The sequence below is a fragment of the Candidatus Liberimonas magnetica genome, assembly GCA_020523885.1.
Taxonomy (GTDB): Bacteria; Elusimicrobiota; Endomicrobiia; order Endomicrobiales; family JAFGIL01; genus Liberimonas; species Liberimonas magnetica.
Genome location: JAJAPY010000001.1, coordinates 346030 through 403700 on the forward strand (window position 1 = coordinate 346030; position 57671 = coordinate 403700).

Here is a 57671-nt window from a genome sequence, read left to right on the forward strand (position 1 = left end):
AACAGGCAGGAAGACCATAGGTGTGGCAGTAAAAGCGACTATATATGAAAAACCGGATCCTATAAAAAGGATTTCTTCTTCATCAATTGATATGAACCAGGAGTTACAGGTCAGGATCAAAGGCCGCGTGGGAAGAAAAATAAATGTCAACGTTGACTTTGACGATACAAGTGCAGACAAAAGAGATATATCCGTAGTATACAAAGGCGACCCGAAAGAATTTGTCCAGGAAGCTGCCTTCGGGGATATATCAATGTCTCTTCCTTCTACGGAATTCGTAGGGTATTCACGCCAGCTTTTTGGCATAAAACTGCTTACAAAATATAAAAGCTGGAATTCCTGGAATTTCTTCAGCCGCACAAAGGGAGATTCTGAGGTGAAAAGATTTACAGGAAATACACAGCTTGTAAGGCAGAGCATAGCCGATACTTCTTACATACCCTTTAAATACTACCTCATAAAATTCGGAGATGATAAAATAAAAAACGGAACTGTGAAAGTCTACAGGGACGACCGTATCGCAAGCAACAATAATATAAATACATCGACTAATACGGTAGTAGAAACCAAAATAGACTCGCTGACAACCATAAACCAAACTTACACGGGTGATTTTGACCTGCTCGTTGCCGGCCAGGATTATACGATAGATTACGACAGGGGCATAGTGATCTTTAGAAATTCTCTGCCGTCAAACCATGTGGTCGCAGTAGATTATCAAAGGCAAGGAGATGGTTCTTTCTTGAGGGATGATGACGGAAGACTTAAGATAGTAAAGGACGAATCAAATACGAACGGCATTACAAGAGAATTAAAAACGTTTTATAATTTAGGAAATGTTAAAATAATCCGGGACGATAGCCGCGGTAACTTTATTCTTAAAGTGCAGGACTTAAACGGAGATATTCCTAAAGCGATAGAAGGCGGGAAAAAAGTACCTTTATATTCAACGGTTTCAAACTCCGATATAACAGTAGATTTTGAAAGCGGAGTCTTCTTCTTTGAACCTCCGGACCAAAAGCCTTTCCATAATGAATTGTATACGACAGCTAAACATCTATATAATATTTTTGTAGAGTACCGCTACCGGGTAAAGATAATAAGCCTCGGCAGGTTCGGGATCGTTCCCCAATCAGAGCGTATAACGATGGACGGCAAAGTCATAGTCAGGGATGCAGATTACTATATCGACTATGACGCCGGCATAGTTACCTTGTTCAATGAAGAAAAAATAAATGAAAGTACAGTTATAGAAATTTCGTATGATTACGCGCCGTTTGGAACTGCCGGCGGATCAACTTTAGTAGGGACAAGGTCTGAACTCTCCTTAACAAAGAACATTTTTGTCGGCGGTACATTCATTTATAATTTTGCGGCCAATACCGTAAAGCTGCCGGATATACGTACAACCCCTACGTCTTTAATGGTCTGGGAATCTGATTCAAGGATAAAGGACATTAAACTCCCCTTTACGCCCATGAAACTCTCTATAGGCGGGGAATATGCTCAAAGTAAGAATAATCCGAATACCATGGATAAAGCAGTAATCGAATCAATGGAAAGCATAAAACTTGAGGATTCTGTTTCATTATTTAACGAGTCCTGGAAACCCGGGAGTAACCCGGACGGATCAAAGTATTACTTAAATGACATAACCTGGGGCAGTGCTATGATATCAAAAAGGGATATTAACACGAGCCTTGACCAAAATAACCAGGAAAAGCAGCAAGTTCTTGTAATTGACTATTCCCTAGACCCGCTCCGTCAAACAGAACTGTCGATCGTACAACCGATATCCAATGTCGGTGTGGATTATTCTAAAAAGCTTTTTCTTGAGACCTGGATTCTGGGTGACGCAAAGGGCGAAGAATTGCTCATTTCATACGGATCTTTTAACGAAAGGGTTGATAGCGATGTAAATACTCTGCCAAAGACAGAAGATAAAAATCAAGATGGTACCCTTGGTACTGGAGAAGATATAGGATGGTTTTTTATAAATCCTGACGGGAAAAAGGAAACGGTAAATATAAAGGCAAAACTCGATACTGAAGACTTAGATGGCGACGGTGTCCTAAAGACTGCTGATACTATAGCTTCACCCGGGCCGTTTGGCCTGGGACAGGGAAAACAGTTGATAGATAATAACGGTGTAGCTTATTCAGCTGTTACCTGGTCAGGATGGAAATATTTTAAGGTACCGTTAAATATAACCAATTTTGATGACTGGAAAGGCATTAAGCAGGTAAGGATTACTTTGCGCAACAGTGGAGCTGGAACAAAAGCCGGGCATATAGAAATAGGGAACATATCCTTGATAAGCAACAGGTGGGAGATTTCAGGAAATACGGTTGCAGGCAGCACTATTGCTATATCTGCAATAAACAATGAAGAAAATCCGGACTATGCATCCTTAAGGACATACCCTGATTACCAGAGCCTTTATGATATGCAAAGCACCGATTCTCTTACAGCAAGGGAACAGGCCTTATCTGTAAGATACAACGTGTATAAAGCAACTACAGCCGAGCTCGGTACCAGGCTCCTATTCGGAAGAGCCTATGACCTGTCTAACTACAAATATTTTAAATTCTTTGTATACAATAAGAATGCCGACGGTGATACTATTTTTCTACAGGTAGGCAATGACACGAACTATTTCGAGTACTCTGTTCCGGTAAACTGGGCCGGGTGGAAATTAATAACTATCCAGCAAGCAGATATAAACGGTGATAATAAACCTGAGAAATGGCTTGCTGACGCAACACCCGGAGCAAAAACAAAAATCACCGGTAACCCAAATTTGCTTAACATAAGCCAGCTGAGGGTCGGGGTAAGAGCCAAGGGCCCTGACAAATCAGGTGAGGTTTGGTTCAATGAGATACATGTCAGCGAAGCGTGGAAAAAAGAAGGGAATGCCTGGCGTTTGAATACCGACCTTGACTGGCCTGGCTGGATATCTATGGGGGGGAAAAGAAAGTCAATAGATAGAAGTTTTCAAACTTTTTCTGCGGATGTTTATAACCGGGATTATCTGGAAGATTCGGGATATTTTAATCTTGTAAGAATCCCGTTTCTGCCTATCAATACAAACCTTACCAAAACAAGAACGATTACACCTGCGGTCGCTCAAAATCAGCCCGGGGACCTTGTATCTATACTTCAAGAAGGACGGGTAATAAGTTATACGGGTTCTGCTTCTGCCAATCCAAACCTTCAACTGTTCTTTTCACCGGTAACCAAATATATTCCTGTTATGCGAAAGCTCATTCCGACTATAGGGGGTTCATACTCCAGGTCTATAACCGATTCAAACCAGATAAAAAGGCTTGAGGACAAAGATACCTTAAGCGGGAATTTAAGTTATGAATTTCCTCTTAAATTCGATAATTTTATGCCCTTTAAAACCGGGCTTAACATTTTTCCGGGCAACATTTCCGGAAATTATAGTGTAACAAATTCTTTCTTTAAGGTCTATCCTTCGACAAGTATCACTGACAGTGATAGCTTTCTTAGCCTTGATACTTTAAACAAGTATCTGGAGATCTCTAATTATAGTACATTGGAAATAACCGAAGCCTGGAGGGCAAATGCGCCTTTCCAGTTCTGGAAAAACTTTACATTTTCTCCCAGCTACAGTTTGTCTAAGGTAAAGGCAAAAGATAAAGCCTTTGACTCTTCTCATGAACAATATCCAAAAGCTGCAAGCCAGAATGTAGCCGCGAGTTCAAGCTTAAGGATATTTTCCTGGCTCAATCCGGCATTTTCATATAATATTACTACCAATGAAAACTATAATTTATATTATAGTACGGTAAACCCGTTTAAAATAATTTATCCTTCTCAAACAAAATATATAGACAGGAACAGTAATGCGGAAGTTAGCTGGAATTTTCAGGTTAAAGATGTGGTTAAGACAAAATATTTCGAGTCTTTGGGGTTTGCAGCTTCCTATAAGCAATTTGATAATGATATATATGAAAATGTTGAGAGTTCTTATAGCGTAATAGGGATCTTTGACAGCAAAAGATTATGGATACGCGAAAATCTGCTCAAACCTTTAAACCCGGGCAATACTACATTTTACAGAATAAAATCCATAACGAAAAGAGATGACAGACGGCTCTCCGGTAATTACAAACCGTTTGAGGCTTTTCCAATCACCGGCAGGTTTTCTCCGTTCAAAACCTTATCTACAAACTTTACGTACACGGACAGCCTTCAAAACACATACACTACGGGGACTCAACAAGATGTGTTGACTGTGCTTTGGCCGGACCTTAACATAGGGCTTAACAAATGGGAAAAGTTAGTCTGGCTTGAGAGATGGCTTGATGATTCAAGTTTAAACCTGCGCCACCAAAAAAAATATTCTACTACTTCAAGCGTTTCTCAAAACAATACCCTGACCTATGGAAGTGACATAAGGTTCCGTTTAAAGAAAAGACTCGAATTAAGTTTGGGAGGAAATTACTCTAACACTAAAGACGAAGACCTTACAAAAATAGTCCCTATAGTTACTAATAAGGGCGACAACACGTCCTTGTATACCCAGACAGGTTTTAATATAAAAGTCTGGCGTTTTACAGTAAGGTATGATTATGCCAAAAACTTTGGTGAAGACGGGGCAGGCAAGATAACCGCAGACCTGATAACTCATGCCGGTACAGTACAAACAAATGCAGATATGTCGTTTCCTCACGGCCTTCCGCTGCCGTTTACTAAGAGGACCCTGCCTTTAACTAACAGGCTGATATTTAGTTCAAATTTAAAATATATCAGCAAAATCTCCTCGATTAATATCGGAACAGACAATACAGACCAGTACAGCCTGAGCTCTACAGGTGATTATGAAATATCACAAAACTTCAGGGCAGCCTTAGGTTTTGGTTATAGCTACCTTATGAACAGGAGTGATTCCGACCAGAATTTTCATGCTCTTGAAGCCTCAGCTAAATTAACGATACAATTCTAAAAATTACATACAGTATAAATCCCAATAACAAATCGAATGAGTTAATTTGGGAATTTGACATTAGCTTGTTGGGATTTAACCTATGCCGTCTCTACAGCAACATATAATTAATTTATTTTTCCCGGTCACATGTATTCAATGCGGTTCGGATCTGGCAGCTGATGATAACCTGAGAGTCTGTTCGGATTGCTGGCGAAACATAAAACAAATAGGGGATATATATTGCCAAAAGTGCGGCTCCTATCTGCCCGATGGGGGGGCTTTGTGCTATACTTGCAAAAAAAACCCAAAATATTACTTTGAGTACCTGCGCGCTTACGGCATGTATGACGGTGTTTTAAGGGATTTAATACACAAGTTTAAATATAAGAACAGGGATTACCTTTCAAGGTTCCTAGGCAAACTTCTTAAAGACACGATACAAAAGCATAAAGAGCTCATAGATGTAGATTATATTATCCCAGTCCCGATGCACTGGTTTAAGAAATTATTAAGAGGTTATAATCAGACAGAACTTCTTGCATTGAATATCTCTAAGTATTATGGAAAGGCCGTATTAAATAATTCGCTTATAAGGACAAAATATACAAATTCACAGATAAAGCTGAAAAAAGAGGAAAGGATGGGAAACATAAAAGGCTGTTTTTCCGTTAAGTACAGAGAAACCCTTAAAAATAAAAGAGTTTTATTGGTTGATGATGTTTGCACGACGGGAGCCACAATAAATGAATGTTCTAAAGCCTTGAAAAAAGCAGGCGCAAGCAAAATTTATGCTGTAGCTGTAGCGCGGGATTAGTTTAGTTCAATGGGCGCAGGGAAAGTTGTAAAGAACTTACTAATTTTGTAAAATTCACTAATAAATTATGAATATAAAAAAAATAAAACTATTTATAAATATAGGGTTGTTATTGGGTGGCAGTATTTTCTTATGCTCTGGATGCAGTTCTCTTGAGAGGAGTTTGATCTCCGGGGATGACAACATAAGGCAGTCTGCTTTGGATAAATTAACCATTCTTGAGCCTTACCAAAAGGCTAAGCTTGTTAATCCTCTTTTACAAGACCTTGATAGCAGCTATTGGGAAGTAAGGGCAAGGGCTGCGGAGGCTTTAGGTTCGATCACGGATAAAAAAGTACTTGAGGCGCTAGTAAAAGCATTGAAAGATGACGATAAGGAAGTTAGGGTCAAGGCTGCGCAATCTCTGGGAAAATTAAGGGATCCCAATTCGATAGCTCCATTAATTGAAGCTACAAACGATAAAGAATATGATGTCAGAAAAAGTGCCGTGATAGCTTTGGGTATAATAGGGACATGCGCATCAGGAGATGAGGAAGTACTCGATGCACTTATAAAAATTTTGAAGGATGTTAATAATGATTTAAAAATAGATGCATTATGGTCAATTGTGTGTTTTGGCGAAAAGGCCATAGAGCCTCTTTTCGGGCTTCTAAAAGACGAAAACTTCTATATTAGATGGACAGTTGAAGCAGGCTTGGTGAATATAGGGGCAACAGCTGCAAAATATTTGGACGAAGTATTTCCAAACCAGGAATGGTTTGTAAAATGGCGGATAGTAAAAATGCTTGGTTTGATAAAAGGCAAGGAAAGCAATAAAGCCCTGGAATATTCACTAGGAAGTAATGAAGATGTAAAGTTCAAAGCTACCGAAGCTCTTGGGCTAAAAAACAACCCGGATATGGTTCAACCATTATTAAAATATCTTAAAGATAAGGATCCCAATATCAGGATGAGGGTAATCGAGTATCTTGGGTTTTCTGAAAATAAAAACGTTATAAAGGATATACTGCCTTTCATTAAAGATGGAGATAAAAATATCAAAGAAGAAGCTTTAGCATCTATTGATCTGCTGGGATATAAGCCGGACACGTTGGAAGATAAAATTACTTATTTTGTTTCAAAGAAGAAGTGGCCTGAGCTGAACGGTCTTGGAACCAAAACGGTTAAGAAGTTGATAGAAATGCTGTATAATACAACAAACGATGATATAAAAGCCATGTTCATTGAAGCACTCGGTGAAATGAAATACAGGGCCGTATTCAGGCCCGTTTTGTCGAATGCGCGCAGTGTAAATCCCAAGGTGCGCTTGGCAGTACTTGAAGCTTTGACGAAAATCCAGGATGTTGATATCATTGATGAAGTAATAAGTGCGTTACACGATGAAGATGAAGGTGTTGTAATAAAAGCTATACAAATTTTAGCAAAAAAGAAGGACCAAAGAGCGATCAAATCCTTAGTAAAAATACTTGCTTCCGAAAGCGTCAGGGTACGGGATGAGTTGATAACCGCACTTGTAAGTTTTGGCAAACCGGCTATAAATGCCGTTATTTCAAGATTGAGAGATAATAATAGTGCAAGAGATGCTGCTATCAAGATACTTGAAAATATGACTTTTATTGAAGCCAAGGCAGGCCTTGATAATTACTGGCATCAAAAGCAGGTCAAACTAAAAATAGAAAAAGAGAAATCAAGAAAAAAACCGAAAGTAAATAAAAAGGATGAATCGGAGGATAAACAAGGATCAGCCGTGACAAATGGTCAAAAAGATGATAATAATAAAGTACAGGAAAATCAAACGCAAAAAAGCAATGAAGATGAAAAAAAGACCGATGCGAAAAAAGGCGGCGAAAACAACAAATAGAATCAGAAAAAACAAATATTTTGACAAAAAGGTCAGATTTTAATAAAATATCCAACATGTCTATAGCTAAAGCAGGTTTTCCATTTATAATAATTCCATTGATAATAGGAGTAATTTTATTGTTCCTTGGGGGGGGCTGGAAATATCCCGGGGCATTCTTTATTTTGCTTTGTTTCTTTTGCTGTTATTTCTTTCGTGATCCTAAAAGGAACGTCCCACATGACGAAAAACTTGTAATTTCACCGGCAGACGGAAGGATAATGGAAATTATTAAAGAAGGTGACACCAATGTCATAAGGATATTCTTATCGGTATTTAATGTGCATTTACAGCGTTCTCCAGTATCAGGCAAAGTTGTGTCAATGGATTATAAGCCGGGTAAATTCCTTCCGGCCATGGATAAAGCAGCACACATGGAAAATGAGCAGAACATAATTAAAATAAGGAACGCAAACGGCGAGTATACAGTAAAACAGATAGCCGGGATACTTGCAAGAAGGGTCGTATCTTGGGTAAAAAAGAACGATGAACTAAAAATGGGCCAGCAAATAGGATTAATAAAATTCGGTTCTCAAGTCGATATATCCATACCTGTATCTGCACGGATTAAGGTCAAAGAAGGCGATAAAGTAACAGGCGGCGAAACTGTCCTATCAGAATTATAAATATTTTATCTAGAAACGGGAAAATAAATGTTACGAGGGATTTACATTTTACCAAGTTTAATAACTACAGGCAATCTTGCCGCAGGTTTTGTTTCAATGCTTTATTCAATAAATATGCAATTTACCCATGCTGCCTGGTGTATAATTATTGCCATAGGATTTGACATGCTTGACGGCCGTGTGGCAAGGCTGACGAAGTCTACAAGCCGTTTTGGCGTAGAACTTGATTCGTTAGCTGATCTGGTTTCTTTCGGTGTTGCTCCTTCGGTACTTATTTATCAGATGGTTTTACAGACTATGCATAAACCGGGGATAGCAATTGCGCTGTTTTTTGTTATTGCAAGCGCACTTCGTTTGGCAAAATTCAACGTAAAAGCGCAGGAAGGGGAAAGCTCAAGTGATTTTTCGGGACTGCCTACTCCTGCTGCTGCAGGGATCATTGCCTCTTTCGTTTTAAGTTATGAATTATTTGAACAAGGAGAGGAAATTACCGTTAGGACAATCCCGATCTTAATGAAAAGAATGCCGTTCTTTTTTAAGACTTTACCTTTGCTTATGATCCTGGTTTCATTTTTAATGATATCAAATGTGCCGTATTTTGGGTTTAAGAAATTCAGGTTTAACCGGCCAAAATCCCTTCAGTTTCTGATATTAATAGTTATAAGTATTTTATTGATAATCACTTATCCTCAAAATTCTATTTTTATTATATTTATGCTGTATTTCCTATCCGGGGTCTTCTTGTATATATTGAGATATTGGCGATTGCAAAGGTCTCTCAAACTATCTTTACGACTTAAAAAACCAGAAAGAGATACGTTAAAGAATGTTGATGAGTAAACAAGAACTTTGACGGCAGCAAACCTGAAAAATAATCTTGAAAATTCAAATGATTCCGCCTACCTCACCGGCAGGCTCGCTGAGGAGGCGAGGAGGACAAATTAAATGAAAAATAAAAAAATAATATTTTTTGACACTACGTTAAGGGACGGCGAACAATCGCCCGGTGCCAGTATGAACATTAAGGAGAAAATCGAGGTGGCACGCCAGCTGGAGCGGTTGGGGGTAGATATAATCGAAGCCGGTTTCCCGATCTCAAGCCCGGGAGATTTTGAATCAGTTAAGCTTGTTGCAAAAGAAATAAAAGGCCCCGCCATAGCGGGATTGTGCAGGGCAAACACTAAAGATATCAATACCTGCTGGAATGCAGTCAAATACTCAAAAAAACCCAGGATCCATATTTTCCTTTCAACTTCCGATTTACATATAAAACGCAAGCTTCAGAAGACTCGTGAAGAAGTATTTGATATGGCGGTAAATTCTGTGCGTTATGCAAAAAAATATTGCGAAGACATAGAGTTTTCTGCAGAAGATGCTTCGCGTTCGGATTTTGACTATTTGGAAAGTGTTGTAGAAGCAGTGATAGATGCCGGGGCAACGACACTGAATATTCCTGATACCGTGGGCTATGCTATGCCGGAAGAATTCGGGAGAATGATAAATAAACTGCATTCGCGCGTCAGAAATATAGATAAAACGGTTTTGAGCATACACTGTCATAATGACCTTGGCCTTGCAGTTGCAAACTCCCTTGCTGCTATCCTGAACGGAGCAAGGCAGATCGAGTGCACTATTAACGGAATTGGAGAAAGAGCCGGCAATGCTTCTCTTGAAGAAGTTGTGATGGCATTAAAAACCAGAAAGAAATATTTCGGGTATGATTACGGAATTAATACAAGAGAATTATATAAATCAAGCAGGCTGGTATCGATGCTGACGGGGATATTAGTACAGCCGAACAAAGCCGTTGTCGGTTCAAATGCCTTTGCTCATGAAGCGGGCATTCATCAGGATGGCGTGATCAAAGAGCGCCTGACTTATGAAATTATGCGACCTCAGGATGTTGGCGTGCCGTCAAGCAAGCTGGTCCTTGGCAAGCACTCCGGACGGCATGCCCTGCTAAAAAGGCTTAAAGAACTGGGCTACGGTTTGGGCGCAGCAGAACTTGAGAAGGTCTATGAAAAATTTAAAGTCCTGACTGATAAAAAGAAAGTCGTGTTTGATGACGATATAGCCGCACTTGTTGAAGAAGGGATCAGGCAGCTGCCGGAAACCTATGCCTTGAATTATTTAAATACATCAAGCGGCACTGGTATAATCCCTACAGCTACTATAAGGATAGGAAAGATCGATAAGTTAAATAAAGGCAAAAGGATTATTATTCAGGAAGCTGCCTGCGGCGACGGGCCTGTAGATGCGGCCTATAAAGCCATAGACAAGATAGTTTCAATAAAGCCGAAGCTGATCGATTACTCTCTCAGAGCTATCTCCAGCGGAAAGGATGCACAGGGCGAGGTCAGCGTAAAGGTAGAATATAAAGACATAAGCTATTCAGGTCGCGGTACTTCAACAGATATAATTGAAGCAAGCGCGAAAGCTTATCTTAAGGCTATAAATAAAATAATGTCATCCACAAAAATCAATAGCATATGATAAATCTACATTTACCTAAAAGAGGATTAATATGAGTCAGACTATAGTTGAAAAGATATTAGCAAGGCATTGCGGTAAAAAAGAGGTTTTCCCAGGGGAGTTCATTGAACCTAATGTCGATGTTGCTCTGGGAAACGATGTAACCTCTCCGTTAGCGATAAAAGAGTTCAGAAAAGCCGGAGCCTCTGAAGTCTTTGATAAGGGAAAAGTAGTCCTTGTTATGGACCACTTTACTCCGAACAAAGATATTAAAAGTGCAGATCAGGTTAAATTCATAAGGGAGTTTGCAAAAGAACAAAACCTTAAGAATTATTTCGAAGGCGGGAACTGCGGAGTAGAGCATGCACTTTTGCCTGAAAAAGGCATAGTTCTGCCGGGTGATTTGGTTATCGGAGCTGATTCCCACACCTGCACTTACGGTGCACTTGGCGCTTTTGCCACAGGAGTTGGCTCGACGGACCTGGCAGCAGCAATGATAACCGGCAGGATATGGCTTAAGGTCCCATCCACAATAAAGTTTGTTTTTAACGGGAAACTGAATAAATGGGCCGGAGGAAAAGATCTTATCTTATTTGCTATAGGGATGATCGGTGTTGACGGCGCTCTTTATCAGGCAATGGAATTTACCGGCCCTGTTATCGAAAAATTGCCGATGTCCGACCGGTTTTCGATGTCGAATATGGCGATAGAAGCCGGGGCAAAATGCGGGCTTATAGCACCTGATAAGATAACTGTAGATTATGTCAGGGGCAGGGCAAAAAGAAAGTATAATATTTATAAAAGCGATCCTGACGCAAAGTATGCTAAAGTAATTGAGATCGATTGTTCAAAGATCGACCTGCAGGTTTCTCTGCCGTTTTTGCCTTCAAATGCCAAATCGGTTCATGCTCTGGACAAGATATATATAAATCAGGTTGTAATAGGCTCATGTACTAACGGCCGTATTGAAGATTTCAGGATAGCAGCAAAGATATTAAAAGGAAAAAAAGTAGACCTGGATGTGCGGTTATTGATCATCCCTGCTACGCCAAAGGTTTACGATCAAATACTTGAAGAGGGCTTGATAAAGCTTTTTAGAAATTCCGGCGCGATAATATCACCGCCTACCTGCGGGCCCTGCCTTGGCGGGCATATGGGTATTCTTGCCGAAGGCGAGAGGTGCGTCGCAACTACGAACCGTAATTTTGTAGGGCGTATGGGCCATCCAAAGTCTGAAGTTTATCTTGCAGGCCCGGCCGTTGCGGCAGCGAGTGCTATAAAAGGGTACATCGTTTCACCTGATAAAATATAAGGATAATAAAATGAAAATGATATTAAAAGGAAAGGCTCATAAATATGGGTCAAATGTCAATACGGATGAAATAATACCGGCCCGTTATTTAAATACTTCAGATGCAGATGAACTTGCAAAACATTGCATGGAAGATATTGATAAAGATTTCATGAAGAAAATGAATAAAGGCGATTTTATAGTGGCTGCCGATAACTTCGGCTGCGGCTCGTCCCGCGAGCATGCGCCGCTGGCAATAAAACAGGCCGGGATTTCTGCCGTAGTAGCAAAATCTTTTGCAAGGATATTTTTCAGGAACTCCATTAATATAGGCTTCCCTATCTTAGAATCGGCAGAAGCTGTTGATAATATACAAACCGGCGATGAATTGGAAGCCGACCTAGTTAGCGGAGAGATCAAGAATATAACAAGGAATCAAGTATATCATGCCCAGCCTTTTCCTGAATTTATGCAGGAGATAATCCAAAGAGGAGGCCTACTAGAGTGTATAAAGACTCAGATCCAGAAGATCAGGAACAAATGAAATCAGAGGCAAAGGAAAGGCGAAAGACTCAAAGGATAGAAGTTAAAAACATACCTGTGGAGATTTTCGATGCAGACGGCCTTACTATTTTAGGTGTCGGGCAAATCGCTAACCTTGGAATCAATTGTGCGGGGCTTTATAGCACGATAAATTTTGCAGTGAACACTAATTTTGCCATTCGTTTTATTTTAGAAGGCAGGTATGTGCTCAATATATATGCTACTGTTGCCCGGGTCGTTGAAAAAGAACGGAAAAAATATTACGGGATAAGATTTAATAAGGTAGATTTTTTGCAGGAAGAGAATCTCAAAGAGTTCCTCGAAAAAAAATTGCTGGAAAATAAAACAAGTTAGATATTTGTTTTACGAATAATTAGAAGGGAGTACTTAAATGAATATGAATAAAAAGAGTTACAGAATAGGTGTATTAGGAGGAGATGGTACCGGACCTGAAGTTATAAGAGAAGGTATTAAGGTTATAGAAGCGCTCTCAAAGAAAGATAGTTTTAAGATAGATTGGGTTTATTATGACCTGGGCGGCGAGAGGTTCAAGAAGACAGGAGAGATACTGCCTGACACTGTGCTTTCAGAGTTGAAAAAGCTGGATGCGATATACCTTGGAGCGATAGGCCATCCTGACGTAAGACCTGGTATCCTTGAGAAAGGGCTCCTTTTAAGGCTTCGTTTTGAGCTTGACCAATACATAAATTTAAGGCCTGTAAAACTTTATCCGAACGTTGAGTCTCCCCTAAAAGATAAAAAGGCGGAAGATATTGATTTTGTCGTAGTGCGTGAAAATACAGAAGGGCTGTACACAGGTTCAGGCGGTTTCTTAAGGAAAGGGACACTGAACGAAGTGGCTATCCAAGAATCTATTAACACTCGTTTTGGTATTGAACGCTGCCTGCGCTATGCGTTTGAATATACAAAGAACAGGAATAAAAACAATAAATTAACTCTTTGCGGAAAAACAAACGTGCTTACTTTTGCTTTTGACCTGTGGGAACGGGCATTTTATGAAGTAGCAAAAGAATACCCTGATATTAAGACAGATTATGCCCATGTAGATGCGACGTGCATGTGGATGGTGAAAAACCCGGAATGGTTTGATGTCATTGTGACCGACAACATGTTCGGAGATATAATTACCGACCTTGCTGCAATGATCCAGGGCGGCATGGGGATAGCTGCAGGTGGAAATATCAATCCAAAAGGCGTATCCATGTTTGAACCTATAGGTGGTTCAGCACCTAAATATACGGGAAAAAATGTCATTAATCCTTTAGCTGCTATTTGTGCCGGAGGGATGATGCTCGAAGTCCTCGGTTTAAAAGAATCCGGAAAAAGAATCGAAGGTGCTGTCATAAACGCATTATCTAGCGGCAAGATAAAGAGCTTATCAGCAGGGAAAATGGGTTTATCCACTACCCAAGTAGGCGATTTGATTGCAAATAGCTTATAAAAAATGTAAAGGAAAGGAACAGAAAATCATGGATAAAAAGTATAAAGTTGCAGTTGTAGGAGCGACAGGCGTGGTCGGGCAGGAAATGATCAAGATGTTAGAAGCGAGGAATTTTCCCGTTGATACGCTAAGGCTGCTTGCATCAAAAAAATCTGCAGGGAAGAAACTAAAATTCCGTGGGAAAGATATAGAGGTTAAGGAACTTTCTAAGGAAACTTCCAAGGGTTTAGATATAGCGCTTTTCAGTGCAGGAGGGGCCGTATCAAAGGAATTTGCCCCTGTTTTTGCCGAAGAGAATTGTTTTGTAATTGACAATTCAAGTGCCTGGCGCATGGAACCCGGCATCCCGTTGGTAGTCCCTGAAGTAAATTCTGATGTTCTTAGTACCGGCAAAAAAATAATAGCAAATCCTAATTGTTCGACCATCCAGATGGTGGTTGTTCTTAAGCCTATACATGATGCTGTAAAAATAAAGAGGGTGATAGTTTCTACCTATCAGGCTGTTTCAGGTGCTGGAAGGAACGGCATAGTAGATCTTGAGGAGCAGGCTATCGCCTGGTCAAGGAAAGAAGCGATGCCTGCATTTAAAAAATTTCCTTATCAGATCGCTTTTAACGTAATCCCTCAAATAGATGTTTTCACAGAGAATGGTTATACAAAGGAAGAGATGAAAATGGTAAATGAAACAAAGAAAATAATGGGTGACAGCTCAATTAATGTTTCAGCTACCTGTGTAAGGGTACCGGTTTTTCGCGCACATTCAGAGTCTGTATGGATAGAGACAGATAAGAAAATAACTCCGCAACAAGCGACTGAGCTACTTTTAAAAGCTCCCGGAGTAGAAGTGATAGATGATCCTAAAAATAATAAATACCCTATGCCTATTGATGCGGCACATAAACAAGTAACTTTTGTAGGCAGGCTTAGGGAAGATATTTCGGCAAAAAATGGGTTGACTTTTTGGGTCGTTTCTGATAATCTATTAAAAGGAGCAGCACTAAACGCCGTAGAGATAGCAGAAGCGCTTGTTTTTAAAGGAATAGTATGAAAAAACTTATAATCAATGCTGACGATTTCGGATACAGAGAAAACGTGAACAAAGGTGTGATTTACGCGCATAAAAACGGGCTTGTTACCAGTGCTTCTCTTTTTGTTGATAAGGAAAGCACGCCTGAAGCAGTGAGGCTTGCGAAAGAAAACTCCGCGCTCGGGCTTGGGCTTCATGTTGACCTCGATAAATATTTTGAAATAGACCACACTCTGGGACAGATAGTTAAGATGTATGATCAGAACCAGGATATAAATGAATTGAAAAGCGAGGTAAGAAGACAGCTTGATAAATTTTATTCGTTTGGTTTCCAAGCTGACCATATCGACAGCCATCATCACGCACACCTGCACCCTAAGGTTTTTACCGTTGTCTGTGAACTGGCAAAGGAATTTAAAATACCGGTTGTCAGAATTTTTGAGAAGTTCTATTTAAACAGGCAGGATTTTGAAAACTCGTCTAATATCTGCAAGGATAACGGATTAAAAACAGTGGACCATTTTATAGAAGGGTGGTATTGGGGAAACATTGATGAAAATTATGTTTTAGCAGAGCTTATGACCCATCCCGGCTATGGCGAAATCTGGCGCGAAGCGGAGCTTGCAAATTGCTGCCAGCCAAAACTGAAAGATTATTTGATTGCACAAAAAATAGAATTGGTAAGATTTTCAGATATGGTTAATGGTTGAATTTAAATATAATTATATTCTGTTCTTTGAATTTGACGGCACTAATTTCCTGGGCTGGCAGAAACAGCTGGAGGGAAGGACAGTTTTTACAGAAATAGAAAAGGCAGCTAAAAAGATATTGGGGGATATAAAGCTTATAGGGTCAAGCAGGACTGACAGCGGAGTTCATGCGTTAGCCTACGCAGCAAATATCCTTGCAAATAAGAATTATGACCTTTCTATGCTCAAGGCATCCTTAAATGCCACTCTTCCGGAAGACATAGCAATAAATAAAATTGGAAAAGCAGGGCTTGATTTTAACGCCAGGTTCGATGCAAAGCATAAAGTGTATGAATATAGGATATGGAACAGCCCTGACAAAAATATCTGGACCAAAAATCATTCCTGGCATATCAAAAAAAAGCTGGACAAGAAGAAGATAAAAGAAGCATTTAAATATTTTTCAGGGAAACACGACTTTAATGCTTTTTGCGGGTCAAAATCATCTTCAACGAACAAATGGGTTAATTTAGAGAATATAAGCATTAAATCCAAAAATAAGCATATAGTTTTGAATTTTAAAGCCGACAGGTTCTTAAATCATATGGTACGAAATATTGTCGGGACGCTGGTAGATGTCGGTATGGGGAAAATCGAACCGGAAAATATACAGGTAATGCTTAAAAGAGGGAGAAGGACAACGATAGGCCCGTCAGCACCCGGTAAAGGCCTCTATTTAAAAGAAGTTATATTTTAATAATGCCAGAATAATTGAAAAGGCAGGGATCTTATGAGTAAAAAAAACAAACAAAACGTAAATTCAAACTCTGCTATGGAGACTAAAATACATGGAATTTCTAAAATGGGGAAAAAGATTATTTTTTCCGGTATATTGATCGTTATAGCCGGGTTTTATATACTTACAAAGACAGACTCTTACGGACAAAACTGGGCATCAAAGCTATCTCCTTTTCTTATACTGGGCGGTTATACTATTATCGGTGTAGGCATAATCTATCCTGACAAAAAGCAAGAAGACCCTTCCTGAAAAGCTGCATATGAAAACCTTTAAGATAGGTGTTATTTCTGATACACATTACCCGTCTTTTAAATCAAAACCACCCTTTGAAAAAATACGAGAACATTTTTCAGGTTCGGACATCATTATTCATGCGGGAGACCTCGTATCTTTAAATGTTATAGATATGCTGGAAAATATTTCAAAAGTTGAAGCCGTTTGCGGAAACATGGATTTACCTGAGGTAATAGCTAAATTACCTAAAACAAAAATACTTAATCTAAACGGTGTCTCCATAGGTATTATACATGGTTTTGGCCCCCCCTTTGGTTTTCCAAAAAAGTTGTTACCTTTCTTTAAAGAAAAAATAAACATATTGATTTTTGGACATACTCACAAAGCTTTTAATAAAGTTGTAAATGGTATTCTTTGTTTTAACCCAGGTTCACCGGCCATGAATATTTTCAACGATCAGCCAACCTTAGGGCTTATCACTTTTTCAAGTATTGATGATATAAAAGCAAAAGTACTATTCCTATAAAATTGTCATTCCCAAGTATTAAAAACCTCATAAATTTACACCCATTCCAATTTCATCGTCGATAAAACATCAAATATTCGATTTTAGGCCCATAAAAATATCAAGCAATGGTTTTATACCCTTAAAAAACATAAGGTTATATGGTTTTTTCGATTTTTTCCAAAAATAATTTCCTTAAGTGTTTTTTTGCCTTTGATAGAATTTATAGAATGTATTATTACTAATGATTTTTAAAGAATCAAGATTAGATGATATAGTAGTATTTCTAAAAATAAAGCATTTTTGGCAAAAAAACTTGCGAGGGTTAAAATTTAAGTATTTTAATACAGGAAACCATACTTTTATGGTATTTTTTGGTAAAGGCAATGAAAAAAAGATTTATCGGATAGTTTATTAATAGTAAACCCGATTTAAGCAAAAGAACCTAAAAAAAGTCAAATTTTAAAATAAATTGAAAAAAGTCGAAATAAAAGCTATCAAAATAGAGTGCTATAATTAAAAAGTTAAATTAGAATATTATATACAGTGCAAGAATAATAGATTATAGCACAATAACATAGTATAGTTAAAGCAATACATTAACATAACAAAAACGGTACAATACATATATAACAAAACATAATATAACTTATCGGAACATTCATCAATAGCTATTATTAGCAGTTTAATAAGTATTTAAGAAAAAACATTATAGTTTCTTGATATTATATAGAAGATGATTTTTCAAGGTTTTTACAATAATTATATTATATTTCCATATAAGAATAGTAATATAAGAATACAAATATATGAATAAGATAGAAAGCTATATTGAAAATAATCATAGGAAAATAAATAGCTCACAGGGTATTGACTATTTTTTTTAAAAAGGATAAAATATAATCATGCAAATACTAGTAATGCCATTAATTATGTTAATAATAGTAGGTTCGAATTTAGTAGCACCAAAGCATCTTTCTGAAAATACAAAACCATCAGATATAGAAGTATATAGTGCTAGCAATACAAATTTTGACTATATAGAAATATGTGAAATAGAAGTAAATGATGGTTCTGATATAACGAATATGAGAAAAGCGAAAGAGAAGGCAAGAGAAGTTGGCGCAGATGCTATTATAATAAAAAAGAATATTTCAAAAGGTATTAACAAAAGTGTAAAGTATAGTATTTCTTCAGCTCAAGACTCTGGATTGAAAGCAATAGCTATAAAATATAATTAGAAAGATAATAAAAAGCAGGAAAGTTTTGGAAAAGTTGTTGAGCTGTAATGATCTAAATTAGAATTAATTTATTGAGTAAAAGGAACATCCAATAGTAAATGTAATTTAAGTACCCCCCCCCCGAATTAAAGCCTCTTAAAAATGGTTCTATTCTATTTTTGCTCCGCAGGAATTCCTGATAATAAGCTCGCCAATAAGCTCAAATTGGTATAATGTGTTGGCTTTAGATTCATAATTCTTCAGTAAGAACTTTGTTGCCAAGAAAGAAAAATTATGAAAGGGTTGCCTATAGGTTGTTAAAGGGATGTGATAAGTTGCTGAAAAGTCAAAATCGTCAAAACCAACCACAGCCATTCCATGAGGAACACTTATACCCATATCAGCAAGGGCCCTTATTGCGCCAACAGCCATAAGGTCATTTGAAGCGAATATAGCGCTAAAATCAGGTTTTATATTTTTGCTAAGCAGGTTTTTTACCCTTTCATAAGTTAAAGAAATACTAAAATCGCAGTTCATTACAAGTTCAGGGTTAAATTTGATATTATGCAGGGATAAGACTTCCTTAAAGCTTTCCAACCTGTCAATAGCATTTTGGCTTTCTAAAAATCCGTTTATAAAGAATATCTTTTTATGGCCAAGACTTATAAGGTGTTCAGTAACAACCTTTACCCCGTGCTTGCTATTAGAATCTACCCAGCTCAGGCTGTCTGACCGGCAGTTTACCAGGATAGACGGTATCTTCTTTGTTATAAGGGTTTGAATTGACGGACAGTTAACGTGGGGTGAGATATTAATGACTCCGACGTTTTTAATGTCATTTTTATCCAGGTTATCAAGGAAATTGCTGGTTTGCTGGTACATCATAACTTCATAATCTGTATTTTCAAGGGCTGTATCAATCCCATATTTTATTTTTTGAAAATAAAATGATTCAATAAAATGTGCCTCTGGCCTGGTTAAGATTATGATTTTTTTTCTTGGACGCATCAATGCCTCCTGATATTAAAACTAATACAATTATATAATAAAATATTAAAAGCTAAGTTGCCCAGGTCTTAAGCGAGATATTCTCCGACGGCTTTGGCATAATAATTGAACTTTGATACGGCCATCTTTCTATCTCTGACCCATTTTTCAGGATTACAACATTGAACTCTATAGTGTTATTATCTTGGCTAAGCTTTAAGTTTTCTATAGGCACGGCTAGTTCAATGATCTTTTTTGCTTTTGCCGTAGATAAGTCCTCTTTACCTAATGGAGTAGTAATATAAAATTCTTTAATGTTACCATCAGCTGTAAAGGAAAGCACAGTCTCCGTTTTTTCAGGAATAAAAAATATTATCTTGAAGCTCAAATTCTCGATAACTGCAAGAATTGGAGCATGGAAGTCAAGCCTTAAATAAATATTTTTAAGATCAAAACCATAATAAAGTTCTTTCAAGAGTGTTTCAACCTGGTGCATCGAACCGCCGCTATGCCCGACTTGGTAGTAGCCGGCAGAATGCCACTCAAAATAATTTGTAACTTTACCATCGATCGTGGGGCTTATAAGATCTATAGGTTCTAATGTCGGTGTTTTACGCGCTATGCCCTTTATTGATTTGAATAAGTAATCCGGTGCTTTAAGTTTTAAGAGTTCGTATACGTTTATCAGGTACTGCCTGAAAAGGTAGTCAAAGATCTCGTCATTTCCCGAAGAATGGTCGTCCCCGTACCACCAGTTCCAATCAGAGCCTTCTGCAATATAGATATTTTCCCAGGCTGACAATACTTCTTTTGAGTTTTCTTTTTCAGGATTATTTAAAACATAATCTGTCAAGAACAGCCTGGTTTCGTTTAAATAATCCCAGGCCGTATTATCTTCAGGATGGCCTATCCAAATATCATAATTAGCGTTGATCCATGAGCCGGGCCAAAGCCTTTTTAGTTTTTCAGTTGGTGGGTTCTCCTGGATATATTGGCTGATAGTTACTGTTTCAATTAAAGGGTCATCTGAAATAGTTTGGTACAGGCAGCGCAGGAAGTCCCAGCCGTCATTACTGTAATACTCCCAGCAGTTTTCCCCATCAAGTATAACTGAAATCAAATTATTTTCTACGGAATTTTCCAGAGACATGCGTATAGAGTGGACCTTGTTTATAAAATCCTTTACTGCGAATTTGGGGTCCCATTTGCTGTAAATAAAACCTATCGCATCAGAAAGCGCATGGTCCCTGAAAACTATATTTAGGTCGCTGTTGAAAATATCAATTTTATAAGGCCTGAAAAGTTTATTTCGTCCGCCATTTTCTGTCAGGCTGTGGAATAAGATTTCCTCGTCAGTAGCTATCCATTTTATTTCGGCTTCAGTAAGCAGAGGGATCAAGTCTTCGGATACCGAACCTTCAGAAGGCCACATGCCTTTCGGAGGGTTCCCGAACTTCTCCTTGTAATAATTTACAGCTTTTTGAATCTGTACCTGTGCATCTTTCCTGTGTTGGAACCTGTTTTTAGGAAGTGCTGTGTTAGAGTTTGATATCCGGGCATTATTAGTGTCAAGCAGTAGAGGCAATATCGGATGGTAAAAAGGAGTCACCGATACTTCAATTTGTCCTTTGTCCTGCAATTCTTTATATTTATTGATTATAAGCCCGCAAATTGACAGCTGTTTATCGATGAGTGCCTTTTTATCTTCTTCCGTGAAGTTTTCGCCTTTTTTATACAAAGATGACACTAACTCATCATTTTCTCTCCAATACGGATCCATCCATGAAAGATTGAACCAAACCTGGAGGTCGAGCATATCCTGTATCCTAAAATAACTCTGGATCCTTTTTAGATCATCGATTGAAATATGTTTCCCTCTTTTTTCAAGAAGGTTTTTATATCTGGGATAAGGGAAAATCATCGTTTCCCAGTTGGCCATGAAAAAATTATGCAGGATAAATACTTTTTCATCTAAACTTAATTCTGCAGCTTTTTTTAAGGTCATATCCATGTATTTGTCACGGGCAATGCCTTTTGCATATTCATCGAGCTGGATCATAAGGGAAGGAACCAGGTTAAAATTTGCCCTGATTTTTGGAAATTCATCAAGTATGGCAGCGGTATCGAAGTAATCTTTACAGGCATGCAACCTGACCCAGGGCAGTTCGTATATTCCTGTAGAAGGGTTTTTATATATTGGCTGGTGGTTGTGCCATAAAAAAGCAAGATATATCTTTTTCAAATTTATTCCTCGAAGCGTCTGTTTTACGATTAAAATTTAGCGAGCATCTCAAGATTATAGAATGTGGCAGGGTCTCTTTTCGACCAGTAATATCCCTGAATAGCCGGAGGTGTATAGCGGGAATAGGAGAACTGGGTTGCTAAGTATTTTGAAAATACATACTGGGCACTTAGATCAAGTTCTATTCCTAAGGTGAATTCAGCGCCGAATATCCTTTCAAATCCGGAAGCAACAGGAGCGCCGTTAGGTCCCTGGGATGCGGAGTACAGGAAATAATTTACTCCGAATGTCCACCCATACCACGGTGACAACTCAGATCCAACACCTAAAGTGTCGATCCCTGAATAACTGCTCGGTATCTCAAAAAACGCATCAAAAGGAGATGCAGCAAAGAGCTTTCCGTAACCTACTCTTTCAAGCCCGTCATATCTTTTAGTCAGGTCGGGTGAGAATAAGCCATCCGTATTACCTGATACATCGCTATTGCCGCTGTTAATAGCCAGCAGGGCATGAGCTGCTACCTTGCCCAATTTTGTTCTTTCTCCGATCAGTTCCCCTCTTGCAACATAGCCAAAACCGTCAAAAGTTATATTTGTTCCGTTAATTTCTGAAACCTGGCCGGCTTGCTTTACATATTCTAACTGATAATTCATGAATCTTTCCTGTCTTCCCAGGCGCAAGCTTATAAAATTCTTAATAATTGAACTAGTCCTGTTTTGGTTATAAAATGACCCTGAATGATCTACGTCCTGAAAATATCCAAGTTCTAATAAATTCTTTTTCAAAGTTATACTGCCTACTCCGCCGTACAAATCTCTGTCTGAGGTGGGCCTTAGGTTATCTGTAACTTTAGCTGTAAAAACATCAAGTTTTAAGGGCCATGGTTTTTCATATCTTGCAGTAATACGGAAAGCAAAATATCCTAAGCCATTATCTGAAAGAACAAGCCCGTCTCCAAACTCAAGGCTTTGTTTTCCTATGGTCAGCTCTACAGGCATATCTGCTAAATCTTTTACCTTAAAATATACATTTTCAATGAAAGGCACAAAATTGGCATTTTGATAAGGGAAAGTCGTTTTTAAAACAGAAAATACTGTTTTTGTGCTTCCGGCAACACCCAGCGCAGTTATTTTAGTTCCTATCTCAATATTTGTCGAAAAATTACCTTTTATCGATAATTGCATCCTTTGGCTGTAATAACTTATTGAATCATTGATTGAATTGTCAAAACGGTTATTTTGGTAGCTGATCCCGCGGATACGATAGTTTGTGTCAATGTCCAATTTGTCAGCATGAAGAAAAACAGGAAATAGTATAACAGACAGTAAGGCAAGATAAAGCTTTTTTAAAATTAAATTTTTCATATAAGTCCTTGTTAATCTGTGTAAATCGACAAGTTCCCCAAGGGATTAACTTGTTATTTTTTGAATTGTGGGCTTTGGTTGATTATGTCTATTCTTTCCTGCGCTCGTTGAGCCCAGGGTGATGTAGGGTATAATGCCACCAGTTTTTCATATGATGCTTTTGCTTCCATCAAAGAATTTGTAAGCTCATAGACCCTTGCAAGGGATTCGTATATTTTGGGAGCAAAAAAATGTTCCGGGAATTTGTTCAGGAACTGGTTATAGGTTTCTATAGCCTCTTTATATTTTTGTGCGTTTTCTTGTATCGCCCCGAGTTCTGCCAATGATAAAGGTATTATAGGTTTTGGTTTTGCACTATCTATGTTGGGTTTTATAAAATCCTCTGCCTTTTGAAAATCCATCTGGTCCATATAATAACCGGCCAAGTTCATCCTGGCATGGGATGAGATATCTGATTTAGGGTAAGACCTTATTAATTCATCAAGCATAGGGACAGCTTTCTGGGAATCGCCCTGATAAAATAGGCTTTGAGCGATGGATAGTTTGTCCACCGCACCTAATTTTAATGTGTGAAGACGTACAAGAAAAAATGATGTAAATATTATTATACCCGCAAGTATGCCTAACACATTTAAAAACAGGGTGCGGTTGTTTTTTATCCAGAAAATAATTTTTAATACTAATTCATTTAGCTCGTCTTTTTTTATTTGCTGCCGGGTTGTGTCAGCCATATTTTATGCTCCAAATATCCCGTTAGAACCGGGGTTTATAAAATTTTAGATATTAATTTATTTGCTGTATTTTGCATTATTTCAAAATCTGATTTTTTTAAACCGCTCATCTTTAGGATTTTCTTTATCTTTTCTTCGGTTAGCAGGTCTTCAGGGGTATGGGTGTCAGTGTTCAAAACGAGGCTTGCATTGTATTTCTTCGCCAGTTTTGCAACGTGCCGGTTGGTTTTGTTATGTCCGTTTCTGGAGGTAATTTCCAGTAAAACGTTCCTGGCTTTTGCAAGTTTTACATCGTCTGCACTGATGTAACCCGGATGTGCTATTATATCTGCGCCTGAAAGTATCCCGGCCTTATTTGTTCCAGGAGGGACAGGTTCGACAGGTGATTGGCCGTGAATTACAACTATTTTTGCTCCGAGCCTACGGGCTTTTTTTACAACAGATTTAATGAGTTTAACAGGTACATATGTCAATTCAATACCGGGTATTACTTTAATGCCATAATATTTACCGGTTACTCTGGAAACTTTTACAATGCGGGGTATAATAAAATCTATCGTTGATATATCTCCGTGATCTGTCAAGGCTATGGCGCTATAACCTTTCGCTTTTGCACGGTATATAAGTTCTGAAGGTAATAATACTCCATCGGAAAATAATGTATGTGAATGTAAATCTATCATCTAGGTCCTTTAGTGAATAAAAAACTGTTAATATCCTGCTGAAATAATTACCCCGGAGAGGACTTGAACCTCCAACCTTGTCCTTAGGACGGACCTGCTCTATCCAGTTGAGCTACCAGGGCATTTACTAAATTGAGATGGTTGAAAAAACCCCTTTTATGTCATTCCTGCGAAAGCAGGAATCTATAGTTTTCGTCAATAATAGATTCCCGATAACAGCACTCGGGAATGACAAAAAGGCAAAAAACAGAGTTTTTCAATTAACTCAAATTTAAAAATTCACGATTGAAATCAGTATCCGGTTTTAACCGGGACAAAATGAAAAATTAAAACTAAAATATAAAGATATCCTATTAATATTGTATCAAAGTCAGTATGTCGTAATCCTTTAACTTATCCCTGCCTTTCAAGAACGATAATTCGATAAGGAATGCAAGCCCGACTATTTTTCCGCTTAATTTTTTTACAAGGTCAATAGTTGCACTTATAGTCCCGCCTGTAGCGAGCAGGTCGTCTATAATCAAGACTTTTTCATCAGGCATGAGCGCATCTTCGTGCATTTCAAGGGTGTCCGTCCCGTATTCCAATTGATAGGTCGAAGCGAGGGTTTTAAAAGGCAGTTTGCCTTTTTTTCTGACAGGCACAAACCCTGCTTTTAGTTTGTATGCAAGAGTGGCTCCGAAGATAAATCCCCGGGACTCTATAGCCACAACTTTTTGTATGCCTTTAGTTTGATAATATGAAGCGAACTGGTCAATCACGTAATGAAATAATTTACCCTGGTTAAGAAGGGTCGTAATGTCTTTAAACAGAATTCCTTTTTTTGGAAAATCAGGGATATCCCGTATAGAATTTTTCAGGTCTAAGATTTTTTTTTGCATTTAATGCCCTCTCTTATTAAGCTGTTTTTGCATCAAATTCTATTAGTTTCATCCTTAAAGCGATCGATTTAAGCCTTCGGATGGCCCGTTCTTCAAGTTGTCTAACTCTTTCTCTTGATATCTTAAGCAAACTCCCTACTTTTTCAAGGGAATAAGGTTGTTTGTTATTAAGCCCGAAACGCAATTCAACTATTTTCCTTTCCCTTAACGACAGATGGGCAAGAGCCTGGTCTATTTCTGAGTTTGTCCTTAACAACTCCGCTATAGATTCTGGGGAAGAACTTTTTTTATCTGAGATTATATCTCGAATAAATAGATTTCCTTCATCATCTATGGGTGTTTCAAGCGAACTGGTACCTTGAGTTATCTTTGATGCTTTAAGGATATTATCTATCTGGTTAGGTGAAAGATCCAGCCTTTTTGCCATTTCAGACAACGTAGGATTACGTCCGAATTGCTCCTGCAATGAATCCCAGTTCTTAAGCCATTTGTGAAGAGCATCCCAGACATGCGGAGGTATCCTTATCACTTTGCTTTGTTCTTCGACTGCCCGCCTGATTGCCTGGTCTATCCAATAAGTCGCATAGGTTGAAAAATGGATCCTTTTTCTTGGGTCAAATTTTTCAACCGCTCTCATAAGCCCCATATTCCCTTCTTCTATCAGGTCAAGGAAATCTATTCCGCCTCTATAATATTTCTTTGCCATAGGGATTACAAGCCTTAAATTCATTTCTACCAGTCTTTTTTGAGATTTTTTATCGCCCTTTCTGGCTTTTTTCCATAATTCTCTTACTTGTTCGTGTGAAAGTGCAGGGATATCTTTTATTTCTTTAAAATAAAGCTGAACAAGATTGAATTTGTCCATAAGGTCTCCAAAATGAGATTTTTCACATGCAACTTGAAAACCCCTCCCGCAAAGCGGGATCGGGGAATGAATGTATTAATGATATCGCAGTAGGCCGCGTTATTAAAGAAGCCTCCATCTTCAGTAGGAGGAGCGTCACTAAAATCTTATTTCAAAATCACGATAACTGTTCTCATTCTGCAGCCACTGGGTTTCTATTTCAGTGACCTGTGCCCATTTATGCCCATAATTCAAAGATTTCAAAAATTCATCCAACGTTTTTCGTTCACCTTCTGCTTCCAGTTCCACATCTCCATTTGATAGGTTTCTAACCCAACCGGTAAGGTTTAAATTATTAGCGGTCTTTTGTACAAACCAGCGGTATCCTATGCCCTGAACACTTCCTTTAACAATTGCGTGTACTCTTGTTATATTTGATATTTTTGACATCTTATTAGCACATCGGGGGTGGCGGATTTGAACCGCCGACCTCTCGGTCCCGAACCGAGCGCTCTACCAGCTGAGCCAACCCCCGTGACATTTAAATACCTTGAGATTTTACAAAATTTTTAGCGCACCGTCAAATTATTTAAATATTAATTGGAAATTTAATGAGATTTTAGTATTTCATCCCATGTCTACCGGTAAGCGGAACAAAAACGCAACTCCCAAGATTATCAGTCTGCATTTTTCCATTGATTTTTTCAACTAAAAACAAGTCCTGCATATGCCGCTCGCCTATTGGTATAAGCATCCTGCCGTTTTCAGAAAGTTGTTCAAATAAAGGAGGAGGCACATCATTAGCTCCTGCTGTTACGATAATTCTGTCAAATGGAGACTTATCAGACCAGCCTATCGTTCCATCATCGATCTTAAAAAAAATATTTTTATAATTTAGTTTTCTAAGGTTTTCCTGCGAATTGACAGATAAGGATGCTATAGTTTCAACAGTATAGACTTCCTTTGATAGTTCGGCAAGTATTGCGGTTTGATATCCTGAACCGGTACCAATCTCAAGCACTTTTTCCAGGCCGGTTAATTTTAATGATTCTGTCATCCAGGCTACCATGTACGGCTGGGATATGGTTTGTCCTTCACCTATCGGCAACGGGTGGTCTTCGTAAGCTTCTGTTTGCAGGTTTTTCGGAACAAAAATATGCCTCGGTATCTTCTCCATAACAGAAAGGAGATTCCGGTCTCTTATTCCCCTTGGAATAAGCTGGGTATTTATCATTTTTCTTGATAATTCATACACTGTCTTAGAAGAGTTTCTTATAAGTATTTAACAAATCTATTTTTTTTATCAACTAAAACCTTCTTTGGTTTAACGGGATTATTTGAAAGCTCAAAACCCATAATTATTATCTTTTCACCTTTTTTAATCAAATGTGCAGATGCCCCGTTCATGCAAATTATCCCGGAATCATATTTGCCGACAATTACATAGGTCTCAAGCCTGTTGCCGGTAGTAATGCTTGCTACAAGCACTTTTTCAAAAGGCCTTAATCCTGATTTTTTGATCAGGGCATCATCTATCGTGATACTACCTTCATAATTAATATTTGCTTGTGTGACGGTTGCTTTAAATATTTTAGATCGTAAAAACCATCTCATTTTGACTATCGCTCCTTTATGAGAATTTATAATATTATATCAAATTTCTAAGGTAAATATAATATTGGAAAGTGTTTTTGGAGTGGATTTGCCCCGCCGCTAAATAAATTTCGTCAAGGCTGTAATATCATGCCCGAGGCAGATTCGCCTTTTGGGTGGAAATGTTAATGTTGGCGGGGCGTCACGCTATTTAAAGGAATCTCCAGCTCCTGCCGGAGGAGTTTCCAACTGGAAAAAAATCGGGGCGGCCAGACTTGAACTGGCGACCTCTCCCACCCCAAGGGAGTGCGCTAGCCAACTACGCTACGCCCCGACAATTGATTATTCTTTCAAAATTATTAAAATATCTTCCAGTTCTTTGACTGCTTCAGAAACTGTTTTCATATCCAAGTTGGGGTTATCTGAAATAAAGTTAAGCTGAAGCGGTTCTTTTTTTCTTTTGTCCTTAAAGATCTCTTTTCTTGCGCCGGCTATCGTAAATTTTTTTTCGTACAACAGGTCTTTTATTCTGGATATCATTTCGATATCTTTACGGGTATATTTTCGTTGTCCGGAGTTTCTCCTGGCCGGCCTCAGTATCTTAAATTCGCTTTCCCAATAGCGCAAAACATAAGCCGGGACTTGAGCGATACGAGTTACTTCCCCTATAGAAAAAAATTCTTTATTAGCAGGGATTAAAGGTTCGATTGTAGCCATATTTTTTACGACAAGTGTTCGACATCATCCAAATCTTTATGCCTTCCGCTGGCTTTCTTGTTTTTTATAAGGTCTTTAAATCCTATAAAGTTAACAGATATGTCTTCTATCTTCTCTATTTTCCGGTTTTTATATGCTTTTTCAAATTCTATTCCTGAAATTGACGTCAATATTTCGATTCTTAAAGGAGGGTTTCCCATTCTTATTACTTTGTCTTTTTCTTTGAAGATAGATTCCGTTATATCAGGAGAATTGAAACCAAATTCTTTCAATACATTAAACAATTTTTGTGCGTTTGACTCATTTATTGCTACCCAGATATCCAAATCCCCCGTAGCTCTTGGGTATCCGTAATATCCTATAGCATATCCTCCGATTACAAGATATTCAACTTCTTTTGAGTTTAGTAATTTCAAAAACTCTTTGAAGTCCTGTGGTAGCTGGATCATACCCATAGTTTATCTGCCTTAAGGTTTCTATATTAATTAATCTCTCAGCAACACTTTTTGCTTTCCAATAGCTTCCTCTGTCAGAAGCAATTTTATTAATGCCTGATATTACAGAAAAACTTGATTTATCAATTTTAATTTCTTTAGATATCATAGTAATGTTTTTATTAAACCTGATTTAATGACTCACTTAATCTAAGACAGATTGATGAATAGTAAATTCTTAGACTTAAAGTTAATCTTTAACTATGTACATTAAATCAAACAGCAATGAAAATGTCAAGTTAATGGATTTCAGTTTTGTTAGGTATACCGACTATTTTGCGACAATATATCCCTATTCAAATTTATTGAGATTTAGACTAAATATAGAAATAGTCAAATTTATTGACATTTTAATTATTTGTTGCTTGTAGGGGTCAGACATGCCTGACCCTTTTGATTATTATTTTCATCCTCATCCCATTTCGCAGGATTATTCATAATATATTCATGGATGTTCTCTAATGAATTTGCTGTCCGTATTATATGGTCATTGAAAGAACGCTGCCATATTTTACCCGAAATATTCAGGTTGTTTTGTTTAATATATTTTAAATATTCAACCGAACATTTCGATTTGAATGAACAAACAATATCAGACACCGTAGGGGCGGGCCTTGCGTCCGCCCGTAACAATACAGAATTGTCAACAATTATAATACCGTGGATATGATTTGGCATGATAATACCCAATTCGACATTATTATATTGTTTTTTGATGTTTTGCCATTGGCTGTCAATTATTTGGCCCAATTTTGATAATCTGATTTTATAGTGGGCGGACGCAAGGCCCGCCCCTACGGCATCAATAATTTTACCGAAAATATTCTTTCTGTCTTTTGAACATATTGTTACAAAATAATACCCGTCCAAAGAATAATCATATCCTTTTAATCTGGTTTGTTTTCTTGATTTGTATGTGTTCATTAACACCTATTTTCACGTCTATTTGTATCTTTTGTCATGTTTTCGCACTGCAAGAAGCCAAGTCTATAGCCATTACCGATCCCGCATCGGTAATGGCGGTTCTCGATCTGACGCTAAAAGAAATCTTTGGCTTGGCGGAAGCGGATTTTTTTTCTGGGGGAGATGTGCATAGTTTCGCCGGTTTTGGGGTTGCGGCATTTTTTTGTTTTGGTTGTAAAAGGGTGAAAACTTCCAAAACCGGAGATAACTACTTTATCCCCCTTTTTTAATGATAACTGCATCTCGGAAAATATCGTTTCAATGGCATCTTTGGCTTCTTTTTTAGTGCTTAGAACTTTTGTTAAAGACTGGATCAAATCTATTTTGTTCATTATCTTTCTCCTGTCACATTTAAATAATTAAGCCAGGCTTCGCTGACTTTTGAACCATAGCCTACGGCGCAGATGATACTTAAGGGGAATTTCCGTTATGTATTTGTTGGTAGTCTTAACTATAGCCAGCTACGAGGAGTCTCCGAAGAGCGGGACCACCTCGTAGGTGTTATTAACATTAAATTATTATTTGGCCGACTTCCATACTCTTTTCGGGTTTGGGGCCTCTTAACATAAGTTCTTCAACGGCAAGTTTCGGCGGCTTATTACAGTAAAGTACCTGAAAGACCTGTTCAATAATGGGCAGTTCGATCTTAAGTTTGGACCCGATCTGGTATGCGCTTCTAGATGTTTTTACACCTTCAGCGATCATTATTATATCTTTTTGCGCTTTCTCAGCAGTAAGGCCTTTACCAACCATTTCACCTAACTGCCTATTCCTTGAATGTTTTGACAGGCAGGTTACGATAAGATCCCCCATCCCTGCCAATCCAAAGAAAGTCGACGGCTGGCCGCCTATCTTTGTTCCTAATAAGATCATTTCTCTAAGGCCTCTTGTGATTAAAGCCGCTTTTGTATTGTCTCCGAAATTTAACCCGTCGCAAATACCTGAAGCTATCGCAAAAACATTTTTAAGGGACCCCCCTGCTTCTACACCGGCCACATCGGAATGTGTGTATACCCTGAAATAATTCGTCATAAAAACTTCCTGGCAAGTACTTGCCACGCCCGTGTCTTCCGATGCTATGGTTACGGCGGTCGGCATTTTTTCTGCAACTTCTTTTGCGATTGTAGGCCCTGACAACACTGCTATCCTGTTGGCAATTTGATGTAGTTCAAGTTTTGTTATCTCTGACATCCTCATCAGACTTTGTTCTTCAATGCCTTTTGTGGCCGAAACAAGAATAGTTTTTGACAAATCTAAATTAAAGCTCGATATTTTCTGAACAACTTTTCTTAAGACATGCGAAGGCAAGGCTAGGACCAAAAAATCTTTTTGCTCACAAGCCTGTCCCAGATCAGAAGAAATATTAACATTTTCGGGTATTTTTGCAAAAGAACAAAATTCCAGGCATCTTTTTTCGTTTAATAATTTTGCCTGTTCAGGGTCAAATTCCCAAAGGGTTACAGCGTTCCCCTTTTCGCCTAAAAGTGAAGATAATGTTATCCCCCATGCTCCTGCTCCTAAGACAGCAATCTTATGCGGCATTATTGACTCCATAGAAAATTCAAAATGCAAAATGAAAAATTCAAAATTAAGGTATCGCTTTTGGCGATTTATTTAAATTAATCAAGTCTTGGAAGGACAAAACAATTTTGCATTTTGCGATTTTCATTTTGCATTTAGGTTAGGTCGCCTTTGGCGATCCTAACTTGAGTTCTTCGCCTTTTAAGAGGCGTTTTATATTTGAATGATGCCTGACAATAATCAAGATGCATACAAGGGTGACAAAAACGTTGAGGGTTTTTGGTTCATGTCTTAGCCAGGCTATGGTTGGCAAGGCGATAGAACCTATTATTGAACTTAACGATATATATCTTGTAATTAAAAAAACTACAGCAAAAATTGCAGCTGTATATAAAGTTGGGATAGGCAAAAGAGCAAGAAAGATACCCGTACCCGTTGCAACGCCTTTACCACCTTTGAAATTCAAGAAAACAGTCCATATATGGCCGCATAATGCGCATAATCCTACAAGTATCCAGATAAAAACCTGTTCTTTCCCGAAATAGCTTATAGCTAAAAGTGTCGGTATATAGCCTTTCACAAGGTCGATTAAAAGAGTAATTATTCCTGGGACAGTACCTGCTATCCTGAAAACATTGGTTGCTCCGGGGTTGCCGGAACCGCACTGCCTAATATCCACTTTTTTTACTATTTTTGTTATTATAAATGCGGTAGGTATCGAACCCGCCAGGTATGATATAAGAAGCCAAATTAGCATTTCCATAGATATCCTATTCTTTAGAGAACCTAAGGGTTATCGGTGTTCCTGTGAAACCGAACATTTTCCTCAATGTATTTTCAAAAAATCTTTTATGCGAGAAATGCAGTATTTCGGGATTGTTCATTTTGAATTTAAATGTAGGCGGGCAAACGCCTGTTTGAGTTATGCTTTTTGTTTTTAGGGCTTCGCCCCTGTGACTAAGGGATTTTTTCAGCTGTGTCTCTTGGATAACTTTTCTGAGTTCTTCCGGGGCTATAGTCCTTGAATATTCTTTATAAATATCTTTTACTTCATCAAAGATCCTCTCCACTCTCTGTCCGGTTTTAGCAGATATAAAAATAACTTTTGCCCACGGCATAAACTTTAACTTCTGTTCGATCTGTTCATAAACAGCTTTTACAGCGTCTTCTCTTCCTTCTATCAGGTCCCATTTGTTTATAGCGACCAGGCAGGCACATCTGTTCTCGGTGATATATTCTCCTATCTTGCTTTCAGTTTCAGTTATACCTTGTTCTGCATCAACTATCATTACTGCGACGTTAGTCCTTTCAAGAGCCCTGGCCGCGCTTAAGGAAGACAAATAGTCCAGGTCGGTTTTAAAATTTCGTTTTTTATGAAGGCCCGGGGTGTCTATTAAAACGTAGTTTTGGCCGTCCCTTTCTATAACTATATCTATCGCTTCCCTTGTTGTCCCGGGTTTTGGGCTAACGATACTGCGTTCTTTTTTATAAAGCTTGTTAAATAATGTTGATTTTCCCACATTCGGTTTGCCTATCAAAGTAATATGGATAGATTTTGAAGAGTCAAAGGAAGGTATGCTTGGGTTACTTGATAAGGAGCCCGTGATCTTATCCAGCAGTTCATTTATATTGCGGCCATGGTTAGCAGATATCATTACCGGTTCGTCAATACCCAAACTGTAAAAATCAAGCGCTTTTGTCTCTTCTTTCTGCGTATCGATCTTGTTTATAGCAAGTATTATCTTTTTTTTCTGCATTCTTAAAAAGTTGTTAAGCAGGACATCGTACGGGTGAAGCCCGTTTTTGGCGTCGACTACAAAAACAACTATATCAGCCAGGCTTAAGGCAGCCTCCATTTGCTTTTTTATCTCTTTTGAAAATTCAAGGTCATTTTCGTCTCCCCAACCGCCGGTATCAAGGATATTAAAGTTTTTCCCATCCCAGGAGACCTGCATCTCAGTATAATCTCTTGTTGTCCCGGGTATATCATGCACCAAAGCCTTTTTTTTGCCTATCATCCTATTAAACAAAGTTGATTTTCCTACATTAGGCCTGCCGACTATGGCAATTATGTTGTTCATCCCGCTCCTCATTTATTTGGATCAAAGTTGGTTAAGCCCTAACTTGATGCATAGGAAGAAATTCAATAACAGAGAGATTGCTTCACCTTCGGTTCGCAAGGACACTGCTTTACTCATTGCGAGAAGCCAAGCGACAGGGCAATCTAATTTGTTATTATAGGTTTTATTTGTTCCCAGTGTTCTTGCGTGCATTTTATCTCTATTCTAATGCCCTTATCCGTATAATTCTGTTTTTGTATCAGGGCAAGCTTAAATATCCTGGATAGGTCTTTGATCCTGTCATACGGCAGAAGAAATTTATGGGTACGAAACTTTGGGATCACTATCTCTTCAATTTTGGCCAGGAGGGTGTTAAGCCCTTCTTTTGTCTTTGCTGAGATCAATATATTCTTTTCGCGTCTTAACCTGTTTTTTACCCCTATGGCTATGAGGTCTGTTTTGTTGTACACAGGAAGTATGGGGATGTCCTGTGCATCCATGTCCTTTAAAACGTCTAAAGTTGTTTGAACCTGCTCCTTGTAAGCTTCCTGAGATGCATCTATTAAATGCACTATGCAATTGGCATATTTTATTTCTTCAAGCGTCGATTTGAAAGCTGCTACCAGAGAATGCGGTAGTTTCCTGATAAAACCTACGGTATCTGTAAAAAGGACTGTTCTTCCGCCTGGTAAAACTACCTGCCTTGTTGTTGGGTCAAGAGTTGCAAAGAGCAGATTATCTGCATATACTTCATGAGACTTGCTTAAGGCATTTAAAAGCGAGGATTTACCGACATTAGTATAACCGACTATGGCGATCGTTGCATCGCCGGAATCAATTCTCTTTTGCCTTGTTATCTGCCGGTGTTTCTTTAAATTTTCAATTTCTCTGTGCAAAACCACAATCCTGTCCCTGACGCGGCGCTGGTCAACTTCAAGTTTTCTTTCTCCGGGGCCGCGTGTACCGATACCGCCTCGGGCACCTATCCCTCCAGTTTGCTGTTCAAACCTGCCGAAACGCTCGGTAATACGCGGCAGGAGATAATCCAGTTGGGCAAGCTCAACCTGCAGCATACCCTCTTTAGACCTTGCTCTTTTAGCAAAGATATCAAGGATCAGCCTGGTACGGCCTATAATTTTTGCTCCTATCAGTTCTTCAAGATTCCTTTGCTGGACGGGTTTCAAGTCTTCATCAAAGATTACAGTTTTTACGTTTTTTTCTTTTAACAGTTCCTTTATTTCAAGGGCTTTACCTTGCCCGATGAAATAGGCAGGGTTAATCCTGTCACGATTTTGCACAACCGTATTTACGGGTATTGCCCCGGCTGTTCGCGCCAGGCTTTCAAGTTCAGATAATGAGTTTTTTATTTCCTTGCTGCTTGTTTCGGGTAGTTTAAGCCCTACTAAAATAACTTTTTCCATTTGTTTTTGTTGAAAATTATATCATTTTGGAAGGGATTTTAAAATATTCACGGCTATAGCATGCGTATCAAAAGTGGAATTAGTAAGATATATCCACGATATACGGGTATCTTTCTTGAACCAGGTTATTTGTCTTTTTGCGTAGCGTCTGATATCTCTTTTAAAAAGCTCGCGCATTTCATCATAGGTTATCCGGCCTTTGATATATTTTATTATATGGTTATAGCCTATACCGCTTAAACCCGGGCAGGTATCTCCGTAATTCTTAACAATTTCTTTTGTTTCATTTATCATGCCGGATTCAAGCATGGTATCACTTCGTTTGTCTAAGTTTTTATTTAATTCGTCCCGGTCCCATAACAAACCTATCTGTAAAAAACCATATTTTTTAACGCTTTTTATCTTTTGGAGTTCTGAGATTGGTGTTTTCGTTATTTCAAAAACCTCTAATGCCCTTATGATCCTTTGCGGGTTATGCCTGTTCTTTTCTGCAGAAACAGGGTCAACTTTCATTAATTTATCTAACAGGAAAGCTTCTCCGGACTCTAAAAATTCTTTTTTAAGTCTTTCCCTGACAGCTTGGTCCGCACCAGGCATTGGCGAAAGACCGTCTACCATCGCCTTGATATAGAGGCCTGTTCCGCCGGTTATTATAGGCGTTTTACCTGTTTTGGAAAGCTTTTCAATTATCAATTCAGCAGCTTTGGCAAACTCGCCTGCATTGAATGTTTCCGCAGGGTCAATAGGATCGATGATGTCCGTAAGGTGCTGAGGGACGGACTTGTAAGTCCTAAGCCTTAGTTTATTATCCCAGGTGCCGGCCTTGTTCGTACCTATGTCAAGATATCTGTAGACCTGCCTTGAATCTGCCGAGATTATTTCGCCGTTTGTCAGTTTAGCCAGTTCTACGGCTATTTCGGTTTTCCCCGAGCCCGTAGGCCCGGCAATAATGATGGGTGTGTTCATGATCAGGTTCTTCGGAACTTTTTACTCAGCTCGTTTCTGGATAGTTTGATCATAGTAGGCCTTCCGTGAGGGCAAGTATAGGGAGCCTTGCAGTTCAATAGTTTATTTATAAGTTCGTTCATTTCTGTATTTGATAATGTTTCATTAGCTTTAATGCTTGCCCTGCAGGCTGCCCTTATGATTTTTTCGATCTTTTCCGGAGCAGGCAGTTTATTTTCAAGCTCTAAGGCAGTTATTATTTCGCTTACGATCTCTTGTATTTTGGTATCTGTGCCAAGGACATTGGGCTGCTGAGTTATCCTGACCGTATTTTTTCCAAATTCCTCCATATTCCAGCCCGCTTCGGATAAGAGTTGAATGTTGTGTCTGATCAATTCCATTTTGCTTCTGGGAAGCTCCATGGTAAACGGTATTAAAAGAGGCTGCACAGGGATTTTTTTGTTTTCCCACTCGTTTTTATACTGTTCGTAGCGTATCCTTTCGGCAGCAGCATGCTGGTCTACGATAAGTATTTCGTCTTTATCCTGGGCGATAATAAAAAGATTAAAAACCTGGCCCAGTGCCCTTATGGATGTTTCATCGATAAAAACAGGATCAATAGCAGCCTGCTCCTTAAGGATCTCTTCCATGTCTCTTATCGAAGACCTTTCTGTGCTGTACCTGGTTTCTTTTGCAGGGTAATTTTCTTTTATAAAATATTCTTTTTTTGCAGTTTCCACGCTTATCGGTTTATCCGGTATGTCAAATGAGATACTTACCGGTTGTATCAGAGCCTGCTTAATAGACCTGTAAAGGACATCATGGAGCTGGCTTTCATTCGAAAATTTTACTTCTCTTTTTGTGGGATGGATATTTACATCTATTTCAGAAGGTTCTATGTCGATATAAAGCAATATTCCGGGATGCCTGCCTGCGGGCAGGTTTTCCCTGTAGGCGTCATAAATGCTGTGGGTTATTGCCCTGGTAAAACTGACGGGCCTATTGTTAACAAAAAGGAACTGCATGTTCCTGTTAGGGAGGCTGTCTTGAGTTTTTGTAATATATGCTTCAATGGTCACTTTTGCATGGCTGACTTTGACGGGCATTAATTTCTTTGAAAAATCCATACCGAGTATATCAAAGAACCTCTCTGTTTTAGTATTGGCAACAGGTGCAGTAAGTATTGTTTTGCCGTCGCACACTAGCTTAAAAGAGATTGTGTTCCAAATAAGAGCTATCTCTTCAAGGATCTTAACTATATGATGGCGTTCTGTAACAGGGCTTTTTAAGAATTTATTTCTTGCAGGTGTATTGAAGAAGAGGCCCGCTACTTCCACAGTAGTGCCGGGTTTCCCGGCCCAGGCCCGGCTCTGTATTAATTTTCCGCCGGCATATTTTTCTTCCCAGCCTGACATCTTTGATTTTTCCTGGCTCTGGATCAAGAGGTGAGATACAGAGGCTATTGAAGGAAGAGCTTCTCCTCTAAATCCAAGAGTAGCAAGGCGGTCAAGGTCGACAAAGTTTGACAGTTTGCTCGTGGCATGCCTTGTAACGGATAAGGTAAGATCTTCTCTTGACATACCTGCCCCGTCATCTGTGACACGTATGAGCTCTTTTCCTGAAGCCTTAATTTCTATTTCTATATTCCTGGCCTTGGCATCTATGGAATTTTCAACCAGTTCTTTTACCGCGTTTGCCGGACGCTCTATAACTTCTCCGGCAGCTATCTTGTTTATAGTCTCTTCAGAAAGTATTTTTATAGTCATGGTTAATAATGGTAATACAGCGAATAGTTAGATGTGAATAGTTCAAGGAAAAAAGCAGTTTATGATGAATAGTGAGTAGTTTCCTCCAAATAAAGGGTCCCTTGATTTTACCATTCACGATTCACTATTCATTAGTTTTTAGCTGTTTTGCGGATTTTATTTTTGTTGGTTTCTGGCACAATTGGAAATAGGAACATTTTTCTACACAAACATCGTTTACGCCAAGTTTGAGTTTTGTTTCGCAATCATTAAAATCAAAAGCCATCCTGTTGATATGGCGGAAGTCCAGGGGGTCTATTTTTGAAAAAGATATGCCTAACCTCCACATTTCGCCCTTTGATATCGTCCAGACTACATGGCCGGAAAGTTCTTTTGATTGATAGCCGCATAAATTAATAGAGAGGGTGATCTCTGTGCCCAAGACCACATTGTCATAAGTAAGAAGCGACACGCCTCCCGCAGAAAGGTCTACTAGCAGGCTCGGGATTGTTTTATCACCTATAGAAAGCTGGATTGACTGGTCCATCTCGCGAATTACGGGATATCGTAAATGTCTTCTTTTGTTGTCCATTCTTCCTCCATAAAATAATTAGGATTTATCCTTTAACTGATATTTTTTAAGTTCAGCCAAAAACTTCAACGCATCGATCGGGGTGATCTCGTTTATATTGACTTTGTCTAATTCTATCAAAAATTTTGAAGAAGGTATAGCAAAAAAATCAAGCTGGCCGTTATTATTTTTTTGGTTCTGAGGGTTTTTAGACGAAGCGCTGGCTTCAAGGTCAGTTAAAATACTGAAAGCCCGTTTTATGACACTTGGAGGAAGCCCTGCCAATTGCGCCACATGTATGCCGTAGGAACGGTCCGCTGGCCCTGAGAGTATCTTGTGCAAAAAGATCACCTCATTCTCCCATTCCTTGACAGCTACGTTATAATTCTTTATGCCGGAGAATTTATTGGCAAGGTCAGTCAATTCAAAATAATGTGTTGCAAATAATACTTTTGGGCCGGCCTTTGCATCATTTTTCTTCAAATTTAAATATTCAACGGTTGACCAGGCGATCGATATGCCGTCATAAGTTGAAGTCCCCCTGCCTATCTCATCTAAAATTATCAGGCTTCTTGGCGTGAACTGGTTAAGTATGCTTGCCGTCTCGTTCATTTCGACCATAAAGGTAGATTCCCCGCCGGCTATGTTGTCGCTGGCACCGATGCGTGTAAATATCCTGTCAACTATCCCTATCCGTGCTTCGCTTGCCGGGACGTAGGAGCCGATTTGAGCCAGTATTACAATCAAAGCGGTCTGGCGAAGATATGTGGACTTGCCTGCCATGTTAGGCCCTGTAAGCAGGATGATCTGGTCTGTATCTGAATTTAAATAAATATCGTTTGGGACAAATGAACCGCTTTTTATTTTTCTTTCAAGGACGGGATGGCGGCCGTCTTTTATTTCAAGCAGGTAGCTTTCATCGATTTTCGGCAGGCAGTAATTGTAAAGTACTGAAACCTCTGCTAAGGATGAAATAACATCTAAGTTTGAGATAGAGGACGCTATATCCTTTAATGCAGGTGCATAGTCTAATATCCTAGCGCATACCTCTTTGAAAAGGGATTCTTCGAGTTTCTGTATTTTGTCTTCTGCTGAAAGTATCTTCTCTTCGAAAGATTTTAATTCAGGAGTTATGAACCTTTCACAGTTAGTGAGGGTTTGCCTTCTTATATAATCTTCAGGTACATGTTTTAAGTTCGATTTCGTGACCTCAATATAATAACCGTAAACGGAAGTGAACCCTATCCTTAAAAGATTTATGCCTGTGCGTTTTCGTTCCTTTTCTTCCATTTGAGAGATTAGGTTCTTCGCATCTTTACGTATATTCCTTAGCTCATCCAATTCTTTATTAAAACCAGGTTTTATTACACCTCCGTTCTTTATGTTCGTGGGAGGCTCATCATCGATGGCATTAAATAATAGTGCAATGGTATCCTTTGGAGGATTTATCCTGTCGTTTATATTTTTTATTTCATCGGGTATACTTATCAGCTTATTTTGGGATACTAGGTTATCTTTAATTTCAGGAAGTATGTTCAAGGAATTCCTCAAGCCGATAAGCTCCCTTGGGCCGGCATTAGCCGCAGCTAGACGGCTCAGGATCCTTTCTATATCAGATATTTTTTGCAGGTTGTTCCTTAAGTTCCTGCGTAAAAGGCCGTCTTCAACGAAATATTTTATCATTTGCTGGCGGCCCGTTATTTCAACTATATTCAAGAGAGGTTTTATCAGCCACTGTTTCATTAACCTTGCACCCATCGCCGTCATGGTCAGGTCTATAGTTTCAAGCAATGAATTCTCTCTTGAACGCGTACCCTGGTTTTCAACCAGATCAAGGTTTGATATTGCGCTGTGGTCAAGAAGCAGGTAATCATCCAGGGAATAATATTTTATGCCCGCTATTGCGCTTTTGTTAGTTTCCATATTTTTAGGCTGGGTCTTGCCAAGGTAAGCTAATACTCCACCAGAGGCAGATGCTGCGGCGGGTTTATTTTCCAGGCCGAAGGGTTTTAGAGATTGCAGTTTGAAATACTCTTTTATAGTTGACTGGGCTTGCGGTAAAGAAAAGAGCCAGTCTTCTATCGTTGTGACAGGTATGCCGGATTTTTTTGTGATATCTGTGAAAAACGGCTCTTTGGCCGTACTTTGAGGCGCTATCAGTTCTCCGGGATTTAGCCTGTATATCTCATTTTTAATTTTGTCTTTACTGGTCTCTGTTGTTTTAAATTCACCGGTAGATACATCTACAAAAGCAAGCCCGAAGCTGTCGGGGTTGTTGGCTGGGTATACAGCCATTAAGTAATTGTTTTCTTTGGCATTGAGCAGGGTATCTTCAAATATCGTTCCCGGGGTAATTACCCTGACAACGTCCCTTTTTACTATCCCCGCACCAGGTTTTGGTTCTTCAAGCTGTTCGCATAGCGCAACCTTAAGCCCGTTTTTAACTAATTTTTTTATATAAGAATTGACAGCATGAAAAGGTACTCCGCACATGGGATATCCCTGGCGGTGCGTAAGGGTCACTTCCAGGATAGGAAAGGCTTTTTGGGCATCCTCACCGAACATTTCGTAAAAATCTCCGAGCCGGAAAAAAAGGACCATATCCGGATATCTGGATTTTATTTCCTGATATTGCTGCATTAGAGGGGTTAACTCGGACATTCCCTGGATATCGCCGGGCAGGCGTTTCTTCTTTTGTTCGTTATTTGTTAAACCGGACATAATTGACCTTAAGTTTAGGAGGTTTTATGATTCCTTATCAAATTTTTTAGTTCCTGTACCCATTTCAGCCATTTGTAAGTTCGCATGACAGATTTTATATACGAGCTTGTCTCTTTATACGGTATATCATTTACTTCCATCTCGACTAAAGGGTTTTGTTTCTGCCAATTTCTTACCTTATTTATGCCGGCATTATAGGCTGCAAGGGTAAGTATCATGTTTCCGTTAAATTCTTTAAGCAGTTTACTTACATAATATGTCCCTAAACGGATATTAATAAAAGGATCTTCAATGTTTTCAGGGTTTAAATTATTTATGCCGAGTTCATCCGCCAGTTCCTTTGCGGTAGGCGGCATGATCTGCATTAAACCTATTGCTCCGCTGCGGGAATGCGCTTTTATCGAGAAATTCGATTCTTCTTTTATGATAGAAGTAATAAATAAAGGGTCTACACTATATTGTTTTGAAAATATCTCGATTACATCATTGTAAAATACCGGGCTTATCACTTGTATCGGGAACTCAAAATAAAGTATAGAAAATACAAGCAATAAGCCTATAAAGATCGTAATTAGGAGACGGTTTGTTTTCATTGGATATGTTTGCCTATCAAAGAATTAATTTTACTTTCAACTATTTGTACCTTAACTATTTTTCCTAATAGGTTTTTATTGGAAACAACAAAAACCTTTTTATTTGTCCTGGTGTTGCCTACGAAGATCCCGTTTCTGTCTTCACAAACGAGGGCTTCCTGTATTGTGCCTATTAGTTTAGCATTTTTTTTGATTGAAATTCCATTCGCCAGTTTTAAAATTTCGGCCAGCCGTTTTTCTTTGACATCCTGAGCCACATCGCCCTTTAGCTTTGAAGCCGAAGTTCCCTGTCTCGGGGAATACTTAAAAGCAAAGAGAAAATCAAAATCGCATTTTTTAATGATGTCTATAGTGTTTTTAAAATCTTTTTTTGTTTCCCCTGGAAAACCTACAAGGATATCTGTTGTTATGCTTATTTCAGGTATATTTTTTCTTAGCTTTGATACTAGTTTTAAATAATCCTTTGAAATATACCCCCTGTTCATTTTTTTAAGTATTTTATCAGACCCGGATTGCAAAGGCAGGTGAATGTGCTCACATACCTTATCAAGGCTTGTCATAGCGCTTATCAGTTTATCGCTAAGGTCTTTCGGATGGCTTGTCATAAAGCGTATCCTTTCGATCCCTTTGATTTTATTTACTTCGGCCAGCAAGTCTGAGAAATCATACTTGCCGCTTGTAACCCGTGACCCGTGACCTGAATAAGAATTTACATTCTGCCCTAACAACGTCACTTCTTTTGTCCCATTTTTTACTAAACTTATTATTTCTGAAATTATTTCATCAAGCGGCCGGGATTTTTCAGGCCCGCGGACAAAGGGAACTATACAGTATGAACAGTAGTTTCCGCAGCCGCGCATGATTGTAACAAAGGCAGAAACAGTAGGGGTAAGGGGTAAGGGGCAAGGGGTAAGTTTTTTTTGCGATGTCATTCCCGAAGGTTTTAATCGGGAATCCAGTATTTTTGATTTTTGATGCGCTACTATCTCGTTTCCAAAAACCCTGTCAAATAAATACGGGAAATGCTCTATGTCTTTGGCGCCTACGACAAGATCAACAATAGGAAAATCGGTTTTCAAAGTTTTCTTAAGGCGTTCGGCCGCACAGCCAAGGATAATTACTTTCATCCCGGCATTTTTATTCTTTATGAATTTTAACCTGCCGATATACGATAAAGCCCTGTTTTCTGCCTGCTGTCTTACTGTACATGTGTTTAGAAAAACAAAATCCGCCTTTTTTTCATCTTTTGCAGGCTTAAACCCCAAACTTCTTAAATGTGATTCCACAAAGTCAGAATCCGCGACATTCATCTGGCAACCGAAAGTTTTTAAGAGATATATCATTATTTGTTAAACACTTCCTTTGTAATCGTGCCTGCGATATTTTTGGCTAAAAGTCTATTACCTTTTGCCGTGCAATGGCCAAGAGTTTCAGTAAATTTATCAACAAAATAAGAGTCATAACCATCCTTTGCTATACTCTCATTAAATACCTTTTCATTGTCTACGTAAATTATATTTTTATATGAGCTTAATATTCTCCTTAGGTCTTTAACGCTTCTGGTAGGGTATTGCACGCATACATATTTAGTGCCTCTTTTATTCAGTACTTTACACAGTTTTTGGTAGTTATGTATTGTTGCTAGGCCAAAGTATTTTGAATTAATATAATTTATTTTATTTAGATGCCTTAATGAAAATATCCCCCCGCTTGCCCTAACATGCTTATTTAATATTTCTATCATTCTATTTTCATTTCCTTCTTTTTTGTAAATATAATTCAAACTATAGTAGGCATTTTCGTCTTGGGGATATAAAGCTATTATTTTATTGTAAATATTTTCGGCTTCACTATACCTGTTTTGTATCTTGTAAAATTGTGCTAATGTTGTTAATGCAGTAAGGCTTGTCGGATTTCTTTCTACAGCCTTTCTGTACATTGTTTCTGCTTCCGGATATCTCCCGGCTCTGGTATAATAAAGGCCTAAGATTGTATAGCCCCATTCATTTTTTGGATTTACTTCTGTAGCTTTTTTATACATTGATTCTGCTTCTTTAAACTTACATTCTTCCAAGTAGCAATTACCGAAATTAATATATACAATATCATTATTAGGGTTTATTCTCATAGCTTTCCCGTACATTGTTTCCGCTTCACGATACTTCCCTGCTTTGCTATAATCATCGCCTAAGCGTGTGTATTCCCACTCATTTCCTGGTTTTACTTTTACAGTTTTTGTATTACTGCCCTTATTGTCTTTAGAAGGTTTTTTACCCCAATCTGAATTAATGAATGATAGCCTTTCCTTTATTTTATTTTTCGTAGTATTACTTGAACTGATTATGTGTAACCTCAATAACCGTGCCAGTTTATATACCTTAATCGAGTAGATAAAACTTTTAATACCATCAGTATTGTATTCATATATTAAATCATCTCTATCATCATTTATCCCCATCATCGTTATTACCATAGCTGGCTTGTATTTATCCAGGTCTTCTTCAAGTTTTGCTAATATAAAATTAGTATCAGCCCCGCCTCTTCCTTTGTCAATTATGCTAAACTATATGCCTATTGTTGAGTTCTTCTTCCAAATATTGCGGATATTGGCCTGCTGTAGTTGATTCCCCTAAGCAAAGGATCCTATATGTTCCTTTATTATTTAACGCTTTTCTGTTACCGTATTCCTGTAAATACAGATAGGTGTATCCTGATAGACGCAGGCCTATCTCAAGCAGTGTAATACTTAAAAATATACCCAATAAGATCAATACAATCTTTCTTTTCACGGTTTATTTGTCTTGAACACGAAGGCGTAAATAAGGAATTCGGTATTTCCTGTTAAAAAATCTAGTGGAACCCCTCCGTCAAGCGCTGACTCGTCCGCCGTAGCCGTACCAGCGATAAAGCGAATAGCTGTGTATAGTGCTGATATAATTCTGAAGGCGGAAGAAAATGAAGATACATGGTATCTTCATTTATTACGTTCGATATGCTTTTTAGCGTCATTATATATCCGGTTTACAACAGGGATATTTGGCAGAAAACTGTATATTTTGTCTATATACTTTCTTTCTGAAATGATTTCGAATGTCCGAGGGAAGTTTATGTCATAGACCCATCCGATTTGAATAATTCTCAGGTCATTTAGAGTTTTTAAATCGTTATAATTTGTAGCTTTTCCGGAAAGCAAATCCTTTATTACTTTGGCTGATATTTTGGGAGAGTCGACCAAATTAAAATCGACCATTTCGCTGCGCGTTAAAGGCATATTTTTATAATATTTTATGACTATACTGAATATATCTATTTTGTCAGCATCTCTTGCCAGTTGTGCAAACATTTTTTCTCTTTCATTGAGGCCTGAAGGAAGTTTTTTAGAATTGTGATATTCTATGGCTCTCAAAATAACATATTTGTCTTTTTCCAAAAAATATTTTAGCACAGAATTATTCTCAAGTATTTCTACGCCTAAATGCGCATGATTTTCAGACTTTTTATCATAAAAAGTCTTATATTTAGCGTATTGTTCAAACCTTCCGATATCATGTAGCAAACCTATGGCTCGTGCAACTACCAAATCGTTATTTTTAAGGCCGGAATGCTTGGCAATATCAAATATCTCCTTGGCTACAATTTTGCTATGCTCTATTTTATATTTAATAGGGTTTATCTTTCCGACAAATCCCTTATCAAAAATTTTTGTATAATTGTTAAACCATTCTTTTATTAATTTAAATTTCATAAAAAATGTATTTTTTTGAACAATAACTTACAGGATTCTCAATTTCTTAAACTCCTTATTTCTTTTTAAAAATACAGAAAGCTGACAGGCCTTTGTCCCGGCTGAACAAATTGCAGTAATCTATATTGTTTGCAATATAAGCTGATTCAACCTCTGTCATATATTTACTAACTATTTTTGCATTTTTTATATAATTGGTAATCATTGTATAAGTTGAATTACTGCCATCGGGTTCGACACCATAGTTATTGAGGAATGATGTGTGAACATCTTCAATGATATAATATCCGCCGGATTTAACGTACGGGAAAAGGTAACCAAAACTGGTCTGCTGTTCATCCATCCAGTGCCCGCCGTCATCAAGGATAAAGTCAAAGTCTTTGCCATATTTATCGATAAAACCCTTCAGCTGGTCTCTTTTTAACTGGTCAGCTATATAGGTCTTTATCCTTCCAGAGTTAAACTTGGAACAATCTGCGATATCAATACCGTATATAATGGCGTTCGGAAAATAATCTCTCCACATAAACTCGGACCCACCATGTTCTACGCCGATCTCAAGTATTTTATTTGCCTTCATCCTTATTGGTTTGAAGAAATATTCATATACTTCGGTAAAATGATGGCCCTGTCCTTTTCCGTCCGCATTTATATATATATTGGACCCTTTATCAGTCTTGTATTTATCAGCCAATTTCGTTAGTTCTCCGTAATTAACCTTGGGTGAATGAACAGTGAGGAGGATTAATGAAATTCCCAATCCCAAGCTGATACCAGCTGCGCAAATATTTATTAATTTCATTATCTATCTCCTTTTACAATATAATTTAAAAATATTCTTCTAAAATCATGCATATAAATGTTATGCCATGGATTTTGTATGGAAAATGTAGTATAAAGGTACTCCTGACGAAAGAATTACGAGCCCTGTCAAAGTTTCTACTGGTTTGAACTTCACCGAACTCCATATCAGCCCGCATGTTACCAGTAAAAACAAAATAGGCAGAACCGGATAGAAAGGAACCTTGTAAGGTACATTTTCTTCCTTAAAAGTCCTTCTTGCGAGCATCAATCCTAAAATAACCAGCCCCATAAAACACCAGAATACCCCGCTGGTGTAGTATGCCAGATTTTCTACAAACCCGATATTCCCCCTGCTTATCAGAAGAAGCGTCAAGGTAAAAACAAAGTTCGCAAAAAGCGCAGCCTGGGGGGACCTGTACTTAGGGTGTATAGAGGAGAACATATTGAGGCCAGGATAGTTTTTTGCGATTGCATAGCTGATCCTTCCGCCGGTCAGTATGAGGCCGTTTATAGCACCTGCTGCGGAAATAATGATGATTGAAGACATCGCTATTCCGCCTTTTGTTCCGAACCAGATAGTCATAATATCCGATGCAGGGCTGAATGTTTTGGCGAGCCCTTCCGGGGTAAGATATTTAATATAAACAAAGTTAATTCCGATATAGAGCAGAGTAACGGTCGCTAGGCCCGCAAAAAGGGCTTTGGGAATAATATTTAAGCCGTTTTTTGTTTCTTCTGCAATGTAAACAGCCTCGTTCCAACCGCCATAAACCCACATACTTAAGACCAGAGCGCTCCAGAAACCGAGAATAATGTTGAAGGGGTTTTTAGCGGGCGGTAACAAAGGAATAAGGTTCGAAACGCTGGAACCGGTTTTTGAAATGCCGAATCCTATAAGGAATATGAGTATAGCGATCTTGAATATCGTTATTGAGTTCTGTACATTTTTGCCTAAGGTTATTCCGGAAATGTTTATCAATGTTAGAAGTGTAATAGTGAATGCCGCGACGACCAATATCGTACTAAAACCGCTGAACCCTGTAAAAGGAAGAAGTTTAAGGGACTCGTTTCCTATAATAAGAGCAAGTGTAGCAATGGAGCTGGGCCTTATTATTAAAACAACGCTCCAGGCAAAAAGAAAAGATATTATATTCCCACCTTTGCCAGCATATGATTTTTTCAGGAATGTAAAATCACCGCCGGCTGAAGGAAATTGCGAAGAAAGTTCCGCGTAGCATAGAGCTCCAAACCAGGCAAAAAGCCCGCCGAAAGCCCAAACAAGCAGTATCATCAGTAACGATGGATTGTGTTGCGCTATCAGTGTAGGGAAAATACTAAAAATACCGGTTCCAATAATTATGCCTACAATGATCCCTGAACAATCCCACCAGGAGAGGTCTTTCTTAAGTGTTATTTCGTTGTCAGGACTCATCTATGCACCTATGTTTTTCAATCCAATTTGTTTAATTGTTTGGGAAGTTACCATAAAAACAAAACTTAAGTTTTTAGATATTTTTTCCTGTTTCGTTAATTGTATGAATAAATTTTACTTAATTATAGCAAAATTAAACAAATTCAGGTATAATTTAACGGTTAGTATATTGGACCTTTTTTGAAATGTCTTTTTTACCCAGATTGCCGGCAACTACTGTATAAAATAAATCCGGGTATTTAATTAGCCAGCCTAACCTTTCTAAAATCTTACGAGGCAGCCTCTTCCTAAAATGCCCGTACAAATTACTATAAGTTTCCTGCACCCCGTTTTCCAGGTCTTCAGGTGACATAAATTTCGGCTGGAACATTGCATTTGACCATCCATAACCTGTCCTGTCCCTGTTTTCAAGGAGCCTGCCTTCCAGCTTGAATTGCTCGTACAATTGTGTTCCCGGATAAAGAGTTAGAATGTAGAGGTGAACATCATCAATATCGATTTCTTTAATCATTTTTACGCTTTCATCAAATATGCCTTTGTCATCAGTATCAAAACCAAACATAAAGAATCCGGTAACCAACATTTTATATTTATGCAATTTAGCTATAATTTCCTTGTAGTCTTCAACCCTGTTTTGTTCTATTGCTGCCCATTCCAGGGATTTTGAATTTACGGTCTGGAAACCCATCTGCACATTAAAACAACCTGCAAGCGCCATTTTTTCAAGGATTTTTTCATTTTTTGCTATCGTGGTCGGGGCCTGAATAGACCATATTTTCTTAAGGGGCGCTATTTTGTCAAACAGTTGTATTGCATAATCTTCGTCTGCAAAAAGATTGTCATCAACAAAAAATATAATATTTTGTTTTATTCTTTTTAATTCTTCATAGACCAGGTCAATATTTCTTTTCCGGTAAGTTTTCCATGAAACGCTCGGAAGGTAACAATACCTGCATGTATTAGGGCATCCGCGCGTAGCCTGTATACACGCAATCCAGGATTGTTCATTTAGGAGCTCTCTTTTTGGAAAAGGGACATCGTTCATATTTACGATTTTATTGCCTTTATATATTTTTTTCAGATTTCCTGCTTGAGCGTCCTTTAATACGTCCTTCCATACGTATTCGGCCTCTCCTATTACAACCGCATCAACATGTTCTAAACATTCGTCCTGCAAAAGTGTCGGATGCACGCCGCCAAACACCACCTTAGCACCTGATTGCCTGAAGTTTTTCGCAATCCGGTATGCCTGCTGGGAAGTAAACGTAGTTACACTTATCCCGACCAGGTCATATTTTTCGTAGTAAGGTATTTCATCCCAGTCAGCGTCTATAACCTTAACTTCGTGTCCGTCGGACAAGGCAGCGATAATCCCGAGGTGCAAAGGAGTAAACCTTACATTTTCCAGTATTCTATATACTCCGCCTTTGATAAACCATTTAGGTTTTATTAATAATAGCTTCATTTTTTAAAAAGAGAACTCCAGGGCTCCTGGCTTGATATGAAACTAATGAACTTTTCCGCATTTTCATTTTGTATCTGTTCGAAACCTGATCTGGTATTCTCATCTTTCGGTTCAAAAAAACAATTAGGGTCGGACTCCAAATAATCCCCTGTTTTGTAATAGGCCACTGCCCGGCACCCTCCGCAAGTATGCTTATAACGGCAAATACCGCACTTTCCCTTCAAGCCGGTTCTTTTCCTCACAGTTTCAAGGATATCGTTGTTTTTTAATATCTCGTAAAACGGAGTTTCACGGACGTTGCCGCATTTTACTTCGCTGTCCAGCAGCTGGACGCAGGGAGCTACATCGCCTTCGGCGTTCACGCCCACAAACCCTTTTGCTGCCTGGCAGCCCATCTGCCCGAGGTTCACGTTAAACTCATTCTGCTTTTTCTCAATTAATTCCGGAGAAGTGAAAAACGGAGCATAACTTACATAACTCAAGTGATACTCTCTTAAGACAGGATGAATAACGTCGCACATATCTTCTTTTGAAAACAAAAGATCCTGATATTTACTTCCCTGGCCTCTGAGGACAAACGGGGACCTTAAGACAGGGATCCCGTGAGATTTCAAAAAATCCATGCTTTTTTTGAACGTATGAATATTATTTCTGCTGATAGTTAATATAAAAAAGAAATTGATATTTTCTTTTTGGCACAGTTTTGCAGCTTTTACAACGGTATTCAGGCTGTCATCCCTGCTCCATTCATGTATTTTTGACTCGATAGAATTAAGAGAGAAAACAAATATCGCCCTGTTTTCCGTAGCTTTTTTAATTTCTCTTAGCTTTGCTTTGTCAAGCAGTGTAGCATTTGTATTTATAAAAGACCACATTCCGCTTTTTGCGGTGTACCAGAGTATTTCAAGTGCGTCTTTCCTGGTTAAAAACTCGCCGCCTGAAAAGGCCATAGAAGGATGGGAACAATATTTTATTACTTCGTCTATAACCAGCTGCTTTATTTCCTGTGTAGACAACTCGGTCTTGTTGGGTTTCTCAGAGTTTTTTGTCATACAGTAAGGGCAATTGAGGTTACACTTTCTTGTTGTTTCAAGATAACACAGGAAGAATTTGTTTTGTCCAGTCATTTTATTTTGCACCTTTTTTATAAAGTCATGTTTTAGCTTGTTTTAAAACCGATAAAATAGATTTGAGGCTAACAATATTTTTCTATAAGGAATTCACAATACAAAAATTATAAATTTATAAAAAAATTAAAAACTAGGACTGGTGTTGCCGGTACCTGACGGCGAAGCAATACTTTTTACGAAAGACTCTATCCCCTGCTCGTAAAGGCCTGCGGAGACCATAAATCCTTCGTTGTGCGAACCGTGTATTTCAAGGAAGGTTTTCGGTTCATTGCCTGTTATAAAGATATTTTGACCGTGTGAAAACGGAACGATATCATCTTCAGTGCTGTGGATGACTAACAGCGGGCACCGGACCTGCTCTAAGTACTTTCTGGTTGGATAATGAATGCGGGCAAGCAGCTTAACAGGAAGTAATGGGTAGAGCTCCTGGCCGAGTTCATCTATAGAGGTAAATGCGGATTCAAGGATAAGAGCTGCAGCAGGCCTGTCCTGTGCCAGCCATGCGGCAACTGCGCCGCCGAGAGATTCGCCGTAAATAATAATATCCTGCGGCTGGAAATGTTTTTCGTTTATCAGATATTCCCAGGATGCCAGTGCATCGCGGTATGTCCCTTCTTCGCCGGGTTTTCCCGAACTTTTGCCGTAGCCGCGGTAATCGAAAACCAGTACATTAAGCCCCATGTGATTAAAATTCTGTATCCTGTCAAGACGGTGAGAAATGTTGCCTGCATTTCCGTGGCACATCAAAATAACGCGGGCAGAACCCTGCTTGGGAATGAACCATGCATTGATCGTCTCCCCGTCAGATGTTTTAAATTCAATTTTTTCGAAGTCCAGTTTGATGTAATTCGGTGTTGAAACGAGTTCACGGGAAGGAAAAAATACGAGATGCTCCTGAATAACAAAAAAAGCCATAGTTATCACCAGGTATGTCCCTGCAATAATAGCAACTAACATCCAGAGTTTTGATAAAAACAGGCTCATAAGTTTTCCGTTTTGCATTTAAAACCCGTATTTTTTTTTATGCTTTTTTATTTGTTTTGATAATTTGCTGATTTTCTTTTCAGTTACTATCTTTTCATTTCGGGATTTTACTTTTTCTTTGCGGTTGGCCAAATACTTGAGTTCTTTTTTCATCTTGGTATAATTCTGAAAACGTTTGGGGTCTAATTCCCCTTTTTCGAGCGCATTTATAACAGCGCAGCCCGGTTCATTCATGTGTTTACAGTCCCTAAACCTGCACATATAGGCCAAATCCCCGATATCATTGAATGTGTTCTCTAAGGCATCTTCATTTGCCCACAATTGAAGTTCGCGTAAACCGGGGTTATCAATGACCATTCCACCTTCGTTAAGGAGTATTAATTCCCGATGGGTCGTTATATGTTTTCCGCGGCTGTCACTTTTGCGCACAGTACCGGTTTTTAACCTTTCTTCACCAAGCAGGCAATTGATTATTGTTGATTTGCCCGTACCTGAAGAACCTAAGAAAGCTATAGTGGTTCCCCTTTTGATATATTTTTTTAGGTTTTCGATACCTTCTCTATTAAGGGCACTTAGAGTATGTATTGGAATTTCAGGAGCAATAGCTTCCACTTCACCTAGTTTTTTTTGAACGTCGGAACATATATCTGTTTTATTCAATAAAATAACCGGTTTTGCATTACTCTCCTTTGTCAGGGCCAGGTAACGTTCAATACGCCTTAAATTATAGTCCTCATCAAGCCCGTTTATCAGAAATAGCATGTCGATATTAGCTACTAAAACCTGCTCATCTGTCATACTGCCGGCGGTTTTTCTTGAAAATTTGCTAAGCCTCGGAAGTATGCCCTCGATTATTGCCAAACCTCCTTCCGGTGATAATCTTGCTGTTACCCAGTCTCCTACAACAGGAAGATCAGCGGCCGACACAGCATTAAAACGAAGTTTTCCTGCAATTTCAGCCTTAAACTCGCCCAGTTCACTATAGACCCAATATTTCTCTCTTTGAGCAGTCGCTATTCTTGCAGGAAAAAACTCTTTAGTTTTTATTTCATTAAAAGATTTTTCAAAGAATTCATTCCATCCCAGTTCTTTCAAATCCACTGATATTCCACCTTCCTATGCCGAATCATCGCTGACTAATTATTACATACGACTATATATAATGTTTTACTGCCTATTGAGGCTTCAATACGTAAATATGCGCTATTCATCCTGCAAATTTAAATAGAGATGTGAGCCCTTTGATTATGATTTTAAGTTTCTTCAGGCTAAAGCACATAGCAAAATAATGCAGATAGATCAGCGGACGGAACCTGAAGTAAAATTTTGCAGTTATTGATTTGACGTACTCTTGTAATACTTCTTTTGTCAATCCATTAGGAACAAAAACATAATTATACTGGTTTAGCAGCTTCCAATTTTTATCGAATTTGCCGTACTGGTGGGCCCTTTGATAATCAAGGGATCCAGGCAGCGGGTTAAATGTGTTGACCGTCAGAAAATCCAGGTCTGAATTTACAACGAACCTTTGTGTTTCCTCGAGGCTTTTTAGCGTCTCAGATAGCACACCTATCATAATAGATCCTCTTGACATCAATCCGGCACCTTTCACTTTGTGCAATGCTTCCGATACCATAGCCGCAGAAATATCCTTACAGAGGAAATCCAGTATCTCCTGGGAACCGCTCTCTATTCCAAGACCGATTTGCCAGCACCCTGCCTTTTTCATCAATTTCAATAGATCGGGTTCCGTAATATCGTTAACTCTCATGTTGCAGGACCATGTTAAATCCAGTTTTTCCTTTATCAGCCTGTGGCATAGATCAATCAACCTTTTCTTGTTTACGCTAAATGTGTCATCATAAATCGCTATCTCTCTGATGCCGTGTGTGCAATAAAGTATTTTGATCATTTCAAAAACATAGCCGGCACTGTGTTCCCTATAGGTTTTATCTCTCCAGACCGACCTGCTGCAAAAGGAACAGCGGTAAGGGCATCCGCGGGAAGTAACTAAAGAAATAACAGGGAGATTTTTGAATAAAAACGGAGAAGGATGATAATACTTCTTGATCTCAGGATACAAGTCCCATGCTGGAAACGGCAAAGAATCGATGTTGTCGATAAATTTCCGTGCATTTGTCTTGACAGTGCTTTTATTTTTTCGGAAAATCAACCCGTCGATATTGCCGAGGTCTTCGTGCCGGTTCTCTAATGCCCGCAGCAATTCCAGTAATGTTAGTTCCCCTTCGCCCAATACCCCGATATCAAAATACGGAAACAGGCTCATCGTCTCTTCAGGCAAAGCGCTTATATGCACACCTCCAATAATTATCGTAAGCTTCTCATCTTTGGTTTTTAGGCTTTCAGCCAGTTTTGCTGCTGAATCAACAGCTATCGTCACTGCCGTGATCCCGACAAAATCGGGCCTGTAACCTATCACTTGTTCAACTGTCTCCGGCACTGTTAGGTCTAGTGCCTCGCAATCCAATATCTTTACAGCATAACCGTTATTCCTGATAAAAGATGCCAAAGAACCGAGACCCTGCGGAGGCATGTGTGCTCCTGCATTGGCCAGTTTACCATAACGGTCTTTTAAATTTAAAGGTGGATTTATAAGTACGATTCTTTTCATTTATTTGTGTAATTCAATTGTTCGAACAGTCCATCGGATGATTTTAAATATGTTTGTTTTTGGATCTCGGAGATCCAGAAATCTTTTATGTATTTATTTGATTGGACCCGAGCGTCTTTCCAATATTGGCCTTTGTACATAGGCATTCTGTCCCAGTCGCTGTTTATGTAAGATATGGCTTTTATTTTATTCTTGTTTACGTAACTGAAGAACGGCCCATACCAGATATTCCAGGAAGCCTTTCCCCCTATAGTACCTATGTTTTTAGGCGTTCCTTCAGCTACAATAACGGGTTTTCCCCGGCCTTTGGCAAAAGTTATGACAGGGTCTATAAGGCACGCTGGTTGATTAAAATATGTTATACCGACCCAATCGACATATTCCTCTCCGGGGTAATAGCTTTCTAAAATAGGTTTTAGCCTGCAGGCATTGCTGTGCCATACATACGCGACATTGTTTACCTTTAGGCCCCTAAGCCTATTTACCAGATAGCGGTATGCTTTAATATAATCTTCCGGGTCGTAATGATTGTGTGACCCGTCAAATTCATAGCCGATCCGCAGGAAAACCGGGATTTTGACTTTGTTAAGCCAGACTGCCAACTTATCGATATTGTCATCATAAATGCCGCTGTATGTATCGTTGAGCGCATCAACCATATATAAACCTATCTGAAGCATCGTATTAGGATATTTGCGTATGAGTTCTTCTGCATACATTGTCCCGCTGCCATAATCAGGAGATTTGGAATCTAACCCTTCCATGCTCTGAATAGAAGTATATAACATAAAGCCTGCAGGGACTATTTTCACAGAACTAATATATTTATCTATGGTTTTATTGTCCTGCCCGATAAAAAGCAGGACCTTATCATCGCCCGGTTCAAATTTGGATGATCTGTCCCCGGCTGTAGAGGCCATAAAAGGGTATATAAGAAGGAATAGCGTTAAAATGACATAAAAATATTTCATATTAAGCTTGTCTTCCGGACAGAAGTTAAAGAGTCAAGCAGCTTGATTTCACTGAGGGACTTTAACTTGAGGGTCTCCCGTACTTCATTTTTCGCACATAAAGATAGACATCATAACCGCCGGTTTTTGTTATGAGGCCGTAATAAGTAAATTCATTAATGAGATCAGACCATTGTTTTGAGTATTGTACCCAGGTATCTTCGCCGCTTATGCCCTTTGTTGCTGTATCCCATGTCATAGTAGCATATTTGTTTTCCCAGACCTTTCTCACTATGTTAAAATTCAGCCCTTTTGCATTTTCATCCGCTATTTCATTAAAAATTATAAAATCAATTTTATCAAGTTCTTTTAAATTTTCCTGCATGTTGTCGCATACCTCATAACAACGCATCAATTCTATCGGTATATCGTAGCGGTACCACAGGTAGTAACCCATAATCTCCTGTACATTTCTCCAATCACCGTCTTTTGAAATAAAAAGCATTTTGAGTGCTCTGTTGTACGGAGGTTTTTTGGTTTCCAAAAGGCGGGGTACAACTGCAGTTGCATGGTCTTCAAGAAAAAGATACTGATTACGCATTTTGGCAATAGATGTGTTTATGGCATTCGTATTAAAATATGAGAATTTCCCATACCTCAGTTTCGACAGGGATATAAGATCATATTTAAATCCATAATACTGGAATATCCCTACGGCAGCCAGCAAAACACAAATAATAGTTGTTAAGCCTTTGCGAAAATTATCAAGATGAGCTATACCGAAAGCGCTTATCAAAGCAAAGGCCGGCAATATCGGAATAAAGTAGCGGGATTCCTTATGGGGTGGTATTAGAAAAAGAATAAGGGTTGGTGTTAATATCCACAATAATATAACTGCAATAACATCTTTCTTGGCCTTTTTTATGAATATATAAAGGCTAAAGACCAGGATTATTAAAAACGGCGGGCTAAGCAGGGTTTCCCAAAGGTTTTCATAAAAAAACCTGATATTTTCAAAGCTGAACGGCGGTGTCCCGGAAGGATTTTCAAAAAGACGGGTAAAAACCTTCCATTTAAAATTACCGGTGTAATACGTTAGTAACATCAAAACAAGTATCACCGTACACAAAGCTAGATTTAATAAACGCTTGAATTTCTTGTTAAAGACATCTTTGATAGCGTATCCTGCTCCCCATAAGATCGGGGCCAGGATAAATGCTCCGAACGGTTCTTTTACCAGTAAACCCAGCCCGCAGCTTAAGATGAACAATATACTCCATTTCAGTTCAAGGAAGAATTCGGATCTTAAAAGGAAATAGATAGACATCACTATAATCCCGCCAAGAGGGAAATCAAGGCTATATTTGTCAAAAAACGAATAAATAAGAGGGTATAAAGATACCAGAAGTGCGGCGATCACGCCTGTAGTCCTGTCTGAGGTGTGTTTCCCGAGTAAATAAAGGAAAACAAGGAGCATAATCAGGTATATCCCGTTGTTGATAAGAATCATAGGTACCCAGTGTTTCCCTAATAGATAAACGGTCAATGCCGAAGACATTATGTATATGGGCGGAGAATTATGAGAAGAGTAAAAAAGAGGCACAGCGTTCTTTAATATGATATCGTAGATGTTATAAAAATATTGCAAGTCCGTCATGTAGCATGCGGTGCAGGGGTCGATTAAAAAAGCTACACCTGAATGTTTGGATTCAAGGATCATGTTGATAGCATAGAATAAAACTATAAGGATTATTATAATAGTCACTTTTCTCATAATAAAAATTATATCAATTTCAAAAAGATAAATGAAGGGTTTTAAAAATATGAGATTGTTGAGAAAACCAAACAATCTCTGATTACAGCGATTAAAAACAGATTACACAGATTAAGTTCTAACAGTCTAATCACCGTAATCGCTTTTATAATCTGTGTAATCAAGACCGTTGAAGGTTTTTTCAACGGTCTTGATTTATGACTTCTAATCCGAATTCTTGACTATATTCTAAATATTTTATAAAATCAAATCAATAATGTATAATTCTGGTGATTTTTTACTTTTAAGGCAGGTTGAGGTTTTAAAAGGTCTTTCCGATGATGACCTTAAAAAAATGTTGGAACTAACATTTATAAAAGATTATCCTACCGGCACGGTATTATTTAACGAAGGGATGATCGGGGATGTGATGTATCTTATTATAAATGGAATTGTACAGCTGTCAAGAAGGAACGAAAATAATGAGGTTATTGTTCTTGCGGACCTAAAAGACGGAGGTTTTTTCGGAGAGATGTCATTGATAGAAAATGAAAAACGTACGGCTGCTGCTAAAATATCTGTACCGACGAAAATGTTGGTAATTACAAGAAGATCGTTTCAGCAGATGCTGGAAACAAACCCGGCGGTTTCGTCTAAACTGCTGATGGTGTTTTTGAAAGTTATGTCTCATCGCTTAAGAATGACAATGAAACATTAATTGATATCTTAATAAAATGCTATAATAGGTAAAATTGAATCGGAGGCAAGTAATGGCTAAATTAAAAACCGGGCGGCACACATCTGCGATAAAAGCTTTCAGGCAGTCCCAGCGTAAACAAGAGCATAATAGAATGATCAGTACGAAAATTCACACGCTGATTAAAAAAGTAGAAGATGCTGTATCAAAAAAAGATAAAGACACTGCCGGCAAGCTTTTAAAAGAAGTATTTTCACAATGGGACAAGGCTGCAAGAAAAAACGTAATCCATTCTAATACAGCTGCAAATCAAAAAGCTCGCATCTCAAAACTCGTAAGTTCAATAAGCGGAACCCCTACGGCATGAGCTCTCTGAGACCCTTTAAATAACGTGACACCCTGCCCTATCGGGACTTATATTGCGGCGGGGTTAACGGAATCAATTTCTTCTTTATAAGAAAGACGCG

General features: G+C 38.5%; 55 protein-coding genes and 3 tRNA genes (1 of these 58 running past the window's edge). 18 read left to right on the top strand and 40 right to left on the bottom strand.

The genetic code is table 11. The annotated features are described in order from the left end of the window. From LHV68_01055 to LHV68_01130, 16 genes are all read left to right on the top strand, one after another. On the top strand, nt 1–4972 hold the 3' portion of the coding sequence (locus LHV68_01055; GenBank protein MCB4790455.1) for a hypothetical protein. It extends 458 nt beyond the left edge of the window; 4972 of the gene's 5430 nt are visible here — the last part of the coding sequence; its start codon lies beyond the left edge, outside the window; it ends in the stop codon at nt 4970–4972. Between the two features lie 82 nt (nt 4973–5054). Further along, nucleotides 5055–5768, top strand: coding sequence for a ComF family protein (locus LHV68_01060; protein ID MCB4790456.1), 714 nt, complete (start codon nt 5055–5057; stop codon nt 5766–5768). Between the two features lie 67 nt (nt 5769–5835). Further along, nucleotides 5836–7629 carry a HEAT repeat domain-containing protein gene (locus tag LHV68_01065; GenBank protein MCB4790457.1) on the top strand — a complete coding sequence of 598 codons (1794 nt, stop codon included), beginning with the start codon at nt 5836–5838 and terminating at the stop codon, nt 7627–7629. A 56-nt stretch (nt 7630–7685) separates the two neighbouring features. Beyond that, on the top strand, nt 7686–8294 hold the full coding sequence (locus LHV68_01070; GenBank protein MCB4790458.1) for a phosphatidylserine decarboxylase family protein: 609 nt from the start codon (nt 7686–7688) through the stop codon (nt 8292–8294). 27 nt (nt 8295–8321) lie between these two features. Next, nucleotides 8322–9134 carry a CDP-diacylglycerol--serine O-phosphatidyltransferase gene (gene pssA / locus LHV68_01075; protein MCB4790459.1) on the top strand — a complete coding sequence of 271 codons (813 nt, stop codon included), beginning with the start codon at nt 8322–8324 and terminating at the stop codon, nt 9132–9134. A gap of 105 nt (nt 9135–9239) precedes the next feature. Then, nucleotides 9240–10787, top strand: a complete 1548-nt coding sequence (locus tag LHV68_01080) for a 2-isopropylmalate synthase (GenBank protein MCB4790460.1) — start codon at nt 9240–9242, stop codon at nt 10785–10787. 31 nt (nt 10788–10818) lie between these two features. Beyond that, nucleotides 10819–12078 carry a 3-isopropylmalate dehydratase large subunit gene (gene leuC, locus LHV68_01085; GenBank protein MCB4790461.1) on the top strand — a complete coding sequence of 420 codons (1260 nt, stop codon included), beginning with the start codon at nt 10819–10821 and terminating at the stop codon, nt 12076–12078. Between the two features lie 16 nt (nt 12079–12094). Next, the gene (leuD, locus tag LHV68_01090; GenBank protein MCB4790462.1) at nt 12095–12601 is read left to right on the top strand and encodes a 3-isopropylmalate dehydratase small subunit; all 507 of its coding nucleotides are present in this window, start codon (nt 12095–12097) and stop codon (nt 12599–12601) included. After that, entirely contained in the window at nt 12562–12954 is a 393-nt protein-coding gene (locus LHV68_01095; protein MCB4790463.1) for a PilZ domain-containing protein, read from the top strand. The genes leuD and LHV68_01095 overlap by 40 nt, the downstream gene beginning before the upstream one ends. 43 nt (nt 12955–12997) lie before the next feature. Beyond that, nucleotides 12998–14062: a 3-isopropylmalate dehydrogenase gene (locus tag LHV68_01100; protein MCB4790464.1), complete on the top strand. Its 1065-nt coding sequence runs from the start codon at nt 12998–13000 to the stop codon at nt 14060–14062. Between the two features lie 28 nt (nt 14063–14090). Continuing rightward, a complete protein-coding gene (locus LHV68_01105) occupies nt 14091–15110 on the top strand; it encodes an aspartate-semialdehyde dehydrogenase (protein MCB4790465.1) in 1020 nt (339 codons plus the stop codon). Beyond that, on the top strand, nt 15107–15799 hold the full coding sequence (locus LHV68_01110) for a ChbG/HpnK family deacetylase (protein MCB4790466.1): 693 nt from the start codon (nt 15107–15109) through the stop codon (nt 15797–15799). The genes LHV68_01105 and LHV68_01110 overlap by 4 nt, the downstream gene beginning before the upstream one ends. Then, a complete protein-coding gene (gene truA, locus LHV68_01115; protein MCB4790467.1) occupies nt 15792–16535 on the top strand; it encodes a tRNA pseudouridine(38-40) synthase TruA in 744 nt (247 codons plus the stop codon). Before LHV68_01110 ends, truA begins: the two co-directional genes overlap by 8 nt. 33 nt (nt 16536–16568) lie before the next feature. Further along, a complete protein-coding gene (locus LHV68_01120; GenBank protein ID MCB4790468.1) occupies nt 16569–16826 on the top strand; it encodes a hypothetical protein in 258 nt (85 codons plus the stop codon). Between the two features lie 10 nt (nt 16827–16836). Then, nucleotides 16837–17337, top strand: a complete 501-nt coding sequence (locus LHV68_01125) for a metallophosphatase family protein (GenBank protein ID MCB4790469.1) — start codon at nt 16837–16839, stop codon at nt 17335–17337. An 884-nt stretch (nt 17338–18221) separates the two neighbouring features. After that, on the top strand, nt 18222–18557 hold the full coding sequence (locus LHV68_01130) for a hypothetical protein (GenBank protein ID MCB4790470.1): 336 nt from the start codon (nt 18222–18224) through the stop codon (nt 18555–18557). Between the two features lie 147 nt (nt 18558–18704). On the opposite strand, the gene LHV68_01135 is transcribed toward LHV68_01130, so the two are convergent. The 40 genes from LHV68_01135 to LHV68_01330 all read right to left on the bottom strand — a co-directional run bounded on the left by LHV68_01135 (nt 18705) and on the right by LHV68_01330 (nt 56528). Then, complete coding sequence (locus LHV68_01135; protein MCB4790471.1) at nt 18705–19544, bottom strand: substrate-binding domain-containing protein; 840 nt, start codon at nt 19542–19544, stop codon at nt 18705–18707. A 52-nt stretch (nt 19545–19596) separates the two neighbouring features. After that, nucleotides 19597–21765, bottom strand: coding sequence for a glycoside hydrolase (locus LHV68_01140; GenBank protein MCB4790472.1), 2169 nt, complete (start codon nt 21763–21765; stop codon nt 19597–19599). 29 nt (nt 21766–21794) lie between these two features. After that, entirely contained in the window at nt 21795–23129 is a 1335-nt protein-coding gene (locus tag LHV68_01145) for a hypothetical protein (protein MCB4790473.1), read from the bottom strand. Between the two features lie 53 nt (nt 23130–23182). Next, complete coding sequence (locus LHV68_01150) at nt 23183–23860, bottom strand: tetratricopeptide repeat protein (protein ID MCB4790474.1); 678 nt, start codon at nt 23858–23860, stop codon at nt 23183–23185. Nucleotides 23861–23895: 35 nt separating this feature from the next. Further along, nucleotides 23896–24543, bottom strand: a complete 648-nt coding sequence (locus LHV68_01155) for a histidinol phosphate phosphatase domain-containing protein (protein ID MCB4790475.1) — start codon at nt 24541–24543, stop codon at nt 23896–23898. Between the two features lie 48 nt (nt 24544–24591). After that, nucleotides 24592–24665, bottom strand: a tRNA-Arg gene (locus tag LHV68_01160). A 231-nt stretch (nt 24666–24896) separates the two neighbouring features. Beyond that, nucleotides 24897–25424, bottom strand: coding sequence for an adenine phosphoribosyltransferase (gene apt, locus LHV68_01165; GenBank protein MCB4790476.1), 528 nt, complete (start codon nt 25422–25424; stop codon nt 24897–24899). 16 nt (nt 25425–25440) lie between these two features. After that, nucleotides 25441–26289 carry a sigma-70 family RNA polymerase sigma factor gene (locus LHV68_01170; protein MCB4790477.1) on the bottom strand — a complete coding sequence of 283 codons (849 nt, stop codon included), beginning with the start codon at nt 26287–26289 and terminating at the stop codon, nt 25441–25443. 138 nt (nt 26290–26427) lie between these two features. Further along, complete coding sequence (locus LHV68_01175; protein ID MCB4790478.1) at nt 26428–26718, bottom strand: acylphosphatase; 291 nt, start codon at nt 26716–26718, stop codon at nt 26428–26430. Nucleotides 26719–26730: 12 nt separating this feature from the next. After that, nucleotides 26731–26803 (bottom strand) — tRNA-Pro (locus tag LHV68_01180). 84 nt (nt 26804–26887) lie between these two features. Beyond that, nucleotides 26888–27523, bottom strand: a complete 636-nt coding sequence (locus tag LHV68_01185) for a protein-L-isoaspartate(D-aspartate) O-methyltransferase (protein MCB4790479.1) — start codon at nt 27521–27523, stop codon at nt 26888–26890. A 17-nt stretch (nt 27524–27540) separates the two neighbouring features. Beyond that, nucleotides 27541–27882, bottom strand: a complete 342-nt coding sequence (locus tag LHV68_01190) for an aspartate 1-decarboxylase (protein MCB4790480.1) — start codon at nt 27880–27882, stop codon at nt 27541–27543. A gap of 239 nt (nt 27883–28121) precedes the next feature. Next, nucleotides 28122–28195 (bottom strand) — tRNA-Pro (locus tag LHV68_01195). 8 nt (nt 28196–28203) lie between these two features. Further along, nucleotides 28204–28578 carry a MerR family transcriptional regulator gene (locus LHV68_01200; protein MCB4790481.1) on the bottom strand — a complete coding sequence of 125 codons (375 nt, stop codon included), beginning with the start codon at nt 28576–28578 and terminating at the stop codon, nt 28204–28206. 5 nt (nt 28579–28583) lie between these two features. Then, nucleotides 28584–29027 (bottom strand): nucleotidyltransferase, encoded by a 444-nt coding sequence (locus LHV68_01205; protein ID MCB4790482.1) that lies wholly within the window; start codon nt 29025–29027, stop codon nt 28584–28586. Then, on the bottom strand, nt 28966–29181 hold the full coding sequence (locus LHV68_01210) for a hypothetical protein (GenBank protein ID MCB4790483.1): 216 nt from the start codon (nt 29179–29181) through the stop codon (nt 28966–28968). The genes LHV68_01205 and LHV68_01210 overlap by 62 nt, the downstream gene beginning before the upstream one ends. Before the next feature lie 245 nt (nt 29182–29426). Continuing rightward, nucleotides 29427–29996 (bottom strand): transposase, encoded by a 570-nt coding sequence (locus tag LHV68_01215; GenBank protein ID MCB4790484.1) that lies wholly within the window; start codon nt 29994–29996, stop codon nt 29427–29429. A 113-nt stretch (nt 29997–30109) separates the two neighbouring features. Beyond that, complete coding sequence (locus tag LHV68_01220) at nt 30110–30367, bottom strand: integration host factor subunit beta (GenBank protein MCB4790485.1); 258 nt, start codon at nt 30365–30367, stop codon at nt 30110–30112. Nucleotides 30368–30545: 178 nt separating this feature from the next. Then, entirely contained in the window at nt 30546–31577 is a 1032-nt protein-coding gene (locus LHV68_01225) for an NAD(P)-dependent glycerol-3-phosphate dehydrogenase (protein ID MCB4790486.1), read from the bottom strand. Between the two features lie 139 nt (nt 31578–31716). Beyond that, on the bottom strand, nt 31717–32319 hold the full coding sequence (gene plsY / locus LHV68_01230; GenBank protein MCB4790487.1) for a glycerol-3-phosphate 1-O-acyltransferase PlsY: 603 nt from the start codon (nt 32317–32319) through the stop codon (nt 31717–31719). 7 nt (nt 32320–32326) lie between these two features. Beyond that, nucleotides 32327–33637, bottom strand: a complete 1311-nt coding sequence (der, locus tag LHV68_01235) for a ribosome biogenesis GTPase Der (protein ID MCB4790488.1) — start codon at nt 33635–33637, stop codon at nt 32327–32329. A gap of 143 nt (nt 33638–33780) precedes the next feature. Further along, nucleotides 33781–35037: a GTPase HflX gene (hflX, locus tag LHV68_01240; protein ID MCB4790489.1), complete on the bottom strand. Its 1257-nt coding sequence runs from the start codon at nt 35035–35037 to the stop codon at nt 33781–33783. A gap of 21 nt (nt 35038–35058) precedes the next feature. After that, a complete protein-coding gene (gene miaA, locus LHV68_01245; GenBank protein MCB4790490.1) occupies nt 35059–36003 on the bottom strand; it encodes a tRNA (adenosine(37)-N6)-dimethylallyltransferase MiaA in 945 nt (314 codons plus the stop codon). Between the two features lie 2 nt (nt 36004–36005). Beyond that, the gene (gene mutL, locus LHV68_01250) at nt 36006–37748 is read right to left on the bottom strand and encodes a DNA mismatch repair endonuclease MutL (protein MCB4790491.1); all 1743 of its coding nucleotides are present in this window, start codon (nt 37746–37748) and stop codon (nt 36006–36008) included. 124 nt (nt 37749–37872) lie between these two features. Next, nucleotides 37873–38319: a PilZ domain-containing protein gene (locus LHV68_01255; GenBank protein ID MCB4790492.1), complete on the bottom strand. Its 447-nt coding sequence runs from the start codon at nt 38317–38319 to the stop codon at nt 37873–37875. Nucleotides 38320–38337: 18 nt separating this feature from the next. Beyond that, the gene (gene mutS / locus LHV68_01260; GenBank protein ID MCB4790493.1) at nt 38338–41019 is read right to left on the bottom strand and encodes a DNA mismatch repair protein MutS; all 2682 of its coding nucleotides are present in this window, start codon (nt 41017–41019) and stop codon (nt 38338–38340) included. Between the two features lie 14 nt (nt 41020–41033). Then, complete coding sequence (locus LHV68_01265) at nt 41034–41612, bottom strand: lytic transglycosylase domain-containing protein (GenBank protein MCB4790494.1); 579 nt, start codon at nt 41610–41612, stop codon at nt 41034–41036. After that, the gene (gene miaB, locus LHV68_01270; protein ID MCB4790495.1) at nt 41609–42955 is read right to left on the bottom strand and encodes a tRNA (N6-isopentenyl adenosine(37)-C2)-methylthiotransferase MiaB; all 1347 of its coding nucleotides are present in this window, start codon (nt 42953–42955) and stop codon (nt 41609–41611) included. The genes LHV68_01265 and miaB overlap by 4 nt, the downstream gene beginning before the upstream one ends. Continuing rightward, complete coding sequence (locus LHV68_01275) at nt 42955–44085, bottom strand: tetratricopeptide repeat protein (protein ID MCB4790496.1); 1131 nt, start codon at nt 44083–44085, stop codon at nt 42955–42957. Before LHV68_01275 ends, miaB begins: the two co-directional genes overlap by 1 nt. An 85-nt stretch (nt 44086–44170) precedes the next feature. Continuing rightward, nucleotides 44171–44401 carry a hypothetical protein gene (locus tag LHV68_01280; GenBank protein ID MCB4790497.1) on the bottom strand — a complete coding sequence of 77 codons (231 nt, stop codon included), beginning with the start codon at nt 44399–44401 and terminating at the stop codon, nt 44171–44173. Nucleotides 44402–44586: 185 nt separating this feature from the next. Next, nucleotides 44587–45357, bottom strand: coding sequence for an HD domain-containing protein (locus tag LHV68_01285; GenBank protein MCB4790498.1), 771 nt, complete (start codon nt 45355–45357; stop codon nt 44587–44589). Between the two features lie 55 nt (nt 45358–45412). Next, on the bottom strand, nt 45413–46159 hold the full coding sequence (locus LHV68_01290) for a class I SAM-dependent methyltransferase (protein ID MCB4790499.1): 747 nt from the start codon (nt 46157–46159) through the stop codon (nt 45413–45415). Between the two features lie 60 nt (nt 46160–46219). Beyond that, the gene (locus tag LHV68_01295) at nt 46220–47593 is read right to left on the bottom strand and encodes an amino acid permease (GenBank protein MCB4790500.1); all 1374 of its coding nucleotides are present in this window, start codon (nt 47591–47593) and stop codon (nt 46220–46222) included. Nucleotides 47594–47747: 154 nt separating this feature from the next. Continuing rightward, nucleotides 47748–49058 (bottom strand): B12-binding domain-containing radical SAM protein, encoded by a 1311-nt coding sequence (locus tag LHV68_01300; protein ID MCB4790501.1) that lies wholly within the window; start codon nt 49056–49058, stop codon nt 47748–47750. Then, complete coding sequence (locus tag LHV68_01305) at nt 49055–50185, bottom strand: radical SAM protein (GenBank protein MCB4790502.1); 1131 nt, start codon at nt 50183–50185, stop codon at nt 49055–49057. The genes LHV68_01300 and LHV68_01305 overlap by 4 nt, the downstream gene beginning before the upstream one ends. 126 nt (nt 50186–50311) lie before the next feature. Next, nucleotides 50312–51190, bottom strand: a complete 879-nt coding sequence (locus LHV68_01310) for an alpha/beta fold hydrolase (GenBank protein MCB4790503.1) — start codon at nt 51188–51190, stop codon at nt 50312–50314. Continuing rightward, on the bottom strand, nt 51191–52273 hold the full coding sequence (rsgA, locus tag LHV68_01315; GenBank protein ID MCB4790504.1) for a ribosome small subunit-dependent GTPase A: 1083 nt from the start codon (nt 52271–52273) through the stop codon (nt 51191–51193). A gap of 106 nt (nt 52274–52379) precedes the next feature. Then, nucleotides 52380–53804, bottom strand: coding sequence for a B12-binding domain-containing radical SAM protein (locus LHV68_01320; GenBank protein ID MCB4790505.1), 1425 nt, complete (start codon nt 53802–53804; stop codon nt 52380–52382). Beyond that, nucleotides 53801–54775, bottom strand: coding sequence for a glycoside hydrolase family 26 protein (locus tag LHV68_01325; GenBank protein ID MCB4790506.1), 975 nt, complete (start codon nt 54773–54775; stop codon nt 53801–53803). Before LHV68_01325 ends, LHV68_01320 begins: the two co-directional genes overlap by 4 nt. Nucleotides 54776–54836: 61 nt before the next feature. Next, complete coding sequence (locus tag LHV68_01330) at nt 54837–56528, bottom strand: glycosyltransferase family 39 protein (GenBank protein MCB4790507.1); 1692 nt, start codon at nt 56526–56528, stop codon at nt 54837–54839. A gap of 256 nt (nt 56529–56784) precedes the next feature. Between LHV68_01330 and LHV68_01335 the strand changes: the two genes are divergently transcribed. Further along, a complete protein-coding gene (locus tag LHV68_01335; protein ID MCB4790508.1) occupies nt 56785–57225 on the top strand; it encodes a cyclic nucleotide-binding domain-containing protein in 441 nt (146 codons plus the stop codon). Nucleotides 57226–57277: 52 nt separating this feature from the next. Further along, nucleotides 57278–57571 (top strand): 30S ribosomal protein S20, encoded by a 294-nt coding sequence (gene rpsT, locus LHV68_01340; protein MCB4790509.1) that lies wholly within the window; start codon nt 57278–57280, stop codon nt 57569–57571. Nucleotides 57572–57671 lie beyond the last annotated feature (100 nt).

Coding starts and splice junctions, on each gene's coding strand:
- LHV68_01335 (MCB4790508.1), top strand. CDS start 56,785: ATGTATAATTCTGGTGATTTTTTACTTTTAAGGCAGGTTGAGGTTTTA.
- LHV68_01255 (MCB4790492.1), bottom strand. CDS start 38,319: ATGGACAACAAAAGAAGACATTTACGATATCCCGTAATTCGCGAGATG.
- leuC (MCB4790461.1), top strand. CDS start 10,819: ATGAGTCAGACTATAGTTGAAAAGATATTAGCAAGGCATTGCGGTAAA.
- LHV68_01210 (MCB4790483.1), bottom strand. CDS start 29,181: ATGATATCTAAAGAAATTAAAATTGATAAATCAAGTTTTTCTGTAATA.
- LHV68_01125 (MCB4790469.1), top strand. CDS start 16,837: ATGAAAACCTTTAAGATAGGTGTTATTTCTGATACACATTACCCGTCT.
- LHV68_01110 (MCB4790466.1), top strand. CDS start 15,107: ATGAAAAAACTTATAATCAATGCTGACGATTTCGGATACAGAGAAAAC.
- LHV68_01205 (MCB4790482.1), bottom strand. CDS start 29,027: ATGATCCAGCTACCACAGGACTTCAAAGAGTTTTTGAAATTACTAAAC.
- LHV68_01130 (MCB4790470.1), top strand. CDS start 18,222: ATGCAAATACTAGTAATGCCATTAATTATGTTAATAATAGTAGGTTCG.
- LHV68_01200 (MCB4790481.1), bottom strand. CDS start 28,578: ATGGCTACAATCGAACCTTTAATCCCTGCTAATAAAGAATTTTTTTCT.
- mutL (MCB4790491.1), bottom strand. CDS start 37,748: ATGACTATAAAAATACTTTCTGAAGAGACTATAAACAAGATAGCTGCC.
- LHV68_01275 (MCB4790496.1), bottom strand. CDS start 44,085: ATGGTAATAACGATGATGGGGATAAATGATGATAGAGATGATTTAATA.
- LHV68_01190 (MCB4790480.1), bottom strand. CDS start 27,882: ATGAGATGGTTTTTACGATCTAAAATATTTAAAGCAACCGTCACACAA.
- LHV68_01325 (MCB4790506.1), bottom strand. CDS start 54,775: ATGAAATATTTTTATGTCATTTTAACGCTATTCCTTCTTATATACCCT.
- leuD (MCB4790462.1), top strand. CDS start 12,095: ATGATATTAAAAGGAAAGGCTCATAAATATGGGTCAAATGTCAATACG.
- LHV68_01070 (MCB4790458.1), top strand. CDS start 7,686: ATGTCTATAGCTAAAGCAGGTTTTCCATTTATAATAATTCCATTGATA.
- LHV68_01100 (MCB4790464.1), top strand. CDS start 12,998: ATGAATAAAAAGAGTTACAGAATAGGTGTATTAGGAGGAGATGGTACC.
- LHV68_01265 (MCB4790494.1), bottom strand. CDS start 41,612: ATGAAAACAAACCGTCTCCTAATTACGATCTTTATAGGCTTATTGCTT.
- LHV68_01220 (MCB4790485.1), bottom strand. CDS start 30,367: ATGAACAAAATAGATTTGATCCAGTCTTTAACAAAAGTTCTAAGCACT.
- LHV68_01145 (MCB4790473.1), bottom strand. CDS start 23,129: ATGAAAAATTTAATTTTAAAAAAGCTTTATCTTGCCTTACTGTCTGTT.
- apt (MCB4790476.1), bottom strand. CDS start 25,424: ATGCAAAAAAAAATCTTAGACCTGAAAAATTCTATACGGGATATCCCT.
- LHV68_01285 (MCB4790498.1), bottom strand. CDS start 45,357: ATGAAATTTAAATTAATAAAAGAATGGTTTAACAATTATACAAAAATT.
- LHV68_01215 (MCB4790484.1), bottom strand. CDS start 29,996: ATGAACACATACAAATCAAGAAAACAAACCAGATTAAAAGGATATGAT.
- plsY (MCB4790487.1), bottom strand. CDS start 32,319: ATGGAAATGCTAATTTGGCTTCTTATATCATACCTGGCGGGTTCGATA.
- LHV68_01305 (MCB4790502.1), bottom strand. CDS start 50,185: ATGACTGGACAAAACAAATTCTTCCTGTGTTATCTTGAAACAACAAGA.
- LHV68_01225 (MCB4790486.1), bottom strand. CDS start 31,577: ATGCCGCATAAGATTGCTGTCTTAGGAGCAGGAGCATGGGGGATAACA.
- LHV68_01150 (MCB4790474.1), bottom strand. CDS start 23,860: ATGGCTGACACAACCCGGCAGCAAATAAAAAAAGACGAGCTAAATGAA.
- LHV68_01310 (MCB4790503.1), bottom strand. CDS start 51,190: ATGCAAAACGGAAAACTTATGAGCCTGTTTTTATCAAAACTCTGGATG.
- mutS (MCB4790493.1), bottom strand. CDS start 41,019: ATGTCCGGTTTAACAAATAACGAACAAAAGAAGAAACGCCTGCCCGGC.
- LHV68_01290 (MCB4790499.1), bottom strand. CDS start 46,159: ATGAAATTAATAAATATTTGCGCAGCTGGTATCAGCTTGGGATTGGGA.
- LHV68_01320 (MCB4790505.1), bottom strand. CDS start 53,804: ATGAAAAGAATCGTACTTATAAATCCACCTTTAAATTTAAAAGACCGT.
- LHV68_01155 (MCB4790475.1), bottom strand. CDS start 24,543: ATGATAGATTTACATTCACATACATTATTTTCCGATGGAGTATTATTA.
- LHV68_01105 (MCB4790465.1), top strand. CDS start 14,091: ATGGATAAAAAGTATAAAGTTGCAGTTGTAGGAGCGACAGGCGTGGTC.
- rpsT (MCB4790509.1), top strand. CDS start 57,278: ATGGCTAAATTAAAAACCGGGCGGCACACATCTGCGATAAAAGCTTTC.
- LHV68_01295 (MCB4790500.1), bottom strand. CDS start 47,593: ATGAGTCCTGACAACGAAATAACACTTAAGAAAGACCTCTCCTGGTGG.
- LHV68_01065 (MCB4790457.1), top strand. CDS start 5,836: ATGAATATAAAAAAAATAAAACTATTTATAAATATAGGGTTGTTATTG.
- LHV68_01135 (MCB4790471.1), bottom strand. CDS start 19,544: ATGCGTCCAAGAAAAAAAATCATAATCTTAACCAGGCCAGAGGCACAT.
- miaB (MCB4790495.1), bottom strand. CDS start 42,955: ATGATATATCTCTTAAAAACTTTCGGTTGCCAGATGAATGTCGCGGAT.
- LHV68_01175 (MCB4790478.1), bottom strand. CDS start 26,718: ATGTCAAAAATATCAAATATAACAAGAGTACACGCAATTGTTAAAGGA.
- miaA (MCB4790490.1), bottom strand. CDS start 36,003: ATGAACACACCCATCATTATTGCCGGGCCTACGGGCTCGGGGAAAACC.
- LHV68_01330 (MCB4790507.1), bottom strand. CDS start 56,528: ATGAGAAAAGTGACTATTATAATAATCCTTATAGTTTTATTCTATGCT.
- LHV68_01060 (MCB4790456.1), top strand. CDS start 5,055: ATGCCGTCTCTACAGCAACATATAATTAATTTATTTTTCCCGGTCACA.
- LHV68_01080 (MCB4790460.1), top strand. CDS start 9,240: ATGAAAAATAAAAAAATAATATTTTTTGACACTACGTTAAGGGACGGC.
- truA (MCB4790467.1), top strand. CDS start 15,792: ATGGTTGAATTTAAATATAATTATATTCTGTTCTTTGAATTTGACGGC.
- pssA (MCB4790459.1), top strand. CDS start 8,322: ATGTTACGAGGGATTTACATTTTACCAAGTTTAATAACTACAGGCAAT.
- der (MCB4790488.1), bottom strand. CDS start 33,637: ATGAACAACATAATTGCCATAGTCGGCAGGCCTAATGTAGGAAAATCA.
- LHV68_01120 (MCB4790468.1), top strand. CDS start 16,569: ATGAGTAAAAAAAACAAACAAAACGTAAATTCAAACTCTGCTATGGAG.
- LHV68_01170 (MCB4790477.1), bottom strand. CDS start 26,289: ATGGACAAATTCAATCTTGTTCAGCTTTATTTTAAAGAAATAAAAGAT.
- hflX (MCB4790489.1), bottom strand. CDS start 35,037: ATGGAAAAAGTTATTTTAGTAGGGCTTAAACTACCCGAAACAAGCAGC.
- LHV68_01300 (MCB4790501.1), bottom strand. CDS start 49,058: ATGAAGCTATTATTAATAAAACCTAAATGGTTTATCAAAGGCGGAGTA.